The sequence below is a fragment of the Bradyrhizobium acaciae genome (assembly GCF_020889785.1).
GTDB lineage: Bacteria > Pseudomonadota > Alphaproteobacteria > Rhizobiales > Xanthobacteraceae > Bradyrhizobium > Bradyrhizobium acaciae.
This window is the reverse complement of record NZ_JACMYK010000047.1, coordinates 1-48,719: the sequence shown is the minus strand read 5'-3', so window position 1 is coordinate 48,719 and position 48,719 is coordinate 1. Positions and strand designations below refer to the sequence as shown.

The 48,719-nt window shown below is 61.1% G+C and carries 34 protein-coding genes, 2 tRNA genes and 1 pseudogene; 13 read left to right on the top strand and 24 right to left on the bottom strand.

The window, feature by feature from the left end:
• Window positions 1-675: YXWGXW repeat-containing protein (locus H8A92_RS19495; protein WP_229197263.1), on the bottom strand; the 675-nt coding region annotated here is incomplete at its 3' end.
• 624 nt (window positions 676-1,299) lie between these two features.
• On the opposite strand from H8A92_RS19495, the gene H8A92_RS19490 reads away from it, so the two are divergent.
• From H8A92_RS19490 to H8A92_RS19475, 4 genes are all read left to right on the top strand, one after another.
• The gene (locus H8A92_RS19490) at window positions 1,300-2,112 is read left to right on the top strand and encodes a pentapeptide repeat-containing protein (protein WP_229197262.1); all 813 of its coding nucleotides are present in this window, start codon (window positions 1,300-1,302) and stop codon (window positions 2,110-2,112) included.
• A gap of 85 nt (window positions 2,113-2,197) precedes the next feature.
• Window positions 2,198-2,617, top strand: a complete 420-nt coding sequence (locus tag H8A92_RS19485; RefSeq protein WP_229197261.1) for a CBS domain-containing protein — start codon at window positions 2,198-2,200, stop codon at window positions 2,615-2,617.
• A gap of 341 nt (window positions 2,618-2,958) precedes the next feature.
• The gene (locus H8A92_RS19480; protein ID WP_229197260.1) at window positions 2,959-7,782 is read left to right on the top strand and encodes an NAD-glutamate dehydrogenase; all 4,824 of its coding nucleotides are present in this window, start codon (window positions 2,959-2,961) and stop codon (window positions 7,780-7,782) included.
• A gap of 70 nt (window positions 7,783-7,852) precedes the next feature.
• On the top strand, window positions 7,853-8,173 hold the full coding sequence (locus H8A92_RS19475; protein WP_229197259.1) for a hypothetical protein: 321 nt from the start codon (window positions 7,853-7,855) through the stop codon (window positions 8,171-8,173).
• 40 nt (window positions 8,174-8,213) lie between these two features.
• On the opposite strand, the gene H8A92_RS19470 is transcribed toward H8A92_RS19475, so the two are convergent.
• Window positions 8,214-8,328 (bottom strand) — tRNA-OTHER (locus H8A92_RS19470).
• A gap of 63 nt (window positions 8,329-8,391) precedes the next feature.
• Between H8A92_RS19470 and H8A92_RS19465 the strand changes: the two are divergent.
• A pseudogene (locus H8A92_RS19465) lies at window positions 8,392-8,571 on the top strand (integrase); the annotation flags it as partial.
• Between the two features lie 280 nt (window positions 8,572-8,851).
• Here the strand turns inward: H8A92_RS19465 and H8A92_RS19460 are convergent.
• From H8A92_RS19460 to H8A92_RS19430, 7 genes are all read right to left on the bottom strand, one after another.
• Window positions 8,852-10,054, bottom strand: a complete 1,203-nt coding sequence (locus tag H8A92_RS19460) for an ABC transporter substrate-binding protein (RefSeq protein ID WP_229197258.1) — start codon at window positions 10,052-10,054, stop codon at window positions 8,852-8,854.
• 90 nt (window positions 10,055-10,144) lie between these two features.
• Window positions 10,145-10,915, bottom strand: a complete 771-nt coding sequence (locus H8A92_RS19455) for an enoyl-CoA hydratase/isomerase family protein (protein ID WP_274613409.1) — start codon at window positions 10,913-10,915, stop codon at window positions 10,145-10,147.
• A gap of 29 nt (window positions 10,916-10,944) precedes the next feature.
• The gene (locus H8A92_RS19450) at window positions 10,945-12,945 is read right to left on the bottom strand and encodes an acetyl/propionyl/methylcrotonyl-CoA carboxylase subunit alpha (RefSeq protein ID WP_229197256.1); all 2,001 of its coding nucleotides are present in this window, start codon (window positions 12,943-12,945) and stop codon (window positions 10,945-10,947) included.
• A 16-nt stretch (window positions 12,946-12,961) separates the two neighbouring features.
• Window positions 12,962-14,569, bottom strand: a complete 1,608-nt coding sequence (locus H8A92_RS19445) for a carboxyl transferase domain-containing protein (RefSeq protein ID WP_229197255.1) — start codon at window positions 14,567-14,569, stop codon at window positions 12,962-12,964.
• A gap of 206 nt (window positions 14,570-14,775) precedes the next feature.
• Window positions 14,776-15,192, bottom strand: a complete 417-nt coding sequence (locus tag H8A92_RS19440) for a Zn-ribbon domain-containing OB-fold protein (RefSeq protein WP_229197254.1) — start codon at window positions 15,190-15,192, stop codon at window positions 14,776-14,778.
• Window positions 15,192-16,373, bottom strand: a complete 1,182-nt coding sequence (locus H8A92_RS19435; protein ID WP_229197253.1) for a thiolase C-terminal domain-containing protein — start codon at window positions 16,371-16,373, stop codon at window positions 15,192-15,194. Before H8A92_RS19435 ends, H8A92_RS19440 begins: the two co-directional genes overlap by 1 nt.
• Window positions 16,370-18,043 (bottom strand): class I adenylate-forming enzyme family protein, encoded by a 1,674-nt coding sequence (locus tag H8A92_RS19430; RefSeq protein ID WP_229197252.1) that lies wholly within the window; start codon window positions 18,041-18,043, stop codon window positions 16,370-16,372. The genes H8A92_RS19435 and H8A92_RS19430 overlap by 4 nt, the downstream gene beginning before the upstream one ends.
• Before the next feature lies 1 nt (window position 18,044).
• On the opposite strand from H8A92_RS19430, the gene H8A92_RS19425 reads away from it, so the two are divergent.
• The gene (locus H8A92_RS19425) at window positions 18,045-18,854 is read left to right on the top strand and encodes an enoyl-CoA hydratase/isomerase family protein (protein ID WP_229197251.1); all 810 of its coding nucleotides are present in this window, start codon (window positions 18,045-18,047) and stop codon (window positions 18,852-18,854) included.
• Window positions 18,855-18,955: 101 nt separating this feature from the next.
• On the opposite strand, the gene H8A92_RS19420 is transcribed toward H8A92_RS19425, so the two are convergent.
• Window positions 18,956-20,902: an AMP-binding protein gene (locus H8A92_RS19420; RefSeq protein ID WP_229197250.1), complete on the bottom strand. Its 1,947-nt coding sequence runs from the start codon at window positions 20,900-20,902 to the stop codon at window positions 18,956-18,958.
• 69 nt (window positions 20,903-20,971) lie between these two features.
• On the opposite strand from H8A92_RS19420, the gene H8A92_RS19415 reads away from it, so the two are divergent.
• Window positions 20,972-21,784: an enoyl-CoA hydratase/isomerase family protein gene (locus H8A92_RS19415; protein ID WP_229197249.1), complete on the top strand. Its 813-nt coding sequence runs from the start codon at window positions 20,972-20,974 to the stop codon at window positions 21,782-21,784.
• Between the two features lie 6 nt (window positions 21,785-21,790).
• Here the strand turns inward: H8A92_RS19415 and H8A92_RS19410 are convergent, their stop codons facing one another.
• Window positions 21,791-22,591, bottom strand: a complete 801-nt coding sequence (locus H8A92_RS19410) for a TetR/AcrR family transcriptional regulator (RefSeq protein ID WP_229197248.1) — start codon at window positions 22,589-22,591, stop codon at window positions 21,791-21,793.
• Between the two features lie 109 nt (window positions 22,592-22,700).
• Entirely contained in the window at window positions 22,701-23,336 is a 636-nt protein-coding gene (locus tag H8A92_RS19405; RefSeq protein ID WP_229197247.1) for a TetR/AcrR family transcriptional regulator, read from the bottom strand.
• 140 nt (window positions 23,337-23,476) lie between these two features.
• Between H8A92_RS19405 and H8A92_RS19400 the strand changes: the two genes are divergently transcribed.
• The 3 genes from H8A92_RS19400 to H8A92_RS19390 all read left to right on the top strand — a co-directional run bounded on the left by H8A92_RS19400 (window position 23,477) and on the right by H8A92_RS19390 (window position 28,021).
• Window positions 23,477-25,420 (top strand): class I adenylate-forming enzyme family protein, encoded by a 1,944-nt coding sequence (locus H8A92_RS19400; RefSeq protein WP_229197246.1) that lies wholly within the window; start codon window positions 23,477-23,479, stop codon window positions 25,418-25,420.
• Between the two features lie 183 nt (window positions 25,421-25,603).
• Complete coding sequence (locus tag H8A92_RS19395; protein WP_229197245.1) at window positions 25,604-26,728, top strand: cytochrome P450; 1,125 nt, start codon at window positions 25,604-25,606, stop codon at window positions 26,726-26,728.
• A 30-nt stretch (window positions 26,729-26,758) separates the two neighbouring features.
• Entirely contained in the window at window positions 26,759-28,021 is a 1,263-nt protein-coding gene (locus H8A92_RS19390) for a thiolase family protein (RefSeq protein WP_229197244.1), read from the top strand.
• A 217-nt stretch (window positions 28,022-28,238) separates the two neighbouring features.
• Here the strand turns inward: H8A92_RS19390 and H8A92_RS19385 are convergent, their stop codons facing one another.
• The 4 genes from H8A92_RS19385 to H8A92_RS19370 all read right to left on the bottom strand — a co-directional run bounded on the left by H8A92_RS19385 (window position 28,239) and on the right by H8A92_RS19370 (window position 31,639).
• Window positions 28,239-29,510 (bottom strand): MFS transporter, encoded by a 1,272-nt coding sequence (locus H8A92_RS19385; protein ID WP_229197243.1) that lies wholly within the window; start codon window positions 29,508-29,510, stop codon window positions 28,239-28,241.
• Window positions 29,511-29,545: 35 nt separating this feature from the next.
• Window positions 29,546-30,340: an SDR family NAD(P)-dependent oxidoreductase gene (locus H8A92_RS19380; protein WP_229197242.1), complete on the bottom strand. Its 795-nt coding sequence runs from the start codon at window positions 30,338-30,340 to the stop codon at window positions 29,546-29,548.
• A gap of 107 nt (window positions 30,341-30,447) precedes the next feature.
• Entirely contained in the window at window positions 30,448-31,314 is an 867-nt protein-coding gene (locus H8A92_RS19375) for a TauD/TfdA dioxygenase family protein (protein WP_229197241.1), read from the bottom strand.
• A 160-nt stretch (window positions 31,315-31,474) separates the two neighbouring features.
• A complete protein-coding gene (locus H8A92_RS19370; RefSeq protein ID WP_229197240.1) occupies window positions 31,475-31,639 on the bottom strand; it encodes a hypothetical protein in 165 nt (54 codons plus the stop codon).
• 141 nt (window positions 31,640-31,780) lie between these two features.
• Between H8A92_RS19370 and H8A92_RS19365 the strand changes: the two genes are divergently transcribed.
• Window positions 31,781-32,800: an AraC family transcriptional regulator gene (locus tag H8A92_RS19365; protein ID WP_229197239.1), complete on the top strand. Its 1,020-nt coding sequence runs from the start codon at window positions 31,781-31,783 to the stop codon at window positions 32,798-32,800.
• 724 nt (window positions 32,801-33,524) lie between these two features.
• Here the strand turns inward: H8A92_RS19365 and H8A92_RS19360 are convergent.
• The 8 genes from H8A92_RS19360 to H8A92_RS19325 all read right to left on the bottom strand — a co-directional run bounded on the left by H8A92_RS19360 (window position 33,525) and on the right by H8A92_RS19325 (window position 46,324).
• Window positions 33,525-34,949: a hypothetical protein gene (locus tag H8A92_RS19360; RefSeq protein WP_229197238.1), complete on the bottom strand. Its 1,425-nt coding sequence runs from the start codon at window positions 34,947-34,949 to the stop codon at window positions 33,525-33,527.
• Window positions 34,897-35,178: a hypothetical protein gene (locus tag H8A92_RS19355; protein ID WP_229197237.1), complete on the bottom strand. Its 282-nt coding sequence runs from the start codon at window positions 35,176-35,178 to the stop codon at window positions 34,897-34,899. Before H8A92_RS19355 ends, H8A92_RS19360 begins: the two co-directional genes overlap by 53 nt.
• A 423-nt stretch (window positions 35,179-35,601) precedes the next feature.
• Entirely contained in the window at window positions 35,602-36,822 is a 1,221-nt protein-coding gene (locus H8A92_RS19350) for a GIY-YIG nuclease family protein (protein WP_229197236.1), read from the bottom strand.
• On the bottom strand, window positions 36,815-38,878 hold the full coding sequence (locus H8A92_RS19345; protein WP_229197235.1) for a DEAD/DEAH box helicase: 2,064 nt from the start codon (window positions 38,876-38,878) through the stop codon (window positions 36,815-36,817). Before H8A92_RS19345 ends, H8A92_RS19350 begins: the two co-directional genes overlap by 8 nt.
• Window positions 38,875-41,625 carry a class I SAM-dependent DNA methyltransferase gene (locus tag H8A92_RS19340; RefSeq protein WP_229197234.1) on the bottom strand — a complete coding sequence of 917 codons (2,751 nt, stop codon included), beginning with the start codon at window positions 41,623-41,625 and terminating at the stop codon, window positions 38,875-38,877. Before H8A92_RS19340 ends, H8A92_RS19345 begins: the two co-directional genes overlap by 4 nt.
• A 772-nt stretch (window positions 41,626-42,397) precedes the next feature.
• Window positions 42,398-44,287, bottom strand: coding sequence for a hypothetical protein (locus tag H8A92_RS19335; RefSeq protein WP_229197233.1), 1,890 nt, complete (start codon window positions 44,285-44,287; stop codon window positions 42,398-42,400).
• Between the two features lie 822 nt (window positions 44,288-45,109).
• Window positions 45,110-46,000 (bottom strand): tyrosine-type recombinase/integrase, encoded by an 891-nt coding sequence (locus H8A92_RS19330; protein WP_229197232.1) that lies wholly within the window; start codon window positions 45,998-46,000, stop codon window positions 45,110-45,112.
• Window positions 46,001-46,247: 247 nt separating this feature from the next.
• A tRNA-Arg gene (locus H8A92_RS19325) sits at window positions 46,248-46,324 on the bottom strand.
• A gap of 128 nt (window positions 46,325-46,452) precedes the next feature.
• Here H8A92_RS19325 and H8A92_RS19320 point away from each other — a divergent pair.
• A complete protein-coding gene (locus tag H8A92_RS19320; RefSeq protein WP_229197231.1) occupies window positions 46,453-47,532 on the top strand; it encodes an LLM class flavin-dependent oxidoreductase in 1,080 nt (359 codons plus the stop codon).
• Window positions 47,533-47,629: 97 nt separating this feature from the next.
• Complete coding sequence (locus H8A92_RS19315; protein ID WP_229197230.1) at window positions 47,630-48,670, top strand: alpha/beta hydrolase; 1,041 nt, start codon at window positions 47,630-47,632, stop codon at window positions 48,668-48,670.
• Window positions 48,671-48,719 lie beyond the last annotated feature (49 nt).

The window sequence follows — 48,719 nt, the reverse complement described above, 5'->3', positions numbered from 1 at the left end:
CGCGGCGACCGCCGGATGACCATGGTTGTTGGCGAGCGTCAGCGCCGGATTCTTCATCGCCGCTTCCGCGTGCCGGGTCTGCTCGGCGGTCGCAGCCACGTGGTGCTCGTTCGCGGCGGCGACCTGCTGCGGCGTCGGCCTCGCCGTGGTGCCGCCGGTGCCGCCATTGTAGCTGACGTTGGTCGTGTTGTTGATGACGGTCTTGTTGTAGACGTTGGTGACTGAGACGTTGGAGATGTTGTTGACGGAGCTGTTGTAGAAGAAGCTGCCGCCGCGCCAGTAGCCGCCCTCATAGCCGACGCCGGTGTAGCCGAAGCCATAAGAGATGCCGCCGTAGAAGCCGACGGTCGCTCCCCAATAGCCGGCGTGGAACCCATAGACGCCATCGGTCCAGCCCCAGTAGGCGGGTGTCCATAGCAATGCAGGTGCGGGCGGAAGCACCCACGTGCCGGGAACCCAGTAGTAACCGATATCGTCGCTCCACGCCCAATAGCCGGGAGTCCAGATGTAGCCGTCACCTGGGATCGGCGGCTGCTCGTAGACAGGCAAGGGCGGTGGTGCTGCATCGACGCTGATGCCAATGCCGATGGCGAGCTGCGCGCGTGCAGCGTTGGGCGGAGAGAGACAGCAGAGGCTGAGAGCAAGAGCGAAAGGCAGTCCGGCGATGCGGCGCATGGCACATACTCCAATCTTCTTCCCCCAGCGTTGGAGTGAATAGTGGCGGCGACATGAACCCGTTGTGAATGTTTGTGCTGACTCCGTGATTTCGAGATCGCGCGTCGACGGAATCGTTAACGACAGCGAATGCGAGTCAGCTCGGTGTCAGGATGGAACGCGATCATGTGGGTTCAATGTTGGAATAGCATGAGCCGAGCGGCTCGAACGAAAACAGGAGAATGCCGCAGGCCAGGCCGGCAAGGCCTCCGCCGGCGATACGGACTTCGATCTGACCGCCAGGGCGTCCGGCTATGCGACCCCCGAGCTTCTCAAGCTGCGCGGCGACATCGCACGCACCCAGGCGGCCGTCAGCGAGGTGATCAACAACAAGGACTATCGCTAGGTCCGCGCCAATAGGGGTGGCCGATGCAGCGGTGGCTATTCATCTTGATGTTGGTCGCGCGACGCGATGAAGGGCGCGGGCTGGGGTTCTGTACCGCCAATCGAGGCGCCTTCGCATGAAACGGTCACGAGCATTGCCAGGATTGTGATCCGGTTCCATACTCCGGCGCCGGAAGCACATCCCCACGGGGGCCGGCGCGAAGATGCGAGAAGCGATACCTTAATAGCGGAAAGACGGCGATGCGGCTTCGTCTCGCGTTTGCTTTTGTATCGATGGCGGCGCTGCTCGTTGATCCGACTGCCGCCATGTCGCAAGACATGTTGAGCAGCGTCGACCTCGATAGTCCGGAAATGACGACGTCGGAGATGACGCGCGCCGAGGTCGACGCGCTCCTCAAGGCCGCGCCTCAAGGAGACCGACATTCCGTGGATTTGGAGGGAAAGCGACTGTCGCGCCTCGATCTCTCGGGCCTCGACTTCTCCGGCGGCAACCTTCATCTCGTCAAGCTCAACCGGACCAATCTGAAAGCCGCGCGCTTCGATCGGGCCGTGCTGAACCAGGCGTGGCTCATCGACGCAGATCTGACGGGGGCGTCCTTCGTCAAGGCATCGCTGCTCGGCACGCAGATGCAGCGCGCCAAGCTTGGCGGCGCCGATTTGAGCGGCGCTCGCATCACCGCCGATCTATCCGGTGCCAGCCTGATCGGGGCGAAGCTCGCCGGTGCGGATTTGAGCGCCGATATGCGCAACCAATCGATGGGCCTGATGCGGGGCGTGCTCAAATCCGCCGACCTCCGGAATGCGGATCTGAGCGGCGCCAATCTCGCGCGCGCCGATCTCGAATTCGCGCAGTTGCAGAACGCGAACCTGGCGAACTGCAACCTCAACAAGGCTGACCTTGCGGGAGCCGACCTCTCCGGCGCCAATCTCGCCGGCGTCGACTTCACCGAGACCGACCTTGCGTCGGCCGTCTTGCCGAGCGCGGCCGCGCTGGCAGAGGCCCGTAACCTGGACAAGGCCAGGAACTTGGGTCTGGCGCGACGGCCAAATTGACCAAGGCGCAGGACGCATGCGGTCACACTCGATCTGTTGTATAGTTGCCTGCGAGGGGGCTGCTGCCTTGCAAGGGAGGTCCTCCATGAAGGTCAAGGATGTGATGCACAAGGGTGTCGATTGGGTCAGCCCCGATACCCCGATCACTGAAGTCGCAAAATTGATGCAAGGGCACGATGTCGGTTGCATTCCGATCGGACAAGACGATCGTCTGATCGGGATGGTGACGGATCGCGACCTCGTCTGTAAAGGTCTTGCGAGCAAGGACTTCAACTCCGCGCGCACCACGGCGCGCGATGTGATGACCGAAGGCATCCACTGCTGCCGGGAAGACGACGATCTGGCGAAAGCGGTGCATCACATGGAAACGCTGAAGATCCGCAGGCTGCCTGTGATCAACAAGAGCAAGCGAATGGTCGGCATGATCAGCCTGGGGGATGTGGGCCACTTTGCCGGTGCCGATCTCATGTCCGAATACATGAAGAGCGTGTCGGCTCATCATTGAGGCGAGGCCGGTCTGCCGGAAACCGGCAGACCGGCCGGCACCATGGCCGGACAACGGGCGGGCAGAAAGAAGAAGTGGCACACCATTCAGGACAACCAACGAGCACATATATAATTGAAATTACATGTGATTTCCTATCCTAAGCGTTCGATCGCCGTCGGTGTCGACTTCGGTCCCACCCGCTGTCTTTGGGAAATTCAGCGCGCTTCACGACGGCGTGCACCTTTCGCTGCGGGATCGTGTATTGTCATCGGAAGCCGTCGAAGCTTCGATACCGGGCTCGAAGGGATGCACTCCAGAATCAAGCTGATGATCGCGGTTGCGATCGGACGGCACGGCAAATGGAGGACATTATGGCGTGGCGCGACGACAAGGCCCGGGCAACCCTGATCCGCGACGCAGCGGGCAGCGTGCCAGCGGGCAACAGCCCCCGGGCCTTTGCCGAGCCGTTGTTCGGCTACACCAACATCGAGGATCTCGCCAATTACGATGCCGCCTCGCTTGCGCTCCTGGCGGAGCAGGCTTGGGAGCACGTCCAGCGGCGCACGGCCGGCAGCGCCGATATCCGCGTCGTCAACCCGACATTGCCGAACGGCCGCGAGATTTCCGTGCTCGAAATTCTCAACGACAATATGCCTTTCCTGTTCGATTCCACCATGGCGGAGCTCGCCGAGCAGGGCATCGAAGTCAGCCTCGTTGCTCACCCGATCATCGCCGTGGATCGCGATGATGAGGGCAAGCTGCTGCGGTTCTACGGGGAAGCTTTGCCGGAGGGAGCCAAGGGCGCGCGCGAAAGCCTGATTCATCTCCACATCACCCGCCTGGACGCCGATGCCGATCGCCAGAAGCTGATCGACGGCCTGACCAGAACGTTGAGCGATGTCCGCGCCTGTGTCGCGGACTGGCGCGGCATGCGTGACCGCGTCGAGGAAGCGATCAAGACGTTCTCTTCAAATCCGCCGCCGCTGCCGATCGACGAGGTCGCCGAAGCCAATCAGTTCCTGCAATGGCTCTGCGCGGACAATTTCACGTTCCTCGGCGTGCGCGAGTATCGCTTCTCGCCCGACAGCGAAGCGTCGGACGACATCACTACCGGCGAAGGCCTCGGAATCCTACGCGATCCGGACGTGAAGGTTCTGCGCCGCGGCAACGACATGGTAGTGATGTCGCCGGAAATTCGGGAGTTCATGCACGAGCCGACCCTGCTGATCGTCATCAAGGCCAATGTCAGCAGCCGGGTCCATCGCCGCATCCGGATGGATTATGTAGGCATCAAGCTCTATTCGCCCGACGGCCGGCTCGAAGGCGAACTGCGCGTCGTCGGCCTCTTCACCTCGGGCGCCTACACCCGTTCGGCACGGCAGATCCCCTATGTGCGCCTCAAGATTTCGCGAGTGCTGCAGCGCGCGGGCTTCGATCCGAACGGCCATTCCGGCAAGGCGCTCATGCATATTCTCGAAGATTATCCGCGTGACGACTTGTTCCAGATCGACGTCGACACACTCTACAATTTCGTCATCGAGATCCTGCTTCTCTACGAGCGCCCGCGCGTCCGGGCGCTGGTGCGGGTGGACAAGTTCGATCGCTTCGTCTCCATCCTCACCTTCATTCCGCGCGACAAATACGACACCGACGTCCGCACGCGCGTCGGAGCCTTCCTGTCGCAGGTCTTCAAGGGGACCCTGTCCGCTTCCTACGTATCATTCCCTGAAGGCGCGCTTGCGCGCGTCCACTTCATCGTCGGGCGCTATGAAGGCAAAACGCCCGTCGTCGACCACGCCACGCTAGAAGCCGGGATCGGCGCCATTGCCGCGACCTGGGCGGACAAGCTGAAGGCAGCGCTCACCGCGTCGACCGACGGCATGCGAGCACGCATGATCGCCAACCGGTATGCACGGGCCTTTAGCGGCGGCTATACCGAGGTATTTGGCGCGGAACAGGCGATCACCGATATCACGACTGTCGAAAAGCTGACGCCAGCCCGCCCGGTGACGATTTCGGTTTACCACATCGCAGGTGACGATCCGAGACACTTCGGTCTTAAGGTATTCTCGGACGCCGTACCGCTGTCGCTGTCCTATCGCGTGCCGGTGATCGAGAATCACGGCCTGCGCGTTGTCAATGAACGCACTTACCAGATCACGCCCGGTAACCGGCCGGAACCGGTGTGGCTGCACGACATGACGATCGAGACCAGTGACGGCCAGCCCATCGAGATCACCCCGGAATTCAGCCATCGCCTCGAAGCCTCGATCATGGCGGTGGTCACCGATCGCGCCGAATCCGACGGATATAACGGCCTGATCCTGCGCACCGCCCTGAGCTGGCGGGAAGTCTCGACCATCCGGGCGTTGTCGCGCTATTTGCACCAGATCCGCGCTCCGTTCACCCAGGACTACATGTGGCAGACCTTGCGCAAGAACGCCGCGATCACAGCCACCCTGGTCGCGCTGTTCCAGACCCGCCTCGATCCGCGCCTCGTCCTGACAGATGCCGAGCGCTCGGCGTGCGAGACGGCTTTGCTTGCCGAGATCGAGGAGCAGCTCAAATCCGTCGCCTCGCTCGATGAAGACCGCATTCTGCGCCGCTTCACCAATCTGGTGCAGGCGACCGTTCGCACCAATCTGTGGCAGATCGGCGAGAACGGACATCCGCGCCCGGTGATCTCCTTCAAGTTCGAGGCGCGCCGGATCGATGACTTGCCCGCTCCACGGCCTCTCTACGAGATCTTCGTCTATTCGCCTCGTGTCGAAGGTATTCACCTGCGCTTCGGCAAGGTTGCGCGCGGCGGCTTGCGCTGGTCCGACCGGCCGCAGGATTTCCGCACCGAGATCCTCGGCCTGGTGAAGGCGCAGCAGGTCAAGAACGCCGTGATCGTGCCGGTCGGCGCCAAGGGCGGCTTCGTACCCAAGCGCCTGCCGCCACCTTCCAATCGCGACGCCTGGCTCGCGGAGGGCACCGAAGCCTATCGCATCTTCGTTCGCTCGCTGCTCGAGCTCACCGACAATCTCGACGGTGACGTCGTCGTGCCGCCCGAATCCACCGTGCGTTACGACGGCGATGACCCCTACCTCGTCGTTGCTGCCGACAAGGGCACCGCCACCTTCTCCGACGTCGCCAACGCGATCTCGGCCGAGAAGAACCACTGGCTCGGCGATGCCTTCGCATCCGGTGGCAGCCAGGGCTACGATCACAAGAAGATGGGGATCACGGCGCGCGGCGCCTGGGAGGCGGTCAAGCGTCACTTCCGCGAGCTCGGTACCGACATTCAGACCATGCCGTTCACCGCGGTTGGCGTGGGCGACATGTCGGGCGACGTCTTCGGCAATGGTATGCTGCTCTCGCCGGCGACAAGGCTTGTGGCGGCTTTCGATCATCGCGACATCTTCATCGATCCTTCGCCCGATCCATTGACCAGCTTCGCCGAGCGCAAGCGGCTGTTCGATCTGCCGCGATCGAGCTGGCAGGACTACAACAAGTCGCTGATCTCGCAGGGCGGCGGCGTGTTCTCGCGCTCGCTCAAGGCGATTCCGCTCGCGCCGGAAGTGCGCGCGCTGCTCGATCTCGACAAGCCGCAAGCCACGCCTTTCGAGGTCATGACGGCGATCCTGAAGGCTCGCGCGGACCTCCTGTGGTTTGGCGGCATCGGCACCTACATCCGCTCGTCCGCGGAGACCGACGATCAGGCCGGGGACCGCGCCAACGATCCGATCCGCATCGCGGGCGGCGACGTGCGCGCCCGGGTGATCGGCGAAGGGGCCAACCTCGGCGTTACCCAGCGCGGCCGCATCGAAGCGGCGCAGAAGGGCGTCAAGCTCAACACCGATGCCATCGACAATTCGGCCGGCGTGAACACGTCCGATGTCGAGGTCAATATCAAGGTCGCGCTGGCGCGCCCCGAGCGCGAGGGACGCCTCAGCCCGGCTGACCGCAACAGCCTGCTTGCCGCGATGACCGAGGAGGTCGGCGCCTTGGTGCTGCGCAATAACTATCTGCAGACGCTGGCGCTCTCGCTGGCCGAGCGCAAGGGTGTGGCAGAGACCGGCTTCCTCACCCGCCTGATGCAGTCGCTCGAACTACGCGGCTTGCTCAGCCGTGCGGTGGAGTTCCTGCCCGACGACGCCGCGCTCACCGAGCGCACACGGCGCGGCCAATTCCTGACGCGGCCCGAGCTTGCCGTGTTGCTCGCCTACGCCAAGCTGACCCTCTACGATGACCTGCTCGTCACCGGCGTGCCCGATGATCCCTATCTTGCCCGCGAACTATCTCAGTATTTTCCGCGCGCGATTCAGGACAAATTCCCGGGCGCGACCGAATTGCATCGGCTGCGGCGGGAGATCATCGCGACCAGTCTCGCCAATGCGGTGATCAATCGCGGTGGCCCGGCCTGTGTGGTGCGCCTGATCGACGAGACCGACGCCGATGTCTCGACCATCGTCATGGCCTATGTGGCGGTCGATGAATGCTACGGACTGAAGTGGCTCAATGATGCGATCGATGCACTCGACGCCTGCATTGATGGGCAGCTGCAGCTGTCTCTCTACGCTTCGGTGCAGGACCTCCTGCTCTCCCGCATGGTCTGGTATGTGCGCAATGTCGATTTCAAGGACGGACTGGAGGCCGTCGTCGCGCGCTTCGGCCCGGCTATCCGCCAGATCGTCGCCGGGCTCGACACCGCCCTGCCGCCGGACTTGCAGGCAGCGCGCGTCAAGCGCCGGCAGGAACTCGCCGACGCCGGTGTCCCGGCCGGCCTCGCCGGCGAGCTCGCCGATCTCGACGCTCTGGACTCGGCACCCGACATCGTGACGGTTGCCGAGCGCACCACGCGTCCGATCGGCGACGCCGCCGCGACCTTCTACGCCGCCGAGGCGAATTTCCGTCTCGACCGCATCATCGCCGCAGCTCGCAAGGTGCCGGCCAACGATTATTTCGAACGCATGGCCATTGACCGCGCCGTTGAGCAGATCGCTGGCGCTGAAAGGAGACTGGCCGCGGACATGCTCGCAACCGGCCAGTCTGGCCAGGAGGCCATCGAGACCTGGCTCGCGGCTCACCCCGAAGCGACGCGTATCCGCCGCTCGGTCGAGGAGATCGCTGCCAGTGGCATGACCCTCGCCAAGCTGACGGTGGCGGCGAATCTGCTCGCGGACCTGGTCAGAGCCTGAGAGCTGCGAGGCAGCGATGTGAGAAGCGCAATGCTTGCGCAGGTTGATAGCCGGCGAATGGAGGAATCCAATGATCCGCGCCACTTGCCATACCGCGGACAACGTCCGCTGCATCGAGTTCGATGCCACACCCTGGTTCAACGAGGCTGACGCTCCGAGCATTATCGATTTGGCTCAACGAGGATGGACCAGCACCGCAATTGCAGATTCCCTCGAGCACCGACAAGGATACGAACGCTTGCACGATCTCGTTGAGTATGCGGCGAAGCGACTGCAATTGGAATCTCTGGAGGACCCAACCTGGGAAACCTTCGAGTGCGTCGTCGATGAACCCGAGGCTGTCGCCTGGCTCGAGAAGAACCGTCCCAACGTTGCGGCAAGAATCCCGTAAGCCGCAGCAAGGGCACGATTGGTCGGCGGTGAGGCGGAAATGGCGCACCCGACACGATTCGAACGTGTGACCTTTGCCTTGGGAGCAAGATAACGTGCCCATCCGAAAAATGCGAAGGATCAAGGATCTCACCAAAGCCGACATCCACAAGGTCCTCAAGGACATCATGGCCGGAAAGACCCGGGTCTCGGTCACACCTATGCCGTCGAGGCAGGCACGACACGGCGCTCATCATGGCCGCGGACACGATCTCGAGTTACATTCAAGGGCTGCTTGACGGCATCGAATTCAAGCAGACCGCCTACGCGTTGGATCGTGATTCACGAAATGCCACTTTGGCTCGCTTCCTGAAGAGAGTTTCCGATGGCGTAGACAACGAGTATCGGTTGGCCGCATAGTCATGGGCCACAAATCAGATCGTGCTTGGTGTCCATTACGGCTATACGCCGCGCCAATGCGGCTGGCGGTCCGAGTTGGGATCAATGCGAATGGAAGTCTTCTCGGCTGCGCCGCATCAGGCCCGAGATCGTGCCCAATGCGCCACCAAGCGTCGCGTTCATTTGGCTGCGGCTGGAACCAAGCTCCAATGGCGCCGGACAACTGCTTGTCGAGCCGGAGGTCGTCCGTGCCTCAATCATGGGCGTCGGCCGTTGCCTCGCTTGCCAGACCTCAATCGACTCACTTCTTCAAAAGTGCGCATTTGGATTCGCTGACGGGCCGATACGCGTCCTCGCCCTTGATCGTCTTCACGATCTCAAGGTAATCCCACGGCTCTTTGGACTCGGACGGCTTCTTCACGCGCGCAAGATACATGTCGCGGACGACTCGACCATCCTCGCGGAGCTTGCCGCCATGTACGAATGCGTCGTCGATCGGTAGTTCGCGCATCTTGGCCATCACCGCGGCCGGGTCGTCGGTGCCGGCCGCCCGGATCGCCTTGAGATAATGCAGGACCGAGCCGTAGACACCGGTGTGGATCATCGTCGGCATCACCTTGGTTCTGGCAAAGAATGCCTTCGACCATGCCCGCGTCTTTTCGTCCATGTTCCAGTAGGAAGCCGTCGTCATGTAGGTGCCTTGCGCGGCCTGCAGGCCGACCGCGTGCACGTCGGTGTCGAACATTAGCAGCCCGACGAGCTTCTGGCCGCCCCGGACCAGGCCGAACTCGCCGGATTGCTTGATGGCGTTGTCGGTGTCCTGGCCGGCATTGGCGAATGCCACCACATCTGCCTTGGAGTTCTGCGCCTGCAGGACGAATGACGAGAAATCGGCCGTGTTGGTCGGGTGCCGCACGTTGCCAAGAACCTTGCCGTCGAGTTCCTTGATGAAGCGCGTTGCATCCTTCTCGAGCTGCTGGCCGAAGGCGTAATCGGCGGTGACGAAGAACCAGGACTTTCCGCCCTGGTTGATGACCGCGGATGCCGTTACCTTCGAGAGCGCATAGGTGTCGTAGGCGAAGTGAACGGTATTGGGACTGCAGAGTTCGTCTGTCAGCGAACTCGCGCCCGGTCCGGAGAGTAGCGCGATCTTGTTGCGCTCCCTGACCATGTTGTGAACGGCGATCGCGATTCCCGAGTTCGGAATGTCGGCGACAGCATCGACCTTGCCGTTGTCGAACCAGTCGCGGACGATCTGCAAGCCGACGTCGGTCTTCATCTGGTGGTCGGCGCTGACGATCTCGATGGGCTTGCCGAGCACCATCGGGCCAAACTCCTCAACGGCCATTTTGGCCGCCTCGACCGAGCCGGGGCCGCTGTTGTCGCGTCCCCAGCTCGAAAGGTCGGTCAGGACGCCAATCCGGACGACATCATTCGAGATCTGCGCGGAGGCTGTGGATGCGGTCGCCGCCACGATGGCCAGGGCCAGGAAATGCTTCTTCACGTGTTCTCCCTCGTTTTGTTGTTGGACAGTGGTGTCGCTCGCCACGCGGGCACGTGGCGACGATGGTTGCGATAGGGGCAGGTGTTACGGCTACTTCTTGTCGAATCGCGGCGCGCGCTTTTCACGAAATGCAGCGATGCCTTCACGTGCATCTGCATGCGTCAGCAGGAACGGGAAGCCATCGATTGCATGGCGCATCTCGTCGCCCCCGAGACCTCGGTTGTAGAACGATTTTGCCATCTGCACGGCGAGGCGGGGTTGCGATGCAATGCGGTCCGCGAACGCAAGTGCTTCGGCAAGTAGCGCGTCGTCGGGAACCACGCGGGACACGATGCCGAGGCGACATGCCTCCTCGGCGCCGACGGGATCGCCGAGCATGCTCATTTCCTTGGCCTTCGCGCGTCCGACGATGTCACCCAGGCGTACGATGGCGAAACCCGGCAATATCCCGAGCTTGATTTCCGGAACGGCAAAGCGGGCACTCTCCGCTGCGATGATGAAGTCGGATGCGATCGCAAGCTCGAAGCCGCCGCCAAAGGCAATTCCGTTGACCGCGGATATCACCGGCTTGAGAGCACGCTCGGGGGCGGTGAGAACATTCATGGCTTCGATGAAGAACGCGCGTGCCTTCTCCGGATCAAAATCGAAGTTGCCGATATCGGCGCCCGCACAGAATGCCTTGCCGCCGGCGCCGGTGATCACGGTCACGCGAATCTGGTCGTCGTGATCGGCGCGCTTCAGGCCTTCGAGAATGCCTGCACGGATGCCGATCGTCAGTGCATTAAGTTTGTTCGGCTCGTCGAGCGTCAAGACCGCGATCTTGCCTCGGACCTCGTAGTTCACGCTTCCCAATCGCAACATGTTCATCCCCGAATTGTCCTGAAGACCGGTCATTGCGGGACCGCATCCGGTTCGACAACGGCTACAACGGCGTTTCGCTCGACGGTTTCGCCAGGCTTGAAGTGAACCGCGGTCACGATGCCATCCACCTCGCTGGCGATACGGAGCTCCATCTTCATGGATTCCATGACGACGGTCGCATCGCCCGCCTTCACGCGGGAGCCGACGGCGACATTGACCTTCAACACCATGCCCGTCATCGGAGCGCGCAGCTCGCCGCTGATCTCGGCACTCGTGCTGATGTACCTGAGATAGGGGATGGCAGTCATCGTATGCGCGCGACGTGGATCGTGTACGAAGATGGCGTTGTCTTTCTGGCGGATGCGCACGGTCTCGCGTTGTGAGCCTATCTCGGCGACAAACTTGTCGTCCTCGATCGGCGAAAGCTTCACCGCAATCCGGTCGTCGTTGACGCCGATCAGCATCGAACCGTCAGGCTGCAGCGGAGCAAAGCGGATTTCTGCGCTAGCCCCGGCGCTCTCGAGGTGTAGGATGGGGATCGGCGACATCCCGTCGCCCCCGATTCCCATGTGCCAGCCGGTCAACCCGCTGGATCGCCACGGGCCTTCGGACAGGGTCTGGCGCTGGCGGATCATCCAGAAACAGGCTCCCAGCGCCAGCGCTCCCGCGTCGAGGCCATCGGTCCGGTCCACCAGTGCGTCGATTTCTTCATCGATCAGGCGGGTATGGAACGTAGCGCTTCGGGTCGCGGGCAGCGCGATCAGCCGTCCGAGAAACTCGCGATTGGTGGTGACCCCGAAGATCGAGGTCTCGTCCAGCGCGCAGCGAAGCCGGTCGAGCGCCTCATCGCGGGTCCCGGCATGCGCAATCAGCTTGGCCAGCATCGAGTCGTAATAGGGCGTAACGGTCGAGCCGGTCTCGATGCCGGTCTCGACCCGGACGTCGCTGCGGGGAAAGCAGACGTAAGCGAGATCGCCGGTGGAGGGCAGGAATCCATCATTCGGATCCTCGGCGCAGATGCGAGCTTCGACGGCGTGCCCGCGGCAGGCGACGTCCTCCTGCGCAATCGGCAAGCCTTCACCGGCGGCGATGCGGAGCATGGTCTCGACGACATCAATGCCCGTCACCATTTCGGTCACGGGATGCTCGACCTGGAGGCGGGGATTGACCTCGAGGAAGTAATAGTCAGTGCCGCTGACGATGAATTCGACGGTGCCGACGCCGCGATAGTTGAGACGGCGTCCGAGCCGGACGGCGTCATCAAGGATGCGCTGACGTAGCCCGGGCGACAGGTTGGCGGCGGGAGCCTCCTCGATCAGCTTCTGGTGACGTCGCTGGAGCGAGCATTCGCGCTCGAACAGATGAATAACGTTACCGTTGCCGTCTCCGGCGATTTGCACTTCGAGGTGCCGGCCGCGCTGGATCAGCTTTTCGACGATGAGCCCTGCGTCGCCAAAGGCATTCTTTGCCTCGCGCATCGCCGACTCGATCTGGTCGCGCAGTCCGTCGAGAGACGAGATGGCCCGCATGCCCTTGCCGCCACCGCCCGCGGCTGCCTTCAACATGACGGGCAGTTCGATCTGGCGGATTGCGTGTTCGATTTCGGCGGGGTCTTGGCTCGGAACCTTGCTGCCGGGCACGGTCGGAACGTCGGCAGCGACTGCCTCACGTTTCGCGGATGCCTTGTCGCCGAGCCGTTCGATCGTCTCCGGGGTAGGTCCGATGAAGACAAGGCCGGCCGCCTCGACCGCACGGGCGAAGGCTGCGTTTTCGGCGAGGAAGCCGAAGCCCGGGTGGATCGCCTCGGCGCCGGTGGCCTTGGCGGCGGCGATCACGGCATCAATCCGCAGATAGCTCTCCGAGGCCGGCGCGGCGCCGATCTCGATGGATTCGCCAATGGTCTTGACGTGCAGGGCGTCGGCATCCGCGGTGGAATGGACGCCAGCCACCGCAACGCCAAGACGTCGGCAGGTGCGGGCGATACGGCAGGCGATTTCGCCTCGGTTGGCGATCAGGATCTTCTTGAACACGGTGGATCTCCTGCGTCTACATCCGGAACACGCCGAAATCGGTGCGCTGGTGCGGGATCCTGCCGGCAAGGTCGAGCAGCAACGCCATCACGCTGCGGGTTTCGAGCGGGTCGATCACCATGTCGCACCAGGTGTTGCGGGCGAAATTGTAGGCATTGGCGAAGGCTTCGAAGGTCTGCCGGGTCGGCGCCATGTAGGCCTCGCGTTCGGCGTCCGTCCACGTCGTGCCCTCGCGCTTGTGCACTTCATCGCGAACCATCGCGAGCGTGGTTGCGGCCTGGTCGGGACCCATGATCGCGGAACGGGCATTGGGCCACATCATCATGGCGTTCGGCCGGAATGCGCGGCCGCACATCGCGAGATATCCGGCGCCGTAGGCGTTTCCGATGATCAGCGTGTATTTCGGCACGTTGGCGCTCGCCATCGCCGTCACCATCTTCGCCCCGTTCTTGGTGATGCCGCCTTCCTCGGCCTCGCGGCCGACCATGAAGCCGGTGACGTCGGCCATGAACAGCAGCGGAACGTCGCGCTTGCAGCACAGCTCGATGAAGTGCGTCGCCTTCAGCGCGCTCTCGGAGAACAGCACGCCGTTGTTGCAGAGGATGCCGATCTCGAAGCCCATGATGCGTGCGAAGCCGGTGATCAGGGTGTCGCCGTAGAGCGGCTTGAACTCATGGAATTCGCTGCCATCGACGAGACGGGCCAGGATCTCGCGATTGTTGGTGGGGACGCGGGGATCCGCGCTGATCAGGCCGTAGATCTCGGCCGGATCGAACAGGGGATCGCGTATCGGGCCGATGGTCCAGGTCTGCTTTGGGATCTCGCCGAGATTGGCCACGATCTCGCGTGTGATGGCGATCGCGTGCGCGTCGTTCTCGGCGAGATGATCGGTGACACCGCTGACGCGGCTGTGCATCTCGCCGCCGCCGAGCGCCTCGATGCCGACTTCCTCCCGCGTGGCCGCGTAGACGAGCTGCGGGCCGCCCAGGAACATGGCGCCCTGATTTCGGACGATGACGGTCTCATCGCAAAGCGCGGGTATGTAGGCGCCGCCGGCGGTCGAAGGACCGTGCACGATCGCGATCTGCGGGATGCCTTCGGCGGACATCCGGACCTGGTTGTAGAAGATCGAGCCGAACTGGCCGTCGTCGGGGAAGATGTTGGGTTGATCGGGCAGGTTGGCACCTCCCGACTGGACCATGGTCACGCAGGGAAGCCGGTGCTGCCAGGCGAAGCGCTGGGCGCGGACGTGCTTCTTGCAGGTGATGCCGTAATACGTCCCTCCCTTCACGGTGGGCTCGTTGGCGATGATCATGCACGGGCGGCCGGAGATCATCCCCACGCCGGTGATGATGCTGCCGCCGGGCGGTACGCCGTCATACAGGCCTTCACCGGCGAGCTGACAGAACTCGAGGAACGGTGATCCGGGATCGACCAGGGCCGCGATCCGCTCGCGCGGCAAGAGCTGGTCGCGCTCCTTGTGGAGCTTGCGTGCCCGTTCGGGTCCGCCGATCGCAGCCGCGGTCCTGCGTCGCCGAAGATCGGCAATGCGCTCGGAGTAGGCGTCGCGGTTGCGCGCGTATTCCTCACGCGAGGTGACGACGTCCGATTTCATGATTGCCATTGCGCGTGTCCCTGGCTGTTCGGCGAGCCGATCGACGGCTTGCCAATGTTATTGCGGATTGCTCTGCAGCTCAGCGCGCCCTTCGGCATCCAAAGGTGCGCCTGTCTGCGGGTCGGTTTGAAATCCATCCGTCGGTCATCCTGTCATAAATCTAACAACTGTTAGAATTGGTCGCGCGGCGATGTAAGAGGAGTTCATGCAAGTGTTTAGGCTTTCCGGAATCGCGGCAGCGTGATGTCTTCGGAGACGCTCTCGAAGGTCAGCTCGACATCCATGTCGAAGGTGACGTCCTCCGGGCTGCTTCCCGTCAAGGTGCTGATCATCCGCGGCCCTTCCGCAAGCTCGACGAGCAACACTGCGTAGGGAACGTCCGCCTTGAAGGCCGGGCCCGGCGCGCGATGCACCACGCTGAAGGAATGGACCTTGCCGCGGCCACTTGCCGGCTGATGATCGAGCTCCTCGCTGCCGCACTGACGGCACGTCGCCTGCTGATAGTACTGCACGTGTCGGCATCTGCGGCAATGCTGTAACAGCAGCCTTCCCTGCTGCAGGCCGCGCCAGAACGCAGCCGTGTCGGCGTCCGGCGCAGGGAGGGGTTTTCGGACGGCGTTTTCCTGCGACATCACAAGGCCTCCCGTGTGCCCAGAATGGTGCTGGCGTTGGTCGCAAACCCTGCGCCGAGGCTGTGGACCAACCCAAGCTGCGCGCCCTCGACCTGCCGGTCGCCGCACTGGCCGCGCAGCTGCGCGATCACCTCATGGAAGTGGAACAGGGAGCCAGGCATTCCGGAATGGGCAAATGATAGGAGGCCGCCGTGGGTGTTGGAGGGGATCTTGCCGCCATAGGTCATCTGTCCGTCGGCGACAAACGGTCCGCCTTCTCCCTTGCGACAGAAGCCGAGGTCCTCGAGCATCATGATCACCGTTCCGGTGAAGCAGTCGTAGATGCCGGCGACATCCATGTCCGCCGGCCGGTAACCGGCCATGGCGTAGGCCCGCTGACTGGATTCGACTGCGCCCGTCGTGGTGAGGGACGGCATCAAGAAGATGTGCTCATGGGTGTAACACTCGCCGCAGCCGAGGATGTAGACCGGCTCCTCGATGCCGAGCGCCTGCGCATGTTCGGCGGAGACGAGGACGAACGCCGCTCCGCCGTCCGAAATCAATGAACAGTCGAGCTTGTGGTAAGGCGTCGTGACCATCGGTGAGGCCAGCACGTCCTCGACCGTGATCGGGGTGGTCTGTTGTGCGCCTGGAGTCCGCGCGGCGTGCCGCCTCTGCACGACCGCGACCTCCGCGAGTTGCTCTGGCGTGGTGCCGAATTCCTTCATGTGCCGGTGTGCGGTCATGGCGAAGGTGTTGGCGACGGGGATGCCGAACGGCATCTCGTACTGCTGATCCCGGCTCTCAGTGAGCGAGCGCAGTGCGAGGTCAGGCGTCAGTCCGGTCAGAAGACTGTCAGCCGCGACAACCAGCACGACCTTGGCAAGGCCGCCGTGAATGGCAGCGGCGCCTATGCTGAACATCGTCGCCGCCGTGGCGCCGGACACCTGCAGCGTGTTGGAAAAGGTCGGGCGGATCCCGAAATATTCGCTGAATGCGACGCTGAAGCGGTGGAACGGAGACGCGAAAGCGTGGCTCGAGAGGACGCCGTCCACTTCGCTCTTGTCGATTCCGGCATCGGCAAGCGCGTTCCTGGCGGCCTCAGTCGCAAGCGATAGCGGGCTGCGGCCCGGCACCTTGCCGACCGCCGATAGTCCGATGCCGATGACGGCGACCTTTCCTCGAAGACTGGTGTCGCTCATGTTGAAGCCTTCAAGAGACGTTCGAGTTCGTGGCGTTGGACCTTGCCGCTCGTGGAGCGGGGAAATTCGCTAAACGCGATGAAGCGGAATTCGCGCGGCCGCTTGTAGCCGGCCAGTTCGCGGCGGCACAAATCGGCGAGCTCGGCCTCCGAGAGCCTGGCATCCTCGCGGCAAGCGACAAAGGCGACCGGTGCCTCTCCCCACTTCGCGTCAGGAGTGCGCACGACCGCGACTTCCGTGATCCGCTCGTCGCCCAGCAGCACGCGCTCGATCTCGGCGGGATAGATGTTCTCGCCGCCCGACTTGATCAGGTACTTGGCGCGGTCGACGAAATCGAGCGATCCGTCCTGGTTGCGCCTGAACACGTCGCCCATGTGAAACCAGCCGCCGCGGAAGTCGTGCGCGTTGGTCTCGTCGGCCTGCCAATAGCCGGAGAACAGCGTGGGGCTGCGGATGGCCAACTCGCCGGGCTCGCTGGCCGCGACCTCGTTGTCGGATGGATCGACCAATTTGATCTCGCAGAACGCGTTCTGCCGCTTGGACAGGGTGGTCGGCACGTCTCCCGGAGCGATCAACGCCCTGGTCGCCGGCGGCAGGCCCGTCTCGGTCGAACCGAAGCTGTTGAGATAGGGGGCACCGAGCAGCTCGGTCACTGCGGCGATGGCGTGCAGGGGTACAAGATCCGCCATGGCTCCGCAGACCTTCACGCCCTTTACTTTAGTACGTTGCGTCTTGAGGCCGTCGACGAAGGCCTCGACCATGCCGGGGATCAGCACCAGCCAGCCGATGTCGTGCCGCGATACGGCCGTCAGCAGCGGCTCCAGCTGGAACCCATCGACCACAATGACCGTTCCGCCGCGCAGCAGTGTGGCCAACGCGTGATCGGTCGAGGCCATGTGGAACAGGGGCGTCCATGCGACGAATGTATCGTGCGGCGCGATGCCGAGCTCGGACGAGAATACCAATGCGCGCATCACCATCGCGCGGTGGGAAATGACGGCGCCCTTCGGCAGGCCGGTCGTTCCGCTGGTGTAGAGAATGACGAGTCCGTCTTCGGGCTGTGCCACGGACGGGGGAGCGCGGCCATCCAGCCGCGCAAGCTCGCTTTCATACTGAGGCCCGATCTCCAGGATCGGGTGGGCCCTGGCGGCCGGCGGGAGGTTTGCCGCGAGATCGCCTTCGATCACCAGCAGCTTGGGTGACACCAGCTCGATGCAATGGGCGAGTTCGCGGTCCGACAATCGCCAGTTAAGGCAGGCCGTAATGATCCCCAGATTGGCCGCCGCCAGCTCGATCTCGAGATATTCCGGACGGTTTCGCGACAAGAGGCCAACGCGGTCACCCCGCCGCAAACCCCGCGCGGCCAGTGCGGCGGTCAGGCGCCGGACCCGGTCGAGCAGCTCACCATAAGTCATGCACCGGTCGCGGTGTTCGATCGCGATCCTTCCGGCATGCAGCTCGGCGCAGGCGCCAAACAGCGCACCGACGGTTCCAATACCCGACACGGCGCCAATTGGGGGATTGAACTCGGTGACCATGGACGTTTCCTCGAGCGCTGCCTTCCGACAATCTTGTTCCGAACGCGGCGCTTGCACCGGTGGACGACAAAATCTAACATCTGTTAGAAATATTTGATAGCGCTTCTTATGCGCCAACAGCGGGAAGATCAACATGTCTAATCGATACGCCGCCTACACCAGGCTGAAGCTCGACTATCCGGCCGAACGCATCCTGAGGATCACCTTCGATCGTCCCGAGACGTATAATTCCGTCGACGCGGAGACCCATACGCAGCTTACCCACGTCTGGCGCGACATCGACAGCGATCCCGACATCAACGCCGTGATCGTCACGGGCGCGGGAAAGGCGTTCTCCGCCGGCGGTGATTTCGAGCTGATCAAGTCGCTGCTCGACAATCCGGCGGCGCGGATGGCCACCTGGAAGGAGGCGAAGGATCTCGTCTACAACGTCATCAACTGCAACAAGCCGATCATCTCGGCCATCAACGGCGTTGCCGTGGGAGCCGGGCTGGTCGTGGGGATTCTCGCCGATGTGTCGATTTGCGGCAAATCAGCGCGGATCGTCGATGGACACACGCGGCTCGGCGTCGCGGCGGGCGACGTCGCCTGCATCATCTGGCCGCTGCTCTGCGGATTGGCGAAAGCGAAGTACTATCTGCTCACGTGCAAGCCGCTGTCGGGCGAGGAGGCCGAGCGGATCGGGCTGGTTTCACTCTGCGTGGACGATGCGGAGCTCCAGAAGATCGCGCTTGAGACAGCGCAGGATCTCGCCACCGGTGCGCAGAGCGCGATCCGCTGGACCAAATACGCGCTGAACAACTGGCTTCGCGTCAATGGGCCACTGTTCGACACGTCGACCGCGCTTGAAATCCTTGGCTTTGCCGGCAATGAGGCGCGCGAGGGATTGGCCTCTCACCTGGAGAAGCGCAAGCCCTCATTCCCGAAGGATTGCCCGATCTAGTCGCGATCGGTTCGCGTCAAGACAACTGATCCGATCGGTCGCTTTGACGTTGGTCGCTACGCGAAGCGGCAACCGCTTCGCGTAGCGAACGCTGGGGGGCGCTAGCCCTTGAGCCTAAGCCGGATATGCGCGATGGCCTCGGGGTTGGCGAGCGCCGACAGATCGCCGGGATTCTTGTCCTCGAACACGGCGCGGAGCACGCGGCGCATGATCTTCATGTTGCGCGTCCTCGGCAGATCGTTGACAAGCAGAACCCTTTCCGGGCGGTACGAAGCGCCCATACCGTGCACCAGTGCCTGCGACAGTTCTTCGGACAGGACGTGGGACTCCTCAAGTCCTGCGCTCGGCACGCAGGCGCACACGATCGCCGAGCCCTTTACCGGATGAGGGATGCTGAAGACTGCGGCTTCCGCAACCTTGCCGGTCGCGGTCAGGACACCTTCCAGCTCGGCTGGGCCGACGCGCTTTCCCGAGATCTTGATAGTGTCGTCCGAGCGGCCGAGAATGTAGTAGAGGCCGTCCTTGCCGCGCATGGCAAAATCGCCATGCATCCAGATCCCGGGGATCGTACTCCAGTAGCTCTCGAGATAGCGCTGATCGGCCTTCCACAAGCTCTTGGTAAGCCCGATCGATGCGTGCCGCATGACGAGCTCGCCGACCTCGCCGTCGCCGACGCGGTTACCCGCCATGTCGACGATATCAGCTCCGACCCCGAGCGCCGGCCGGGAGAACGAGCACGGGTTCATCGGGTGGTTCGGCGTGCCGGTGAAAATACAGCCGCCGACTTCGGTGCCGCCGGAGATGTTGATGATCGGGATCTCCGACTTGCAGACGTGCTCGAAGAACCATCGCCACGGCGTCTCAGTCCAGGCCTCGCCGCCCGAAGCGGTGATCCGCAGGCTCGAGAGGTCGTATGTCTCGACCTCCTCGCCGTATCGCATCATCCCGCGCACGATGGTCGGCGACACGCCAAGATAGGTGACCTTGTGCTCAGCGATCAGGCGCCAGAAGCGGCCCGTGTCGGGATAATCCGGCGTGCCCTCCGCCACCAGCAGCCTGCCGCCGGCGAAGCTTGGGATGCAGGCGCACATGGCGCCTACCATCCATCCCATATCACTGAAGAAGAAGAACAGATCGGTCGGCTTGAAGTCGCCGCAGATGATCATGTCCCGCGTGACCATCGAGCCGATGAAACTGATATGCGTCCACACGCAGCCCTTCGGTTCGCCTGTCGTGCCCGAGGTGTAGAGCAGGATGGCGGGATCCTCGGCGTCCATCTCTGCGGTCGGTAGGTCAGCGCCGTCCCGGGCGATATCGTCCCACCAGTGGTCTCGTCCGGCGTGCATGGGCGTGTCGATGCCGAGGCCGCCGCGGTTGGCCACGATCACGTGCCGGACGCTCGGCGCCGTCTCCAGCGCCTCGTCGAGAACCGATTTCAGCGGTGCCGGAACGCCGCGGCGCCAGGTGCCGTTCGCGGTGATGACCGCCTTCGCCTCGCCGTGGTTGAGCCGCGACCGGATCGGGTCGGGGCCAAAGCCCGAGAACAACGGCATCACGATCGCGCCGATCTTCAGGATTGCAAAGAAGGCCACGAAGGTTTCCGGCAGGTTCGGCATGTAGATGGCGACGACGTCGCCTTTGCCGATTCCAAGCTTGGAGAGGCCGGTGGCCAGCCGTCCGACGGCGTCGGCAAACTCGCCATAGCTCAATTGCCGCTGGTCGCGCTTGTCTTCGCCTTCCCAGACGAGAAAAGGCTGGTTCCAAACTGCCGTGCTGCGGTGCTTGTCGATGCAATTGAGGACGATGTTCGTGGTCCCGCCGACGCACCAGCGCGCCCAGGGCTCGCCTCGCGCAAGATCCAGAATCTTGTCGGGGCTGCGATAGAAGCGAACGTCGCAGAACTTGAACACTTCCTCCACCAGCCACGCCGGATCGGTGTTCGCCTTGGCCGCCAGCGTATCGTAGTCGTGCTGTCCGGTGGCGCGAAGGAACGCGCTCAGGTTGCTCTTCTCCACGAGTTCCGCGGGGGGCGTCCAGAGATACGTCATCTTGTTTCCTCCTGCTTCAAGAGCTGCGCCATCTTCTTGCATTTGGCGTCCGGCGATGTATTCTAACAAATGTTAGAATTCAAGGAAGAAGATATCGTGGCTGACAAAGAGCAGGTCCGCTATTCGGTCGAGGATGGAATCGCGACCGTGACCATCGATCGTCCCGAGCGCAAGAACGCGCTCTCGGTTGAGGCGATGAATGGCCTGACGGATGCGTGGAACAAGGCCGAGGCGGATCCCTCCGTCCGCGTGATCATCCTGACGTCCGCAGACTGCGGTGTTTTCTGCGCGGGGCTGGATCTGAAGCAGGCTGCTGAGATCCGGGCGAGGGACGGGGTGGATATCCTCACGCGGATGCGTGATCCCATGCAGAACGCGATGCGGACGGTCTCGAAGCCGATCATTGCCGCCATGACCGGATCCCTGATGGCTGGCGGAATGATGCTTGCGCTGAAGTGTGACCTGAGGGTCGGCTTGCGCGGCGCCCGTGCCGGGATAACCGAGGTGAAGATGGGGCGCGGGTCTCCGTGGGCGGTACCGATGCTTTGGATGCTACCGCAGCCGCTGCTGATGGAGATGGTTCTCACTGGCGAGACCGTGCCAATCGAACGGCTGGCCGAGCACGGTTTCGTCAACTCCCTCGAGGACACCCCGCAGGCCGTCCGCGAGCGCGCGACTGAATTGGCACAAAAGATCGTCGAGGGTGCACCGTTGTCGGTCAAGGCAGCCAAGGCCAGCGTGCTTGCTGCGATGGATCTGGGGCTTGCGCAAGGCCTGGTCGAGGCCGAGCGGCTTCATGTCGAAACCTATGCAAGCCTCGATGCCATCGAAGGACCGAAGGCGTTTGCGGAAAAGCGCAAGCCGGTCTGGCACGGCAGGTGACTTACGTCAGGGCTGGCGAACGCCCTCAAAGATCAGCAACTCGGTGCGATGGGCTAGCTCAAGCACGGCGTCCCGATTTTCCAGCCTGAACCACTCGATGGTCCAGTTCAGTGCGCCAATCACAAACATGCGCAACGGCACCACCTCCATGTCGGCCCGGATCTCGCCGGCGCGCCGGGCATTGATGAAGAGTTGGTCCCAGTATTCTGCGTATGCACGTCGCAGCGGCCGGTGCGGCTTCTTCAGCTGTTCAGGCAATTGCCCGTAGATTCGAATGTTCGCCGAGGTGAAGTCACTGGTCTCGAGCAGTGCGACGAGATGAGCCTCGATCGCAAGGCCGATCCGGCGCCGATGCGATACCTTCCCTGCCCGCTCGACAGCGTTCCTGACCGTCTCGAAGACGTGGCGGAGGCCGCGGTCCAGCACCTCGTCGAGGATCTCCTCCTTGGAATCGAAGTGATAGTAGATACTGCCGGCCTTGATCTTCGCCCTCGCTGCGATCTGGCGCAGCGTCGTGGCGGAAAATCCCTGGCGGCGAAACAGCTGAGCCGCGGAGTGCAGGATGAGGTCTCGCGACCGCTCGGACTTGGACGTCGCTGCTGTGGGACCTTTGTCGGGTTCGCCTTTGCGTCTCCGGCTCGTAAGTGAGCTCTTGGGTTGGCGCGCCGCCGAACTCGGGCCAGAACGATCACCGGAACGCGAGAATGACCGCGCCGTCTTCATGGCTATCACAAGCTCCGTGTCGACGTACTGGGCTGCCGATTCGCGCAGCCAATGATCGCTCTCGAAGCAGATTCTGCAGAGCATGGCAATGCCTGCGAGATGCCGTGCAGCCGGTCTGTCGTCTCTCTCGGGGAGCCACAAGGAACTGGTCGCCGAGACCACGCAGGAGCTTCGACGTCGCTGAGCAAGCCCTTCACGCCCGGCGAAGGACGCCCAACAGCTTGCGCGCAATGCTTGTCGGGGTGTCGCCACCGGGCCGGTACCAGGTGATCGCCCAGTTCATCGACCCGAGCAATGCGAGCCTAAAGAAGCGGAGGTCGGTTCCGGCCGGCAATTGAAGCTCCGCGATCAGTTCCTTGAACAAGGCCTCGTAGCTGTCTCGCAGGGGAACGACCTGTTCCGGCATGCTATCCCTCGCGAGATGCGAGACTAACACCGCGGCGAAGCGATTCTGATCCAGCAGGCCCTGCATATGCGCAATGCAGGCCGCCTCGAGACGGGCCCATGGTTCGGCACGGCTCGCCACGGCGGCTTTCACCGCGTCCAGCGATTGGGCTACAGCGAATGAATAGACCGCGACGAACAGATCCTCCTTGGATGGAAAGTGATGGTACAGCGAGCCCGGCAAGATGCCAACGGCCGCGGCGATGTCCCGCATCGATGTGTTCTCGTAACCCTTGCTGCCGAACAGCCGCGCAGCCTCGTTGATGAGGATCTGGCGACGGTCGTCCGGGAGCTCCTGCCGCTTGTCGACACTGCGCGATCGGCGTGGAGCCTTTGGGCGTGGAGTTTGGGCGGCGGTACGGGCGCGTCGGCTTTTCGCAATCATCTGACATCGTTCGGAATTCGGATGGACCATCGTCTTACCTGACCGAGGGAAGGCCGTCGAGGATAGTTGACCAAACAAACGACTGTTTGGTACACGTAGGCCGGCAGATGCCATCCGGCATACGACGGCGAACAACCGACTTGGTCGAAAAGGAAGGAAAAATGGGGGCCTGGGAAGTCAAGGGGCTGGCGCTGGGCGTCTGCAAGTCGTGGCGTGATGGCTATCCGGAGCTTGCCGCGCAGGTCACCAAGATAAGAGCTCCGGTTGGGCGCGGGATCGCGTGGGAAGGCACGGAGATTTGGGCCTATCGCGATCGGCCGCACAGCATTTCGGAGTGCCTGGCTGCCAATATTGCCCGCCGGCCCGATCGTGAGGCCTACGTTTTCTATCCGGGCGGCCAAAGGATGACTTGGCGCGAGGTCGGGGCGCAGGTCGACCTTGCCGCTGCGCGATTGCAGCGCGAGTTTGGTTTCAGGAAGCGTGACAGGCTCTGCCTGTTGACGGCCGGATGCCCGGAGTACGTGATTAGCTATCTGGCGGTCATTCAACTCGGCGGCGTCGCGGTGCCGGTCAATCTCGGGCTTACCGCAGAAGGGCTCGCGGCCCAGATCAAGAAGGTTGGAGCCCGGGGAATCGTGGTCTCGCCCGACGTCTGGAGCGGCAAGCTGGAGCCGCTGCGGGCTGGTCTGGACAGTGTGGAGGTGGTGTTCGCCACCGGTGACGAGGCGCCGGCCGGGACTCTTCCGTTCTCGCAGCTCATCCAGCCGGGCTTCGATCGGGTGCCGGTCGGGCCCGTCGATGAATGGGATCTATGCGCAATTTCGTTCACGTCCGGAACGACGGGTGTGCCGAAAGGCACGATGGCGATGCACATCAACGCGATTGGGTGTGCGCAGAACGTCGTGGTGGCCGCGAAGGGGCTCGGAGAGGACGACGTTAACCTGTGCATGCCGCCATTGTATCACAACACCGCGGTCTACGCGGATTTCCTGCCCGCGCTGCTGAGTGGCGGCAAATGCGTGGTCATGGCAGCGTTCGCGCCGCTTGACGCGATCAAGCTGATCGAAGCTGAACGGGCCACGTGGGCCGTGGCGGCGCCGATCATGCTCTGGATGATGATGAACCATCCGGAATTTCGCAATCACGACTGCTCGACGCTCAAGAAGATCATCTTCGGCGGTCATGCCTCGTCGGAAACCTTTATCAACCAGCTCAATTCCGAGTTTGCGCCGGTCGCCATGGTGAACGCCGGCTCTGTTTCGGAGAGCACAGCGCTCGGCTTTGCGCTGCCGACCGAAGACGCGATACGCAAGATCACGAGCTGCGGTCTGGCAACACCGAACACCGACATCGCGATCTTCGACGATGACGGCCACGAGGTGCGCGAGCCAAACGTGATCGGCGAAGTCGCATATCGCGGTCAGCAAACCAACGCCGGATATTGGGAGGAGCCTGGCAAGACGGCCGAGGTATTCCGACGCGACGGTTTCGTGCTGTCTGGTGATTGGGCAAAGATCGACGAGGATGGTTATCTCTGGCTGCTCGATCGCAAGAAGGACATGGTCGTTCGCGGCGGCCAGAACGTCTACTGCATCGAGGTCGAGAACAAGCTCTACCTGCACGCCAAGGTGCTGCGCGCGGCCGTGGTGGGCGTGCCCGATCATGTCTTCTCGGAGCGTCTGAAGGCGGTGGTGGTGCTCAAGCCGGGCCAAATCGCAACGGCGGATGAGATTCGCGACCACTGCGCGCAGTACCTGGCCAAGTACGAGACTCCCGAATACGTCGTCTTCGCCAGTACCCTGCCGACCAATCCCGCGGGCAAGACCCTCAAGACGTCACTGGTCGATTTCTGGGGCGAAAGCGGCAACTCAGCGCTAGCGCGGTTCGCGGCGTTCACCGCCAGCATGCCCGCTCCGCTGATGGACATGCCGCATCTTAAACTCGGCGACAGCCCAATCACGCCGCGCGATGCACTCTCGGAGCTGGAAGCGAATACAGAGAAGGGTCTGCGCATTGCGCGCGTGATCGACGAGCAAGGTGTCGCCGCGCTGACCATGCCGAACGAGGCCAGATTCCGCAAATGAGTGCCCAATCGGCCCCTCTTGCGGGGCTGCGATGATGCCCGGCAACCCGCGTCGATGTGCGCCGAACGAAGAGTATGTTGAACGATGCTGAACCTTGACTTCGCTGATCCACAGACCAACGCCGACCCCTTTCCGCTCTTCGCGCAACTGCGGAAGGACGATCCGGTTCATTGGTCTTCGGCTATGAAGGCCTGGGTCATCACGCGCTACGAGGACGTGAAGCGCGTGGCGGTGGCCAATTCCGACATGTCCGCGGATCGATTGGCGCCGTTCTTTGCGGCGGCGCCGGCGGAGAGCCGGAGTAGTTATGCCAGCCTGATGACCTATCTCGGAAACTGGATGGTTTTTCGTGACCCTCCCGAGCACACGCGCCTGCGTCGCCTCTTCACCAAGGCATTCACGTCGCGTTCGGTGAAGGCGCTGGAGCCGAACGTGGAGCAGATTGTCGGGCTGCTGTTTGACGAGATGGAGCGCAAGTCGGCCTCGGGGGAGATCGTCGATTGGATCGCCGATTTCGCCTATCCATTGCCGGCTACCGTGATGATGGACCTGCTCGGCGTCCCCCGGGAGGATTTGCTGCTGGTCAAACACTGGTCGGATGATATCGCGCTGTTCATCGGGACGTCCCGGGCGACTGCGGACAAATATCTGCGCGCCGAGGCCGGTGCAAAAGCCATGGCAGGCTATTTTCGCGACATCGTTGCGCAGCGCAAAATAGATCCGCGCGACGACATCATCAGCCAGATGGTGTCGGCGCGGGAGGAACAGGAGGCGCTGAGCGATGATGAGGTGATCGCGACATGCATCCTGCTGCTGTTTGCCGGACACGAAACCACGACCAATCTGCTCGGCAACGGCATTTATTATACGATGAAGTCGCCGGAACAGTGGGAGCGCCTCAAACGCGATCCTGCGCTGGCCGAGCCTGCCGTCGAGGAATGGCTGCGCTATGACGGTCCGAGCGGCGCCCTCGCACGTGTCATTACAGCGGACGTCGATTTCGGCGGCCGGAAGCTCCGCCAAGGGCAGAGGTTGTTCGCCTTCATCAACGCGGCCAATCGTGACCCCGAGCAGTTTCCAGATGCGAACCGCTTTGATGTCGGCCGATCGCCCAACGCCCATTTGACTTTCGGGCATGGCATTCATTTCTGCCTTGGCGCCCAGCTTGCGCGGCTCGAGGGGCAGATCGCGCTGCGTTCGTTGGTCGCGCGCTTTCCCGGAATCGCGCTGGCGACTGCGAGCTCACCGGAATGGAAGGATTCACTCATTCTGCGCGGCCTGCAATCGCTGCCGGTCCGCTTGCGCTGATCGGATCGAAGTCAAAGGGAGTTGAATCAGATGGGAGAGATTCCCGAAGTCTATGTCGTTGGGACGGCTTGTACCGCCTTCGGAAAAAAGCCGGAGACTGGCTTCAAGGAGCTTGCACGCGAGGCCTACCTTGCCGTCCTGGCCGATGCCGGAATCGAGGATGGACGCGACATTTCGATGGCGTGGTTCGGAAACTGCGGCATGGGCACATTCGGGCAGCGCAACATCCGCGGGCAGGTGTGCTTCTCCCCGCTGGTCCGTGACAAGCTGTTTCCCGAGCGGGTACCGATGATGAATGTCGAGGGCGGTTGCGCGACGGGATCACAGGCGTTTCATGGCGCGTGGAAGGATATCGCGTCGGGCGATGCGCAGCTCTCGCTCGCCATCGGCGTTGAGAAGACATTCGTTCCGGACGATCCGGTGCAAACCCAGCAGATTTTCGACGGCGGCATCGACCGGCTGGATCCGGACGAATGGCTGGCCTACTACGAAGATGCCGGCAGGAAGTGCGGCAAGCCGTTCATGCTCGGCGACAAGCGCGGCACCATCTTCATGGATACCTATGCCATGCAGGCGGCGTACCACATGAAGCGTTACGGCACCTCGCAGCGCCAGATTGCGGCAGGCGCGGCCAAGAACCACGTACACGGCAGCCTCAATCCTCTTGCGCAGTATCGCTTCAGGATGACGGTCGATGAGGTGCTCGCAGACCGTGAGATCAGCTACCCGTTGACGCGCAGCATGTGTGCGCCAATCGGCGACGGGGCTGCGGCCGCGCTCGTCTGCTCGAAGGACTATCTCGTTGCGTTGCCGAGCAACGTGCGGGACCGCGCAGTCAAGGTTCGCGCCAGCACCATGTCAGGCGGAAAATATCGATCGTTGGACGAGCCCGGACTGTCGCGCATCGCGGCCGATCGCGCGTACAAGATATCGGGACTCTCACCTTCAGACATTGACATAGCCGAGGTGCACGACGCGACATCGTTCTGTGAGCTCTATCAAGCCGAGATGCTACGGTTCTGCGCGGAAGGGCAGGGAGGCGCCTATGTCGGATCCGGCGCCACTGCGCTTGGCGGGGAACGCCCCATCAATCTGTCCGGAGGGCTCGTCTCCAAAGGGCATCCCATCGGCGCGACCGGCTTGTCGATGATCCATGAACTGGTCTTGCAACTGCGCGGAGAGGCTGGCGAACGGCAGGCAGCAAAGGCGCGAATTGCGCTTGCCGAGAACGGTGGGGGCGTCGTCGGCTTCGACGAGGCTGCGTGCGCGATCACGATCCTGGAAAAGCAATAGCCTGGTTGATCGGCATGATTCACTCGCCAGCCCCAGTCGAACGCGCGGCCTTTAACGGATCTCGTGTAGATGCGATGCGTCGTGGTGCGGGCACGATGCTTGCCATACTCAATATCGTCCCCAGGATTTGTCGTCGACAAATATTGCCAGCGTCACCGGGTGTTCGGTATTGATTGGCTCCTGCGCATCAAATCTCGCTCAGCGCTTTCAGTCGCCATTATGCACGGGCAGGCACGCGGATTGCCGAAGCAAGCTGCTGCGCTGAGAAGAATGCGGCGAGCGCAAAGAAAGCTCCCGAGCCGATGCCGATGAAATCGGTTGCCAGAACGACGTGCGTCAGCGGCGCGGAAACGCCCTGCGCCACGAGCACGTCGACCGCTCGGCCAGCCGCCAGGTTTCCGATGGCGATCGCAAAGACATTGATGCACAGCATCGTGAACCCGGCCACCGTGGAACGCGTCTGGGCCGGCGCCATGGCCATGATCGCAGCATTTGCCGACCCATAGCAGGCCAGTGGCAGAAAAAATCCAGCGCACATGCCGACATAGAACGTCCAGGAACCCGGAGCGACGAAGCGATAGGCGACCATTGGGACAGCGCACATCGCAATAAGCAGCACGATGACAGCCGGATGGCCCCCAGGAAGTCGACGCGCCAGGCGATCGCCGACGACGCCGCCGATGACAGACCCCATTCCGCCAAACAGCAACTGGAATGTGCCGATGTGCGCCGCGACAGACGACGCGTCCATGCCTCTCTCCTTCACCATCCATAGCTGCGTGAACGACAGACCGGCGAAGAGGATGTGAAGCAAGACGAACCCGATGATCAGGAACAACAGCGGCGGATGGCTCCGCATCAAGCCCAGCACCGCGCGGACTTGCTGAACGAACGGTGCGCCGCGCTCGTGAGTCATGGTCTGGCTGCGATGCTCCTTCAGGAAGGCCAGCAGCACGGCGATGACGATCCCCAGACCTCCCAAGGCATAGAACGTTGAGCGCCAACCAAGCGACGCTCCGAACGTGCCGGCGAGCAGGAAGCTGGCGCCGATCCCCATGGGAATGCCCATGAAGAAGATGCCCATGATCGTGCTGCGCTTCTGCTCAGAGAACAGTTCCGTCAGGATTGAAACGGCAGCAGGCACCAGGGCCGCTTCGCCGCTGGCGACGAAGAAGCGCGCCAACGCCATCTGCTCGAAGCTCTGGGCGTGACCAGAAGCCCAGGTGCAGAGGCTCCAGATGAACACGCCGACGGCGATGATGCGCGTGCGGCTAAATCGGTCGGCCAGCGACCCGAGAAAAAGGGCCATGAAGCCGAAGCTCAGGACCCACACCACTCCCACGAGAAAGCCATACTGGGTGTTGCTGATCTTGAGGTCTGCGATGATCTGCGGCGAGAAGCCCAGCAGCATGTTGCGGTCGATGTGAGCCAGTACGTGAATGACCAGCAAGCCGGCCAGCACCGTGGCGGGGGACTTCTTCCAGAGCATTCCCGTCTCCAGTAGCATGTTGGGTGGCGAAGGCCTTAGGCAGCCCCGAAACGCTGTGCGTCATCGACCAGCAGCGTCGAACCGGTGATGAAGGCGCTCGCGGGCGACGCCAGCAGCAGGATCGCCCCATCCAACGCGTCAGGAGTGCCTACGCGCTTGCGCGGTAGGCGTTCGATCATCGCTTTCCCGGCTGAGGTCTGCAGCATGGTCCGGTTGATGTCGGTCTCGATGAAGCCGGGACTGACGGCGTTCACGTTGATGCCATGCGCCGCCCATTCGTGAGCCATGGTGCGCGTCAGGTACTCGAGAGCCGCCTTGCTCGCCCCGTAGATGCCCAGGCCCGCCGGATTCGATTGTGCGGCGAGCGAGCAAATATTGATAATTCGCCCTGGTATCCGCGCTGCGGTGAGGCGTCGAGCGATGGCCGTTGCGACGAACAGCGCCGCCTTGGTGTTGACGCCCAGGATACGGTCAACCGCAGCTTCGCTGACTTCAGCAAGCGGACTGCGTCCGCCTACGCCGGCGTTGTTGACCAACGCCCAAAGCGGAGCCATTTCGCGCTCAATCTGGTCCAGGACCCGTGCCAGCGCGTTCTGGTCGGTCACATCAACTGGAAAGCTGCGTGCACACCCACCCGCACCGAGGATTTCGGCCTCGGTCTCTTTCAATTGTTGCTCGCGGCGTCCCAGCAGCGCCACGTCGGCGCCTGCCGCGGCGAGGGTTTTCGCCGCCTGTCGACCAAGGCCCGATCCGGCGCCGGTGACAACCGCCGTGCGGCCCGCCAAGCCGAAGCAGCGGGCGAGGAAGTTCTTGTCGATACGATCCGTCATTTCATACCTTCAATTCGTCAGGAGGCTGTTGATCGGTCTCGGATCACCGCGCTGGGTCGGCGCTATCGACGCTTCGCGGAGCGGTGACCCGGGTTGTCGAGGCACGCCTAGCTTGCCGCAAGGCTCGCATTCGACGTCCGCCCGGCGACGCCGAATGGCTTGTCGCCACAGATCGTGACCCGGTGCCCGTAACGCCGATGCGGCCAGTAATCGAAGATTGCCTGGTGCTGTGCGGAGCGATTGTCCCAGAACGCGATCGAGTTCTTCTGCCATTTGAAGCGACAGGACAGCTTTGGCGTCTCGATGTGCTGGAACAGGAAGGAGAGCAGCGCGTCGCTCTCGGCCCGGCGAAGCTGCACAATGTTCGTGGTGAAGCCGCGATCGACGAACAGCAGCTTGCGGCCGGTCTCCGGGTGGACGCGCACCACGGGATGCTCGAAGCGCGGGAACTGCATGTCGCTCCCCTCGCCGGGCTTGCGGTCCGAATGCGCCTTCCAGGAATCATGAATGGCGGTCAACCCGTCGAGCATCTTGCGCAGCGGCTCGGACAGGCTCTCATAGGCCTCGTACATGTTGGCGAACATCGTGTCGCCGCCACCATCCGGCGGGATCTCCTGGATATAGAGGATCGAGCCCATCGGCGGCTCCTCGTCGCAGGAGACGTCGGAATGCCAGGATTCGCCGGCGACGCGCTTGCTGTTCTCGTCGGCCTTGATCACGAGGATTTCGGGGTGGTTCGGCAGGCCCTTCGGCGCGTTCGGATGGACGTGCAGCTTGCCGAAGCGGGCGCCGAACGCCTTTTGCTGTTCGACCGTCAGTTGCTGGTCTCGAAAGAAGATGACGAGATTTTCCATCAGCGCCCGATGGATTTCGTCGAATTGCCGGTTACTCAATTGCTGCGAGAGATCGACGCCAAAAATCTCTGCACCGATCGTTGGAGTGGTTTTGCGTACTTCGATGGTTTCGTAAGCCATATCCGGCTCCAGTTTGCTTGGGTGAGGTTGGGTGGCTCTGGGAATGGTGGTGGTGCTCATGCGGGGCGGAGGCATGGCCGTCACGATGGCGTCCGCGGCTGCTCACGGAGACCGATCATCGCGCGTGCATTGCACAGGCTTCGGCAGGCGTCGCACGGCCTCAGACCGCCATCACGACGGTGCTGTTCGGGCAGCTCTGACGACCGATCAGCCGAGACGGTGGCAGAGCATCGGCGGTGATCGTCGGTGGGGCGACCGAGATCGTCGCGCCGGTGCCACTGCCGCTCAGTCGATCCGCGCCGATACTGCGCTGCTTCGCTTGCACGCATCATCGTTCCACCGTTTCCGCCCTGTCGTGCCGCCGCTATGCGGCCGCTTCTTGCCCAATCAATACGTCGGGCTGCGACATCGCATTTGACGATTCACGACATCGACTTTACATTTCGCGACAGGGAGGGATTTTGCGATGGTCGACCTGATCCGCGCGGCCTGCCTGATGCACTATGCGGAGACCGCGCGCAGCGTCGGGCTCGATCCGGCGAGGATGCTGAAAAGTGTGGGTCTGCCACCTGGCGTGACCGATCCGGATATCCGGATTCCGGGAGGTGGCGTACGTCGCCTGTTGGAGGCCTCCGCGGCCGCCGCGGGGATCGACGATTTCGGCCTTCGGCTGGCCGAGCGCGGCGGGTTTTCAAATCTAGGGCCAGTGGCACTCATTGCGCGCGACCAGCCAACCGTCGGAGCGGCGATGGAGGCGATCGGACGTTATATGCACATCCACAATGAATCGCTGCGTCAGCGCATCGAGCGGCACGGCGACGTCGTGGTGATCATACCCGAGATATTGCTTGGCCGCCCCGTACCGGCACGGCAGGCGGTGGAATTGGCGGTAGGGGTGTCCTATCGCATTCTCAGCGCTTTTCTTGGATCGGGGTGGCAGCCAATGGACGTACACTTCACGTATCCGGCACCACGCAATCGCCAGACGTATCGGCGCTTCTTCAAGTGTAATGTCGTGTTCGGGGCCGAATTCGATGGGATCATCTGCCACAGCACCGACATGGATCGTCCGATGGCTGCCGCAGACCCATCGATCGCGAGATACGCGCAGAGATACATCGAGACAGTTGCTGCACGCTCATCCACATTTGATGGCAAGGTCCGGGAGTTGATCGCGGCGCTGCTGCCAAAGGGGCACTGCTCGGTGGAGCGCGTGGCCCAGCATCTGGGCTGCGACGGTCGCACCGTGCAACGCAGGCTCGCCGAGAGCGGCAAGAGCTTTTCCGAGATCGTCGATAGGGAGAGAGCCGAAGCGGTGGTTCGCCTTATCAAAGAAAAGGATCGTTCACTCAGCGCCGTCGCCGCACTTCTGGGCTTCTCCGCGCAAAGCGCGCTTGCACGTTGGTTCCGAGAGCGATTTGGCTGCAGCATTACGGAATGGCGCAGCAATCCTCGGTCACGCTTGACGGATCAAAAGACGCGCTGACCCCATCGCTGCAGGCCTTTCGCTCCAGCACGGCAACACCGAAATCGTCGCGACTGGATCGTTTTTAGTCAGCCGAGCCGCAATCGCCATGGATTGTCTCGGGGTACTTTCTGACACGTCAGGTGCCAAGTTGTCTGAACTGGACCACGATTTTCTCCAGATCGCTTACTCGCTCGAATAAGACGGAAACTGGAGTTCGGTTTAGGCCCGCTTATCGCTTTGTAAATGAACAAAAACTGGCGCACCCGACACGATTCGAACGTGTGACCTTTGCCTTCGGAGGGCAACGTGGCCGGGCTTACGGCTTTCGCTTCGCTGACGTGCTCGTCTCTAAATCCCTAAAAACACAGCCAATCGAGCTATAAGCTAGGAGGGATACCCCCCTAAGGTCAAGTCAGAGCAGAGGCTATCAGTGTGACGGCTGTGACCGCGCCCTGACCTCAACGCGCCGTCTTACTGCCGGCATGGGGGAGTTTTGCGCACGCCGACCTATTTGATGCCCTCGCGAAAAAATCTGTCGTTTTCGCGCAGGGAACACACCGTGCGTCTTATTGTACTCATCCGTGTGGCGGTGCCCTGCCTTCTGTTGTTCCCAGTCTCGTCGCAATCGGGCTTCTGCCGGCCTCTCCACCTTGAAATGATGAAGGTACCTGGCGCCATTCGGAACTGTATCACGAGACATTCGCGACGCTGACTTGACCTAAGATCGCGATCGCAGCTTGATTTAGGTTGAGCCGAATAGTTTGAAGAACTCTTTGCCCGTTTCAATTAAGCTGAGAACCGCTGGCCGAAAAATCCATAGCGTTACGCCTATGGTAATGACGGCGCCAACGAAGAAGACTGCGATTGCGCTTCGCTTACGAACATAACTCGCTTCCAACAAAGAGCGTGCGAGGCGCCGGTTATCCATCGCCACGTTGAAGGCGGTCGTGAGCCACGTCACCACAACGACTACGACCGACGCACCCATAAAGCTGAAAAAGTTTTCTGCGGCGAAAGTGCTGACCTGAAAGAGGAGGGGGAAGTCATCCTTCTCTTGAGTCGAGATTCTTGGCTGAATGAGAATGGCTATTGTCGCAATCACAATCGCAACGAATGCCAACACAATGGTCCTCGACGTGCCAGCCTTCGCAAGCGACACGCTTTGGCGGTTTGATACTATCTGTTCGGCAGCACTGATTTCGTCAGCCTTCGCCTGAAGCGAAAGTCGCAGCGCATCATCGTTGAACTCCGGAAAGTCCTTGTAGTCAGCCTTGAGCTTTAGCTTGCAGCAATCAACAAAACTTTTGCAGTAGGCGAGGATGCCCATTGCTCTCAGTGCGGATCGGGCGTCAGGGTCTCGCTTAAATCTGATGATCGCGTAATGCAGTGAATAGATGATATTTTTGCGCCACTGGACGTCATCACCCTTTCTATCCTGCAATATCAAGATCGTGTCAGATGTCACTTCATGATGTTGGTGGGCATGCGTTGCATCACGAAGGAAAAAGTAGCATTGGTCCGCTACCCACTTCCTTATGTTGTGCCCGTCGCTTGCAGCAAGTTGCTCAGACGCTCGCTGCAAGGCCTCTTCTCTGAATGCCGGCTGACTGAAATAAACCTCGCCGTTGCGCTCGAGATCAAATTCGATCTCAATATCAGCATGCTGTTCCACCAGATTCCTTGCGCGATCGTATTCGAGGTTCGCTCGGGCAGGCATATCGGGCGCGTTAGAAAACCGCAGTTGGCTGATGCCGCGGATTAGCCGTCGCATGGGCTGATCCGCGTGAAGGCGCCAATCCTCTCGGCTTTTGAAAACATGAATCTTGCCGCTGATTCTGTCGGCAACTAGAGGGCTGTTGTTGGATTTCGCGGTGAGCACAAACCAGAAGTCGCCACTGATGTTCTGCAACCAGTGGATTATCCGAGGAAAAAGAATGTCACTAAGAGGCCGATGTTGGTAAGCGACGATGAGCCGCTCAGCCCCGGTGTCCAGATTTGCGAAAATGGATTCTGTCGGGCGACGTGTATCGCCTACATGACGAAACGATAGTCGCCCGTTGACCGTCGGAATCCAACCGACGTACGGGCGAGAAGCAAAGTCTACTGGATTGCTTTCAACGGAAGATGCGGTCGAAAGCTTCGTCTGACAGTCGTCCGCTGACTTCAATGCGGTTTTCTCTGCGATTATAAATCATGCCACCTTTGATGCGGCCATCGGGCATCCAGTCGTCACGCGTGCGGGCGCGGCCCATCACGGCATCCGACACGCTCTTGACGCGAGACGAACCTTTCTTTGCCTCAAAGCGGTCCAGGCGAAACAACTTATAGGCGATCGAAAACAGGACGGCAGCGAGCGTCAGGCCGCCAGCTAGTCCAAGATAATTCAGCGCCAACATGAGAGTGTCTCGGGGTTGATGCGGGAAAATTTCAACCAGAACAACCAATTACGCCGCAAGATGTGCCTATCGTGAGCGGCTGTCAAATCGACGCAGTGGGAGCAGGGCTTCAACTACACGAGGTTGAGATCGATTGAATGACCTCGGCTAGTTGCTGCGCCATTTCGCTTCTAAGACTCTAGGATGCGATAAAAGTCATGGTACGCGACCACGCTGCCCTTGGCGAAAAGCCTCTCCACGACGCTCCCTGTGGGCCTGAGGGGCCTTGAAATAATTTTGTGTAGGACCTGCGGATCGCGCTTCGGTGGCGGGGTCGTGGCCTCCTTAACAGTTGTTAACCCCTTTGCCGCCCTGTTCGACTGCGCGTCGGAGGATGACTACCCCTTCCTTTTCACAGTGGCCTCATCTTCTGAACCACGATCCTTAGATGCGCCGGACGCTTGAATGCCCTTGGTCGGCGCGTACCAACGCCGCCTTCTTTGGATTGTATGTGTAGTTGGTAATCGTTCCATCTCTGATCCGATCGACGGCTTCGTTGATTACGAACAGCGGTACAAGAAACCATTCCCGTGGGATCACCGGCTGTCCAAAGCGGTCTTTGATCTCGATATCAAGTCGCGCCGCGTCGAAAACGCGATGGATTAGGTTTTCAAGCCGGGTCCGGTTGATGTTGAACAGCTCGTAAGTAGCCACCACTTCGACATCGGCCATAAGAAAGGTCGGGTCATGCTTCGCTGCCGCTATGCGGCGCGCAATGTCGCCGCCCGTGACGCCAATCTTGTGCAACACGTCGCGATGCGCTGCGATGCTTGGATGGTCGGACTTGCTGCGCAGCACGTAGACGATCCCGCTGGCTTCGTCTCCCTCTTCATTCTGATCTGAGAACAGGGGGCCAGCCGAAGGCTCAATGATCCGCCGCCCGGCAGGGTCTTGTTGGAGCGCTTTTTGAAACGATCGCAGGAGCAGGTTGCTCTCGGTTCCGTTATCGAAAATCACGCGAAGTCGGGCATCTATATTGCCATGCTCGTTGACCGTAGGCTGCTCCATGGTAGCCACATAGGCTTTCTGGCCGCCTAGAATGTAGAAGCGACCGGGTGCGATCTCGGACTTGCGCTCGAAGCGCCGGGTCTGCCGCAGGCCGGAGCTAATTTCCTTTTGAACCTGTTCAAACATCGGCTTGAAAGTCTCGAAATCCTCGCACTTCTGGCGATTGGCGATTTCCTCGGCAGCGCGCTTGTCGGCCGCCGAACGAACATGCCGTAATTCCGTGATGCCGCCAGGCGCGGCATCGTCCACCCCGAGCTGCGCCAGGAGTTCGTCATCGTCGAGTTCGTCGGCGGTGGTGATTGGGGCGGCTTGTACACCGGCAAGAAGTCCTTGGTGGTCGAGGGGTTCGATCAAGGCGCGACAATCCGCTAGCTCGCGCAGGCGATCAAGCCGAGCGGCATATAGCCGCTCAAAGATGTCGCGGTCCTCGCCGTGCTGAGGAGCACGGCCATGCTGGGCGACGAAACGCTGAATCTCCTCAAAGCCGGCGATGACCCGCTCCTCATTAGGCGCCCGGCTAGCCTCCTTCCTCGCGTCAGCCTCGACGCCAAGCTCAGTGAGAAGCGCATCGTCCTCCTCGGTGAAGCCACTAGCCACGCGCAGCCTCCGCCCTCATGCGTTGAAGGAAGGCGATACCCTCAGCCATGCGCTTTTCCCAGGCGTCAGGCGAAGTGATCGAGGGCAATCGACCGCGCTCCTGTTTGAACTTCAAGGCCCGCTTGGCAAGCTCCCGTGCCTCCTCGATGGTGAGGTTGACGCGCTTAGCCCCTATAACGGCAGCGACCTGCTTCAGGCTCTCCTCACTCATGGTCTTGGCGAGAATGGCATAGGCTTCGCCGAAAGGATTGATGCGGTCGATTAGGTCGATATCTAGCTCGCGCACATCCATTGCGTATTTGCGGACGCCCTCGATGAAGGCAGTGTTGAGGCTCTTTTCACCGTCGCCCTCGGTTTCGCCAAGCGCAGCCTCCTTGGCCTTCTGCGTGAGGTTCAGTGCGGCGACGACGTGCTGGCGCACGGCCTCCTGATCCTCCTCATCAAGCTCGGGATATTTGTCTTTGATGATCTTGCCCATGCGAAGCTGAGTCAGTTCTTCCGGCACCAGATCGGGATCGAACAGCCCGCGCTCGATCGCGGTCTTGTCTTGCACGAAGGCAGCGATGACCTCGTTCAAGTCCTGCTGGCAGATGCGCTGTGCTTCCTCGCTCTTCGGCTCAGCAAGCCCTTTGATCTCGATTTGGAATTGGCCGGTTTCTTCGTTGAAGCCGACATTGGTCTTGCTTGGATCGTAACCGCCTTCGCCATAGTCGAAGCCAGGAGTCGGTCCGCTGTGCGGGGTCTTCGGCTTGAACTCAAAACGCGGGGCGAGCACTTGTTCCATGAGAAGACTGGCCGCGATGGCCTTCAGCGTGTCGTTCACGGCTTCGGAGACGGCCTCTTCCGATGCATCCGGCTCAGCGATAAGATTGGTAAAGCGGGCGCGCAACTTGCCCGGCGCATCGCGAGTGGCGCGACCGATGATCTGCACGATCTCCGTGAGGCTCGACCGATAGCCGACTGTCAGGGCGTGCTCGCACCAAATCCAGTCGAACCCCTCCTTCGCCATGCCGAGCGCGATGATGATGTCCACATGGTCGCGATTGTTCTTCTGCGTTGGATCTTTTAGCGCCGCCGACACGCGATCGCGCTTGGCGGCATCATCGTCAACCAGGTCGGCGATGCGAAGAACGCGTCCGTCCGGCGTCTTGACCAGTTGGAAGCCAGTCGCCGGGTCGCGGCCCTGCCATTCGCCCAACTCGTGGAGGACGTGTTCAACCTCCTTGATTTTGTCTCCCATGCTTTCGCGGGAATTGACGTTCGGGATGTGGACAATGGTCTTCTCTGCCGGGTCGAGCACCTTCAGGATGTCGTCGGTGTAAGGTCCGTTATAGAAGAAATAACCGATGTCGAGCTGCTTCAAATATTCGTAGCCGTTGAGCTGCTCATAGTAAGTGTAGGTAACCGTATCGAACTTCACCTCGTCCTGCGGGGTCAGCACGGCCTCGGCGTCGCCTCGGAAGTAGGAGCCTGTCATCGCCACGATATGCACGCGATCGCGGGTGATGAACTGGCCGAGATGTAGGCCGAGCTTGTTGTCAGGGTTGGCCGAGACATGATGGAACTCGTCAACCGCGATCAATCGGTCGTCGAAGGCTTCCACTCCAAACCTGTCCACAGCGAAGCGGAAGGTGGCATGGGTGCAGACGAGCACCTTGTCGTCGCCCTTGAGGAACGCCTCGACCGAGTTGACCTTGCCACCGTTATCCGAGCCGGGCGCATTGCAGAGATTCCATTTCGGTGCAACGGTCCAGTCAGCCCAAAAGCCGAACCGGGTCAGCGGCTCGTCGTTGAAGCTCGCCCCGATCGACTTTTCCGGCACTACGATGATCGACTGCTTGAGCCCCTGATTATGTAGCTTGTCGAGGGCGATGAACATCAGCGCGCGGCTCTTGCCCGATGCGGGCGGCGACTTGATGAGGAGATATTGCTCACCCCTCTTCTCATAGGCGCGCTCCTGCATCGGTCTCATGCCGAGTGCATTGGCCTTGGTCGAGCTGCCATTTCGAGCGTAGGTGACGGAGACCGAAGGGACTGCTTTCTTCTCGTCGGTCATGCGCGCGCCTCCGCCTTCCGTTTCTTTGCCACGCCGGGTGAGGCGGCCATCTTGGTATAAAGCTCGAACAGCTTTTCCAACCGTTCGGTGTCGTTGCGGAACCGTCGCCCGATATAGATGCGTTCCAGTACCTCGTCGTCGCGCTCATGCGCCTCGCGCAGATTGGCAGGCATCTTCTCGGGGTCATAAAGTTCGGCGATAGTCTTCGGGAAATGCTCCTCGCGCGCCAGAAGAATATCCTCGGCGCATCGGGTCAGGTCGGCCTTGTTCTTCTCGGTGAGTGTGGGGACCGGGAAGGTGTTCCAGCCAACTGTATTGGAGTAACGGAAGTCGGTTTTTAGCTTTCCGCATACAGTGGCGATCCAAACAAGATGCAGGCGCGATGCGATCAGTGCGAGATTCCACAGTGGCGCGTCGTAGAGTGCGAGCGCGAGATTGGAGACGCGCACGTCGGCCGGTAACAGTCCGCATGGAAGGTAGGCGCGGCGTTCCGATGAAACGCTGGGAATAATGATCGTATGATCGTGCCCGATGATCGTTCGCTCAAACTTGTGCGGCGTGTCCAGTCCTGCGCGCCCACGCTCGCTGCCGTGCAATCGGTATTCACGAATGCGATCAAGTCGCGCCTTGATCGGCGAGATAGAACGAGCGAGTTGCGCCTGTGCGTCAGTGATCCAAAGGCAATATCGTTCCAAGCCATTGATGAATTCGTTTGAACCCAAGATGGGCTTTATCAAAGCCGCAGCCGCTGGGTACGAGGCCGTCAAATCCCTCGCCTCATCGGGTGAGAGCAGAAGATTTCCTTGGTCTCGTGGGATATTACCGCCAAACATGATCGCGACATCCGAGATCGGCTCATTCGCCCTCTCAACGATGACGTTATTGCCGGACGCCAGATAGAAGTTGATGTTTTCAACCTCTTTGCGCTCTTCTCCATCGAATATGTACTTCGGTTTGACGTCCGCTCTCGCCACGCCGACGATAATGCACGTAACTTGCGCGTTCTTGGCGGCGTTGTTGCCCCACAGGAAGTCCTTGTGGCCAAAAAAAATTGCCTGCTCGGCAGCAACGATTTTCGGCCATATCAGCGGAACCTGAACTCCTTGGCAGATTGAATTGGTAGAGACGAAGGCAAAACGACCTCCGTACTTAATGTAAGCAGAAGCCTTCCAAAACCAGCCTGCGATGTAATCGACCGCGCGGACGTCTTTTGCGGCTAGGGTCTTTAGATCGCCCTTCTGGTCCTTTGTCTGATATTTGTCGCCGACATACGGCGGGTTGCCGCAAAGGTAGGTTTCTCCGCCTTCATTCTCGAAGTCGATTTGCGCCTGATCGAGTGGTGTATGCAACAGGTCGTCAGATTGGTTCTTCACGCCGGTTCCGGTTGGTGGGCAGATACTCAACCAGTCGAGCCGTAGGGCGTTGCCACAGGTGATCCAGTTCTCAGCGTCGAGCGGTAGGAAATCTTGCAGTGCTTCCTTCTGGCCGCGATAGAGGACGTCGCACTGATACTCAGCGATAATGAGTGCGAGCCGAGCGATCTCGGCGGGAAAGTCCCGCAGCTCGATTCCCCGGAAGTTGGTGAGCGGAATGTCGCTCTTGCGTCCCGGTTCCTTGCGTCGATTGTTGATCTCGGCCTCGATCGCCCGCATCTCCTTATAGGCAATGACAAGGAAATTGCCGGAGCCGCAAGCCGGATCGAATACCCTAATCCGCGCCAGGCGCTTACGCAGGTTCAGAAGAGTCCGAGGATTGTCGCCTGCTTCTTCCAGACGCGCACGGATGTCGTCGAGGAAAAGCGGGTTCAGCACCTTCAGGATGTTCGGGACGCTCGTGTAGTGCATGCCGAGCGCGCCGCGCTCCTCGTCCTCTGCGACAGCCTGGATCATCGAGCCGAAGATGTCGGGGTTGATCTGCTTCCAATCGAGACTACCAATGTTGATGAGATAGGAGCGCGCCGTCCGATTGAAGCGCGGCACGTCGAGGCTGCCGGAGAACAGCCCGCCGTTCACATAGGGAAAGGCATCCGCCCAAGGACGCAGCTTGGCTGCGCTGCGATCGACGATCTTCGTGTTCATGGCTCGGAAAATCTCACCGATCACGAAATCCGTATCGGACCCGTCGCGCGCGCTCATCTGCGCGATGGTGTCGGTGAACAGCCGACCGCCGAGGAAGATATCGGTGTCTTCAGCGAAGAAGCAAAAAATCAGCCGAGCCATGAAGTGGTTCATGTCCGGTCGCCGCGCATTCGTATCCCAGTTAGGATTCTCTTGGCGCAGGGACAAGTAAAGGCGATTCAGGCGTCCCGTGGCCCGAATATCGAAAGCGTTTTCGCTGATCTGACGGACCGTCGAGATGCCGGCGAGTGGCAGGAAGAAACCGAAATGGTTAGGGAACTCTGCAAAGGGACAGGCGATGGGCGCGGCGTCCGACACCAAGTCCTCGGCCTCGAACCATTCACCATCCGTCGCCAGAACGAATTTCGCTTTGGCTCGCGCCGTCGCCGGGCTCGCCTTTAGGGCGGCAAGGGTCTTCGTTACCTCGCCGGGCGCGACGACGGCAATATGGATGTTGTTGGTCTGAAGGACGCCACCCATATCGGACTTGTTTGATTCGCCCTTGCGTAGCCGCTTGAGCGTAGTTTCTTTGTTCCCGAAGGCTTGGAGAAAGGCGAAGGGAAATTCGCGCGTATCGAATGCTTGTTCAGCAAGCGCCGAAACGGCTTCCTCGATCTCAACGGCGTTCATATGCCCCCCCGCCGCTCCGGACATGGGCAAGCTTCGTTGTCGAAAATCATTCTCCCGAACTCATTGCGGCCTACCACCGCGCTCCTCCCTAAGAGGGTCACTGTTCATAGACTTCATCCGCGTCGGCAATTCAAGGATATTTTGAGAGAGAGGCGAAGCGTCCGACCGAGCCAGGCCGGCATCAAGCAGACCTCTGGGAGAACGGCCGGACGGGGGGCTGCGCAAACCGCGAAACCAGCGACAATCGAATAAGACAGATACAAGCCGGGTGTGGGCGTAACGGCTAGGACGGGGCACTAGGCCCCGCCCTTTCTTAGGTTCTCGCTTCTCCACAGCGGTTGAAGGTTGCTGTAGTGGCATTGCGCGAGCAGCTCGCTCAGCGTTCGTGCCGCCGATAGTGGCCTGACATGATCTACCTCCCACTGCCGGTATTTCTCCCAGCACATCCCAAGGCGAAACTGAGCGGCGATGTGATCTCGCAATTCGGGATGGTCGCAACCGACCGCGCTAGCAGGGCTCGCGCGACCCTTGAGAGCCATACCAGTGCGCCTCAGGGTGTTTCGGTACATCCTGAAAGACGGGTCTTTGGTGCCTCTCAAGGCCTCCCTCTGCCGTGCCTTGACTGCATTGCAGGCAACGCATTGCCGGTTGCTTACAAACCGATCGGAGCAGTGTCCAGCCTTGCACGGTCGCCCGGTATAGAAACGCGAAAGGCCGCTCATCGCGGCCTGCTCTCTCGTGATTGCTTCCACTATGCGGCTGCTCGGCGAGGTCACGCCTTCACAAAGAATGATTCCGCTCCTCTGCCGTTTCTAAGATGGTACGTGACGCTCAGCTCAGAAAGCTGGGCATACTCGCTCGACGAAGGATCGTTAAGTCTCCTGATCGCACGATCCAGCGATGCCGCTCCGATCGGCGTCAGTTTGCGAATCTGAGCCTTGGTATAGTTGCCCTTGGGCGAACATGCGAAGAAGTCCAGCAGCTTCTTGATACCTCGATCGTGCCGCGCCCGTTTCTTGCGTGCATTCAACGGCCATGCAGTGATCTGTATCCCTGGCAAGTAGCGCAGAATTGCGTCGCGAATTGCTCGACCAACTGCATCCGCAGGAAGCGCCAAGAACACCTTCGTAGGGAGACAATGCCCCTCTTCATCAATCACCCGCCGACAACGAACGCGATTGACGGTCTGAATGACTGTTGCTGCCAAGTGGGCTCTCTGCATCCCGATCACTACGTCTTCGTTTGTTCCGACCGCACGGAACTGTGAATCTTGCAGCCAGTCGTTGGTTTGAGGCCCAAGCAACGCTTGCGCTGTGTTGATATGTGCAGCGACGGGTAGATAGAATAGGCCGACCAGCGCAACAGCCTCGTAGTCGTTCCAATCATTTCTGCCGTCTATGTTTCCGTAGTGAGCAAACGTCATTCGGGCAGGATTGCTAGGATCATTGCAGACCTTCTGCTCGAACTCCTCGTGGCAGCAGACTAAGATGCGACTGCTGACCGGCAAGATGCTCTGTATAGCCGCTCTATATTCAGGCCAAAGATAATCCGCAGCCCTCACCAAGTTGTCCTTCCCGCCGACTTGGCCCCACGCTAGATGCAGTGTGACATTGTCGTAGCGTCGCGTGTTTTCCGCAGCGGGGATAATCTTTGCGGGCGGGCTGAGCAAACCGTAACCCGGATAAAGACCCGCAGTCGCATCAAGTATCAAGCCGGAACCGGTAAGGAGCGATGGATGTAGCGCCGCAGAGTGTATCTGTGCTGTCAGTCCGTTATGGCTGATCCAGCCCCAACCGTTCCTTTGCATGCCGCTGATTGCTTCGATCGTGTCTGTACATGTCTTCCGTAGCGACGTTCTTCCGGTGTTCGGGCCTAGTGTAATCGCGTCATCATCAATTGACTTTAGGTGATCAAGTATTAGGGCGGTGTCTATCGAATGAATGTGCTCGAACTCAGCGTCCGTAATGCGCCTGTTTCTGCTCCCGACCGTCGTATCTGTGCTCGCGACTAAGAGACGTTTCATGTTTGCGTAGAGTTCTCTGTTCGCGCCGCGTAGCCAAGCGAGCGCGCCTATCGTCTGTGCCAACTCCTTGGTGTCGATCCGTGTGGATGATATGAAGTTGGGCGTCTCATCAATGATTAGCTTACCCCTGCTTCCAAGCTGCCACGTTGTAAGCTGCTCCCAAGTATTCCCTCCGATGCTGTCGTTCTTGCCGCACGATTGATGACGCTCGCAGGCTGCGTGCGTGATGGACAGGACGGGAAAATTGGCTGCGTCGGATAGCTTCGTATCTGAGCCACCGTAATATGCAGCAGCAATAGTGCGGCCCGCCAGCTTGTTGACATGGTCTGTGAATGTTTTTGCTTCTGACACCAATCGAGTAACGAAGAGAACGCCGGGATGCAGATTGTTCGACCGGATATTGTCTAAGCTGAGTGAGGGGGCTTCTAGCAGAGCGCAATACAGGGCGGTGAATTGCGTTTTGCCGATGCCCGTCGGCATTGCTAGCGTGGTCCAGCCTACGGAGCTATTGCCAGCTTCGTTAAGCGCCATGCACATGCGCCGCCATGTATCTTGAAGTGGGCTACTAACTTCCAGACCGAAGCTGCGCCACAGCGTTGTCATCTCTTTGACTGCGATGTCAGCATCGACATGCGTCATTCCTACTCCTCAAAAGAAAAGGACCTGCCGAAGTGTGTCGGCAGGCCCGTTGCGATTAATTCGTCACTTAGCTCTATAAGAGAGAGCAGAAGATAAATGATGTGGATTAGCTGGGTTCGGGTCTCATCAATGGAGTGTTCGACGTTTCTTAGGCGATAGAGGCAATATACGGCTTGAACGATACTGCTCGCGCTCTTCTGTGGTCAGGTAGTGATCCACCAACAGTTCCCTCATAGCGGCCAAATGGCCTTGCTGGTAGCGGGTTGACGGCGGATGATCAGCTGATCCCTCGACGTATTCTAGAAGAAAGGTGCGAAGCTCACTTGTCGTCATGATTTTCTTGTCCTTGCAGGGTTTGGAGCGTGCGGGTAGTCGCGCGCTATATTCTCCAATTAGGGAGGGACTGGCCTTATATGCGTGCTGGGCGCGGCGCGGGTGGCCTTCCCGGTAAGCTGACGCATTCGCCCATTTTGCCTGTCGCCGCTATTGTCCAAGCCATTGCTCTGACCGCTGATGAAAAGCGAAGTACGAATGGCAGATCGTCGGGACCAGTAGGAATGCCCATGGTCTCTCTGGAATGAACCTGGACGGCCCTCGTACTATCATCGAGCTGGACAATCGAAACGACGAGCATGGCTTTTTCCCTGAACCACGTGCGCTTAGCTATGCACATCACTACAAGAGACAGGGCGGTACCATCTTCATATTGAAGCAGGCAGCTAACGAGGTCATCTTGCACGTCAGATGGCTGTAAGCCCATCCGTTCGAGGGGCATTGCGATCAACTGCGCTACGTAGTCGGGCATTGTCAGTGCTCGGTTTGTCATGCTGCGAGTGCCTTCCCGTTGCGCAACTTCACAACAAGGTCTTCCGGCTTCAGATGCGTGTAACGAAACAGCGTCCGTAGGTCCCTGTGCCCGCTGATGGACGCAACCTCTGCTGTGTTTAATCCCCTTTCAAAGAACCGACTCACAGCCTCGTGCCGCAAGTCATGGAAACGTAGCTCTTGCACGCCGACGCACCCGGCTCGCTCTGCACGCCGCTTGCAGCGTTCCCATGCTAGGCGGAAAGTGTTCGCGCTGACGGGAAATGCGTATTCGGCATCTGTAGCCGATGCTGCTTTGCGCTCCTTGAGAATCTCCACAGCTCGATCAGTAAGCGGGATGGTGCGGGCCTTATCTGTCTTGGTGAAGGGTACGTGCAGGACCGCTGTATCGAACTTCACGTCTTGCCATCGGATGCCAAGCAACTCTCCGCGCCGCAAACCTGTTTCAATGGCGAGCTGAAAGCCATGCAAGAGCCATGAGCCGACGACGTTACTGCACGCCTGAGTCAGGGCCTGTAGCTCACCGGACTTCAGTCTACGCTCGCGGCCTTCCGGTGCCTTCGGCTTTCTAAGTCCGGTCAGCGGATTCGGGAATGCGGCATACCCCCATTCCTGGCGAGCTATCTCGAAGATGGATCGCAATAAACCCAGTTCCCGGATAACCGTGCCGGGGCCAACCTGCTTCAGTCGTGTATCGCGGTATTTGCTAAAGATCGTAGCATCGACCTTCACCAAGGGCAGCGTGCTCCATCGTTGGCGAAGAAAGGCTTCGATCCGCTTGCGCTCCGGAATGCGCCCACGCTTCTCGTTGGTGATGGTGTCTCGGTAGCGCGTAAGGATTTGTGCGACAGTGATCGTATTGAGCGCCCGTACATCGTTCGGGATCAACGTGCGGTCTAATTCGGCTTCGATCTGCCGTGCCCAACGTTGTGCGTCGGATTTAAGTTGGAATGATTTGGCTCGTGGAGTGTGTCCGTAGCGTCTGACTTGGACCTGCCACTTGCCGTTTCTGTACCGTAGGCTTGCCATACCGAAAGCTCCTCATGTTGTGACCAGTGCTGTGACCAGCCGGTCTGAGGAGCTTTCGAGGAGCTACCACCAACGCTTTAAGGTGTTGGCAGATCGAGAGAAACGCTGGCGCACCCGACACGATTCGAACGTGTGACCTTTGCCTTCGGAGGGCAACGCTCTATCCAGCTGAGCTACGGGTGCGTGCAGCCACCATTTAGCTGATTGGCTCCGGGTCGGCAACGGCGTTGTCCGGCCGGTCAAGGGCTGTAAACTGCCTGCGCCAATATGACAGGCCACCGAAAAAGGCCGTCTTTCGAGGGAGTTTGCCCATGCGTCCGCTGGAATTCGGCTGGTATCTGCCCACGCATGGCGACACCACGGCCTATGGGCTGATGGAGGCGCAAATCGCCGGCTCGCCGGAACTCTGCGAGCGCGTGGTCAAGGCGGCCGAGGACGCCTCCTTTGAGTATCTCCTGATTCCGGTCGGCTCGGTGTGCTGGGAGGCCTGGATCGCCGGCGCCTTCATGGCGGCGCGCTCCAGCCGGATCAAGCCGCTGATCGCGGCAAGGCCCGGCTACATCAACCCGGTGCTGATGGCCAAGATGATCTCGACCTTCGACCAGATGTCGGGCGGGCGGATCTGCATCAACCTGATCGCCGGGCAGAACGAGAGCGAGGTCGAGGCCGAAGGCGTGCGTTATGCCAAGGAGGAGCGCTACGCGCTGATGGAGGAGGAGGTCTCGATCCTGAAGGCGCTGTGGACCACACGTGGCCCGGTGCATTTCGAAGGCAAGTTTCACGCGATCTCGGGCGCGCATATCAGACCGCGTCCGTTGCAGCAGCCGTTCCCGAAATTCTATCTCGGCGGCGGCTCGCGGCAGGCCTGGGAGGTGTCGGCAAAGCATTCCGACGTCCATCTGTTCTGGGGCGATCTGCCGGAGCGCATCGCTGACAATATCGCCGAGATCCGGCGGATGGCGCGGGCGCATGACCGCGAGGATGCGATCGGGTTCGGCATGCGGCTGCAGGTGATCTGCCGCGAGAACGAGGCGGATGCCTGGGAGGCGGCCGACCAGCTGGTGCGCCACGCCACCGACCGGCAGAAGCAGGAGATGAAGACGCTCTACGTCAGGTCGGAGGCCAACCAGCGCGTGCAGCAACTGGCGCGCGATTACGGTGATCTCCTGATGCCGCATCTGTGGACCGGGATCACCAAGGTCCGGCCCGGCGCCGGGATCGCCGTGGTCGGCAATCCGGAGCAATGCGCCGCGACCTTGCAGCAGTTCATCGACGCCGGCTGCCACTCCTTCTGCCTGTCCGGCTATCTGCACGACGAGGAGGCCGAGCGGTTCGGCCGCCTGGTCCGCCCGATCCTTGCCGCAAACAATCGCGGGCGGCTCGGCGCGTGATGCGCGGAAGCTTTCCGAAAATTCATGGGGCAATCGGCACCTGACGCGGCATGATCCGGCGGGGATCGCAACCTCGCGGCACAATGGAGATTGAACCATGCATCACCGAGCCTGGCTCGCGGCTTTGGCGCTGTTTACCGTGACGGCCGCTCACGCACCGGTCGCGTCTGCAACGCAGGCGCAGATCGAGCGCGACAAGAAGCCGGTCAAGGAAATCGCCGGCGGGCGGATCGCCGTCGGCAGCGCGGTGTTTCCGCTTTATCTGTCGGCGGACTGGTCCAATCCGATGCCCGATATCACCCGCGCGGTGCTGGTGCTGCACGGGGTGCTGCGCAACGCCGACGATTATTTCCGCGCGGCGCTGAGCGCGCAGGCCGCGGCCGGCGATGTCGGCAAGAGCACGCTGATGATCGCACCGCAATTCCTGATCGAGCCTGACGTCGAGGCGTTCAAGCTGCCGGCGGAGACGCTGCGCTGGAGCCTCTATGACTGGCAGGGGGGCGAGCCCGCGATCGCGCCCAATCCGGCGAGCTCATTCGAGGCACTCGACGCCATCCTGGCCAAGCTCGGCGACCGCAAGCTGTTTCCGAACCTGAAGCAGGTCGTGGTGTTCGGCCATTCCGGCGGCGGCCAGGTGGTGCAGCGCTATGCGATCGCGGTGAAGGGCGATCAGGTGCTGCTGCACGAGGGCATCGGCGTGCGCTACGTTGTCGCCAATCCCTCCTCCTATGCCTATTTCACCAAGGAGCGGCCGGCGCCTGCGATCGCGACGGCGTGTGAAGGCTATAACAGCTGGAAGTTCGGCATGGACGACCGTCCGCCCTATCTCGCCGCGCCGACACCGGCTGTACTGGAGCAGGCCTATGTCGCGCGCCGCGTGATCTATCTGCTCGGCACGCTCGACACCAATCCCGATCATCCCGCGCTCGACAAATCCTGCATGGCGGAAGCCGAAGGGCCGTATCGCTACGCGCGCGGGCACTCTTATGTTGCCGCGATGCAGGCCCGCGACGGCGGCACGCCGAACCACAGCGTGTGGGATGTGCCCGGCGTCGGCCACGAGGGCGGCAAGATGCTCAACTCGCCCTGCGGCCTGACTGCCGTGTTCGATATTCCCGGCTGCGAGGCGGCGCGCTAGAGCGTGATGAGATTAGGTTGAGTTGGAGCGGCGTCGAAGGTCCACTTCT

Bases quoted from the DNA above. Each gene is read 5' to 3' on its own strand.
- H8A92_RS19480 (WP_229197260.1), top strand. From the start codon at position 2,959: ATGGAGGACATTATGGCGTGGCGCGACGACAAGGCCCGGGCAACCCTG.
- H8A92_RS19445 (WP_229197255.1), bottom strand. From the start codon at position 14,569: ATGGCAATCATGAAATCGGACGTCGTCACCTCGCGTGAGGAATACGCG.
- H8A92_RS19345 (WP_229197235.1), bottom strand. From the start codon at position 38,878: ATGACCGACGAGAAGAAAGCAGTCCCTTCGGTCTCCGTCACCTACGCT.
- H8A92_RS19380 (WP_229197242.1), bottom strand. From the start codon at position 30,340: ATGACGGATCGTATCGACAAGAACTTCCTCGCCCGCTGCTTCGGCTTG.
- H8A92_RS19455 (WP_274613409.1), bottom strand. From the start codon at position 10,915: ATGTTGCGATTGGGAAGCGTGAACTACGAGGTCCGAGGCAAGATCGCG.
- H8A92_RS19355 (WP_229197237.1), bottom strand. From the start codon at position 35,178: ATGTTGGCGCTGAATTATCTTGGACTAGCTGGCGGCCTGACGCTCGCT.
- H8A92_RS19385 (WP_229197243.1), bottom strand. From the start codon at position 29,510: ATGCTCTGGAAGAAGTCCCCCGCCACGGTGCTGGCCGGCTTGCTGGTC.
- H8A92_RS19390 (WP_229197244.1), top strand. From the start codon at position 26,759: ATGGGAGAGATTCCCGAAGTCTATGTCGTTGGGACGGCTTGTACCGCC.
- H8A92_RS19440 (WP_229197254.1), bottom strand. From the start codon at position 15,192: ATGTCGCAGGAAAACGCCGTCCGAAAACCCCTCCCTGCGCCGGACGCC.
- H8A92_RS19375 (WP_229197241.1), bottom strand. From the start codon at position 31,314: ATGGCTTACGAAACCATCGAAGTACGCAAAACCACTCCAACGATCGGT.
- H8A92_RS19340 (WP_229197234.1), bottom strand. From the start codon at position 41,625: ATGAACGCCGTTGAGATCGAGGAAGCCGTTTCGGCGCTTGCTGAACAA.
- H8A92_RS19410 (WP_229197248.1), bottom strand. From the start codon at position 22,591: ATGCTCTGCAGAATCTGCTTCGAGAGCGATCATTGGCTGCGCGAATCG.
- H8A92_RS19475 (WP_229197259.1), top strand. From the start codon at position 7,853: ATGATCCGCGCCACTTGCCATACCGCGGACAACGTCCGCTGCATCGAG.
- H8A92_RS19435 (WP_229197253.1), bottom strand. From the start codon at position 16,373: ATGAGCGACACCAGTCTTCGAGGAAAGGTCGCCGTCATCGGCATCGGA.
- H8A92_RS19425 (WP_229197251.1), top strand. From the start codon at position 18,045: ATGTCTAATCGATACGCCGCCTACACCAGGCTGAAGCTCGACTATCCG.
- H8A92_RS19365 (WP_229197239.1), top strand. From the start codon at position 31,781: ATGGTCGACCTGATCCGCGCGGCCTGCCTGATGCACTATGCGGAGACC.
- H8A92_RS19335 (WP_229197233.1), bottom strand. From the start codon at position 44,287: ATGACGCATGTCGATGCTGACATCGCAGTCAAAGAGATGACAACGCTG.
- H8A92_RS19485 (WP_229197261.1), top strand. From the start codon at position 2,198: ATGAAGGTCAAGGATGTGATGCACAAGGGTGTCGATTGGGTCAGCCCC.
- H8A92_RS19320 (WP_229197231.1), top strand. From the start codon at position 46,453: ATGCGTCCGCTGGAATTCGGCTGGTATCTGCCCACGCATGGCGACACC.
- H8A92_RS19395 (WP_229197245.1), top strand. From the start codon at position 25,604: ATGAAGGCCTGGGTCATCACGCGCTACGAGGACGTGAAGCGCGTGGCG.
- H8A92_RS19405 (WP_229197247.1), bottom strand. From the start codon at position 23,336: ATGATTGCGAAAAGCCGACGCGCCCGTACCGCCGCCCAAACTCCACGC.
- H8A92_RS19315 (WP_229197230.1), top strand. From the start codon at position 47,630: ATGCATCACCGAGCCTGGCTCGCGGCTTTGGCGCTGTTTACCGTGACG.
- H8A92_RS19490 (WP_229197262.1), top strand. From the start codon at position 1,300: ATGCGGCTTCGTCTCGCGTTTGCTTTTGTATCGATGGCGGCGCTGCTC.
- H8A92_RS19415 (WP_229197249.1), top strand. From the start codon at position 20,972: ATGTTAGAATTCAAGGAAGAAGATATCGTGGCTGACAAAGAGCAGGTC.
- H8A92_RS19420 (WP_229197250.1), bottom strand. From the start codon at position 20,902: ATGACGTATCTCTGGACGCCCCCCGCGGAACTCGTGGAGAAGAGCAAC.